At 34.3% G+C, this 57671-nt stretch carries 52 protein-coding genes (2 of these 52 cut by a window edge); 4 read left to right on the top strand and 48 right to left on the bottom strand.

Going from position 1 to position 57671, the window contains the following annotated elements:
• The 3 genes in view from HGJ18_RS03940 to HGJ18_RS03930 are tightly spaced (at most 16 nt apart) and all read right to left on the bottom strand, a layout consistent with a single transcriptional unit that may run on beyond the window.
• A protein-coding gene (locus HGJ18_RS03940; RefSeq protein WP_253697777.1) for a lipase family alpha/beta hydrolase crosses the window boundary here: on the bottom strand, positions 1 to 519 show its 5' portion. Its footprint begins 309 nt before the window's first position; only the first 519 of its 828 coding nucleotides appear in the window; its start codon is at positions 517 to 519; its stop codon lies beyond the left edge, outside the window.
• Between the two features lie 16 nt (positions 520 to 535).
• Positions 536 to 1897 carry a glycoside-pentoside-hexuronide (GPH):cation symporter gene (locus tag HGJ18_RS03935; protein WP_253697776.1) on the bottom strand — a complete coding sequence of 454 codons (1362 nt, stop codon included), beginning with the start codon at positions 1895 to 1897 and terminating at the stop codon, positions 536 to 538.
• Between the two features lies 1 nt (position 1898).
• Complete coding sequence (locus HGJ18_RS03930; protein WP_253697775.1) at positions 1899 to 4223, bottom strand: alpha-galactosidase; 2325 nt, start codon at positions 4221 to 4223, stop codon at positions 1899 to 1901.
• A 112-nt stretch (positions 4224 to 4335) separates the two neighbouring features.
• On the opposite strand from HGJ18_RS03930, the gene HGJ18_RS03925 reads away from it, so the two are divergent.
• On the top strand, positions 4336 to 5535 hold the full coding sequence (locus HGJ18_RS03925; RefSeq protein WP_253697774.1) for a transglutaminase-like domain-containing protein: 1200 nt from the start codon (positions 4336 to 4338) through the stop codon (positions 5533 to 5535).
• A gap of 23 nt (positions 5536 to 5558) precedes the next feature.
• On the opposite strand, the gene HGJ18_RS03920 is transcribed toward HGJ18_RS03925, so the two are convergent.
• Genes HGJ18_RS03920 through HGJ18_RS03900 form a run of 5 tightly spaced genes read right to left on the bottom strand, consistent with a single transcriptional unit; the run spans position 5559 to position 11365 of the window.
• Positions 5559 to 8015, bottom strand: coding sequence for an endonuclease MutS2 (locus HGJ18_RS03920; RefSeq protein ID WP_253697773.1), 2457 nt, complete (start codon positions 8013 to 8015; stop codon positions 5559 to 5561).
• Positions 8016 to 8035: 20 nt separating this feature from the next.
• A complete protein-coding gene (rsgA, locus tag HGJ18_RS03915; RefSeq protein ID WP_253697772.1) occupies positions 8036 to 8983 on the bottom strand; it encodes a ribosome small subunit-dependent GTPase A in 948 nt (315 codons plus the stop codon).
• A 1-nt stretch (position 8984) separates the two neighbouring features.
• A complete protein-coding gene (gene murI, locus HGJ18_RS03910; protein WP_253697770.1) occupies positions 8985 to 9800 on the bottom strand; it encodes a glutamate racemase in 816 nt (271 codons plus the stop codon).
• A gap of 14 nt (positions 9801 to 9814) precedes the next feature.
• The gene (gene miaA / locus HGJ18_RS03905; protein WP_253697769.1) at positions 9815 to 10723 is read right to left on the bottom strand and encodes a tRNA (adenosine(37)-N6)-dimethylallyltransferase MiaA; all 909 of its coding nucleotides are present in this window, start codon (positions 10721 to 10723) and stop codon (positions 9815 to 9817) included.
• Positions 10724 to 10735: 12 nt separating this feature from the next.
• Positions 10736 to 11365 carry a hypothetical protein gene (locus HGJ18_RS03900; protein ID WP_253697768.1) on the bottom strand — a complete coding sequence of 210 codons (630 nt, stop codon included), beginning with the start codon at positions 11363 to 11365 and terminating at the stop codon, positions 10736 to 10738.
• Positions 11366 to 11457: 92 nt separating this feature from the next.
• Here HGJ18_RS03900 and HGJ18_RS03895 point away from each other — a divergent pair, with 92 nt between their 5' ends.
• From HGJ18_RS03895 to rlmB, 3 genes are all read left to right on the top strand, one after another.
• Positions 11458 to 12306: a hypothetical protein gene (locus HGJ18_RS03895; RefSeq protein WP_253697767.1), complete on the top strand. Its 849-nt coding sequence runs from the start codon at positions 11458 to 11460 to the stop codon at positions 12304 to 12306.
• 74 nt (positions 12307 to 12380) lie between these two features.
• Positions 12381 to 13793, top strand: coding sequence for an MBL fold metallo-hydrolase RNA specificity domain-containing protein (locus tag HGJ18_RS03890; RefSeq protein WP_253697766.1), 1413 nt, complete (start codon positions 12381 to 12383; stop codon positions 13791 to 13793).
• 6 nt (positions 13794 to 13799) lie between these two features.
• Positions 13800 to 14576 carry a 23S rRNA (guanosine(2251)-2'-O)-methyltransferase RlmB gene (gene rlmB / locus HGJ18_RS03885; RefSeq protein WP_253697765.1) on the top strand — a complete coding sequence of 259 codons (777 nt, stop codon included), beginning with the start codon at positions 13800 to 13802 and terminating at the stop codon, positions 14574 to 14576.
• On the opposite strand, the gene hisS is transcribed toward rlmB, so the two are convergent.
• The 40 genes from hisS to HGJ18_RS03690 all read right to left on the bottom strand — a co-directional run.
• The gene (gene hisS, locus HGJ18_RS03880; protein WP_253697764.1) at positions 14573 to 15919 is read right to left on the bottom strand and encodes a histidine--tRNA ligase; all 1347 of its coding nucleotides are present in this window, start codon (positions 15917 to 15919) and stop codon (positions 14573 to 14575) included. The two genes, rlmB and hisS, sit on opposite strands and share 4 nt — an antisense overlap.
• A gap of 80 nt (positions 15920 to 15999) precedes the next feature.
• Positions 16000 to 17088 (bottom strand): dTDP-glucose 4,6-dehydratase, encoded by a 1089-nt coding sequence (gene rfbB, locus HGJ18_RS03875; protein ID WP_253697763.1) that lies wholly within the window; start codon positions 17086 to 17088, stop codon positions 16000 to 16002.
• An 18-nt stretch (positions 17089 to 17106) separates the two neighbouring features.
• The gene (gene rfbA / locus HGJ18_RS03870; RefSeq protein ID WP_253697762.1) at positions 17107 to 17982 is read right to left on the bottom strand and encodes a glucose-1-phosphate thymidylyltransferase RfbA; all 876 of its coding nucleotides are present in this window, start codon (positions 17980 to 17982) and stop codon (positions 17107 to 17109) included.
• A 48-nt stretch (positions 17983 to 18030) separates the two neighbouring features.
• Entirely contained in the window at positions 18031 to 19020 is a 990-nt protein-coding gene (locus HGJ18_RS03865; protein WP_253697761.1) for an NAD-dependent epimerase/dehydratase family protein, read from the bottom strand.
• 5 nt (positions 19021 to 19025) lie between these two features.
• Positions 19026 to 20096, bottom strand: coding sequence for a glycosyltransferase (locus HGJ18_RS03860; RefSeq protein ID WP_253697760.1), 1071 nt, complete (start codon positions 20094 to 20096; stop codon positions 19026 to 19028).
• 21 nt (positions 20097 to 20117) lie between these two features.
• Positions 20118 to 20900: a glycosyltransferase family 32 protein gene (locus HGJ18_RS03855; protein WP_253697759.1), complete on the bottom strand. Its 783-nt coding sequence runs from the start codon at positions 20898 to 20900 to the stop codon at positions 20118 to 20120.
• Positions 20901 to 21006: 106 nt separating this feature from the next.
• Positions 21007 to 22224 carry a CDP-glycerol glycerophosphotransferase family protein gene (locus HGJ18_RS03850; protein ID WP_253697758.1) on the bottom strand — a complete coding sequence of 406 codons (1218 nt, stop codon included), beginning with the start codon at positions 22222 to 22224 and terminating at the stop codon, positions 21007 to 21009.
• A 23-nt stretch (positions 22225 to 22247) separates the two neighbouring features.
• Complete coding sequence (locus tag HGJ18_RS03845) at positions 22248 to 24962, bottom strand: YidC/Oxa1 family membrane protein insertase (RefSeq protein ID WP_253697757.1); 2715 nt, start codon at positions 24960 to 24962, stop codon at positions 22248 to 22250.
• A gap of 14 nt (positions 24963 to 24976) precedes the next feature.
• A complete protein-coding gene (locus HGJ18_RS03840) occupies positions 24977 to 25930 on the bottom strand; it encodes a hypothetical protein (protein WP_253697756.1) in 954 nt (317 codons plus the stop codon).
• 11 nt (positions 25931 to 25941) lie between these two features.
• Positions 25942 to 27348, bottom strand: a complete 1407-nt coding sequence (locus HGJ18_RS03835) for an MBOAT family O-acyltransferase (RefSeq protein ID WP_436411287.1) — start codon at positions 27346 to 27348, stop codon at positions 25942 to 25944.
• Positions 27349 to 27616: 268 nt separating this feature from the next.
• On the bottom strand, positions 27617 to 29176 hold the full coding sequence (locus tag HGJ18_RS03830; protein WP_253697753.1) for a glycosyltransferase family 25 protein: 1560 nt from the start codon (positions 29174 to 29176) through the stop codon (positions 27617 to 27619).
• Positions 29177 to 29228: 52 nt separating this feature from the next.
• Positions 29229 to 30233, bottom strand: coding sequence for a glycosyltransferase family 2 protein (locus HGJ18_RS03825; protein ID WP_253697752.1), 1005 nt, complete (start codon positions 30231 to 30233; stop codon positions 29229 to 29231).
• On the bottom strand, positions 30230 to 31540 hold the full coding sequence (locus tag HGJ18_RS03820; protein WP_253697750.1) for a sulfotransferase family protein: 1311 nt from the start codon (positions 31538 to 31540) through the stop codon (positions 30230 to 30232). Before HGJ18_RS03820 ends, HGJ18_RS03825 begins: the two co-directional genes overlap by 4 nt.
• Positions 31528 to 32946 (bottom strand): glycosyltransferase, encoded by a 1419-nt coding sequence (locus HGJ18_RS03815; RefSeq protein ID WP_253697749.1) that lies wholly within the window; start codon positions 32944 to 32946, stop codon positions 31528 to 31530. Before HGJ18_RS03815 ends, HGJ18_RS03820 begins: the two co-directional genes overlap by 13 nt.
• Complete coding sequence (locus HGJ18_RS03810; protein ID WP_253697748.1) at positions 32934 to 34040, bottom strand: DegT/DnrJ/EryC1/StrS family aminotransferase; 1107 nt, start codon at positions 34038 to 34040, stop codon at positions 32934 to 32936. Before HGJ18_RS03810 ends, HGJ18_RS03815 begins: the two co-directional genes overlap by 13 nt.
• Before the next feature lie 49 nt (positions 34041 to 34089).
• Positions 34090 to 34554 carry an acyltransferase gene (locus tag HGJ18_RS03805; RefSeq protein WP_253697747.1) on the bottom strand — a complete coding sequence of 155 codons (465 nt, stop codon included), beginning with the start codon at positions 34552 to 34554 and terminating at the stop codon, positions 34090 to 34092.
• Position 34555: 1 nt separating this feature from the next.
• Positions 34556 to 34963, bottom strand: coding sequence for a sugar 3,4-ketoisomerase (locus HGJ18_RS03800; RefSeq protein ID WP_253697745.1), 408 nt, complete (start codon positions 34961 to 34963; stop codon positions 34556 to 34558).
• Positions 34964 to 35329 carry a WxcM-like domain-containing protein gene (locus tag HGJ18_RS03795; RefSeq protein WP_253697744.1) on the bottom strand — a complete coding sequence of 122 codons (366 nt, stop codon included), beginning with the start codon at positions 35327 to 35329 and terminating at the stop codon, positions 34964 to 34966.
• Positions 35330 to 35357: 28 nt separating this feature from the next.
• Positions 35358 to 36383, bottom strand: coding sequence for a glycosyltransferase (locus tag HGJ18_RS03790; RefSeq protein ID WP_253697743.1), 1026 nt, complete (start codon positions 36381 to 36383; stop codon positions 35358 to 35360).
• A gap of 8 nt (positions 36384 to 36391) precedes the next feature.
• The gene (locus tag HGJ18_RS03785; protein WP_253697742.1) at positions 36392 to 37639 is read right to left on the bottom strand and encodes a nucleotide sugar dehydrogenase; all 1248 of its coding nucleotides are present in this window, start codon (positions 37637 to 37639) and stop codon (positions 36392 to 36394) included.
• 8 nt (positions 37640 to 37647) lie between these two features.
• Complete coding sequence (locus HGJ18_RS03780) at positions 37648 to 38652, bottom strand: glycosyltransferase family 2 protein (protein ID WP_253697741.1); 1005 nt, start codon at positions 38650 to 38652, stop codon at positions 37648 to 37650.
• A 112-nt stretch (positions 38653 to 38764) separates the two neighbouring features.
• Positions 38765 to 40585 carry a DUF354 domain-containing protein gene (locus HGJ18_RS03775; RefSeq protein WP_253697740.1) on the bottom strand — a complete coding sequence of 607 codons (1821 nt, stop codon included), beginning with the start codon at positions 40583 to 40585 and terminating at the stop codon, positions 38765 to 38767.
• A gap of 152 nt (positions 40586 to 40737) precedes the next feature.
• The gene (gene pseI, locus HGJ18_RS03770) at positions 40738 to 41730 is read right to left on the bottom strand and encodes a pseudaminic acid synthase (protein WP_253697739.1); all 993 of its coding nucleotides are present in this window, start codon (positions 41728 to 41730) and stop codon (positions 40738 to 40740) included.
• A complete protein-coding gene (locus HGJ18_RS03765) occupies positions 41727 to 42191 on the bottom strand; it encodes a GNAT family N-acetyltransferase (protein ID WP_253697738.1) in 465 nt (154 codons plus the stop codon). Before HGJ18_RS03765 ends, pseI begins: the two co-directional genes overlap by 4 nt.
• Positions 42192 to 42213: 22 nt before the next feature.
• Positions 42214 to 42789, bottom strand: coding sequence for a GNAT family N-acetyltransferase (locus tag HGJ18_RS03760; RefSeq protein ID WP_253697737.1), 576 nt, complete (start codon positions 42787 to 42789; stop codon positions 42214 to 42216).
• Between the two features lie 24 nt (positions 42790 to 42813).
• A complete protein-coding gene (locus HGJ18_RS03755) occupies positions 42814 to 43791 on the bottom strand; it encodes a GNAT family N-acetyltransferase (RefSeq protein WP_253697736.1) in 978 nt (325 codons plus the stop codon).
• Positions 43792 to 45087: an aminotransferase class III-fold pyridoxal phosphate-dependent enzyme gene (locus HGJ18_RS03750; protein ID WP_253697735.1), complete on the bottom strand. Its 1296-nt coding sequence runs from the start codon at positions 45085 to 45087 to the stop codon at positions 43792 to 43794.
• Between the two features lie 2 nt (positions 45088 to 45089).
• Positions 45090 to 45779: a pseudaminic acid cytidylyltransferase gene (pseF, locus tag HGJ18_RS03745; RefSeq protein WP_253697734.1), complete on the bottom strand. Its 690-nt coding sequence runs from the start codon at positions 45777 to 45779 to the stop codon at positions 45090 to 45092.
• Positions 45776 to 46570, bottom strand: a complete 795-nt coding sequence (locus HGJ18_RS03740) for an aldo/keto reductase (protein ID WP_253697733.1) — start codon at positions 46568 to 46570, stop codon at positions 45776 to 45778. The genes pseF and HGJ18_RS03740 overlap by 4 nt, the downstream gene beginning before the upstream one ends.
• On the bottom strand, positions 46571 to 48469 hold the full coding sequence (locus tag HGJ18_RS03735) for a hypothetical protein (RefSeq protein WP_253697732.1): 1899 nt from the start codon (positions 48467 to 48469) through the stop codon (positions 46571 to 46573).
• A gap of 14 nt (positions 48470 to 48483) precedes the next feature.
• Positions 48484 to 48903 carry a UDP-galactopyranose mutase gene (locus HGJ18_RS03730; RefSeq protein WP_301338937.1) on the bottom strand — a complete coding sequence of 140 codons (420 nt, stop codon included), beginning with the start codon at positions 48901 to 48903 and terminating at the stop codon, positions 48484 to 48486.
• Positions 48904 to 49011: 108 nt separating this feature from the next.
• Entirely contained in the window at positions 49012 to 49167 is a 156-nt protein-coding gene (locus HGJ18_RS12850; RefSeq protein ID WP_366793579.1) for a GtrA family protein, read from the bottom strand.
• Between the two features lie 64 nt (positions 49168 to 49231).
• Positions 49232 to 50383, bottom strand: coding sequence for a UDP-4-amino-4,6-dideoxy-N-acetyl-beta-L-altrosamine transaminase (pseC, locus tag HGJ18_RS03725; RefSeq protein ID WP_253697730.1), 1152 nt, complete (start codon positions 50381 to 50383; stop codon positions 49232 to 49234).
• Positions 50383 to 51378: a UDP-N-acetylglucosamine 4,6-dehydratase (inverting) gene (gene pseB, locus HGJ18_RS03720; RefSeq protein WP_253697729.1), complete on the bottom strand. Its 996-nt coding sequence runs from the start codon at positions 51376 to 51378 to the stop codon at positions 50383 to 50385. The genes pseC and pseB overlap by 1 nt, the downstream gene beginning before the upstream one ends.
• Before the next feature lie 15 nt (positions 51379 to 51393).
• Positions 51394 to 52698: a capsular polysaccharide export protein, LipB/KpsS family gene (locus tag HGJ18_RS03715; RefSeq protein ID WP_253697728.1), complete on the bottom strand. Its 1305-nt coding sequence runs from the start codon at positions 52696 to 52698 to the stop codon at positions 51394 to 51396.
• Position 52699: 1 nt separating this feature from the next.
• Positions 52700 to 53938, bottom strand: coding sequence for an ABC transporter ATP-binding protein (locus HGJ18_RS03710; RefSeq protein WP_253697727.1), 1239 nt, complete (start codon positions 53936 to 53938; stop codon positions 52700 to 52702).
• Positions 53939 to 53944: 6 nt separating this feature from the next.
• Complete coding sequence (locus HGJ18_RS03705; protein ID WP_253697726.1) at positions 53945 to 54802, bottom strand: ABC transporter permease; 858 nt, start codon at positions 54800 to 54802, stop codon at positions 53945 to 53947.
• Between the two features lie 222 nt (positions 54803 to 55024).
• Complete coding sequence (locus HGJ18_RS03700; RefSeq protein WP_253697725.1) at positions 55025 to 55804, bottom strand: sulfatase-like hydrolase/transferase; 780 nt, start codon at positions 55802 to 55804, stop codon at positions 55025 to 55027.
• Positions 55805 to 55807: 3 nt separating this feature from the next.
• Positions 55808 to 55954: a hypothetical protein gene (locus HGJ18_RS03695; protein WP_253697724.1), complete on the bottom strand. Its 147-nt coding sequence runs from the start codon at positions 55952 to 55954 to the stop codon at positions 55808 to 55810.
• Positions 55955 to 56844: 890 nt separating this feature from the next.
• Positions 56845 to 57671, bottom strand: the 3' portion of a protein-coding gene (locus tag HGJ18_RS03690) for a DUF6056 family protein (protein WP_253697723.1). 688 nt of this gene lie beyond the right edge of the window; the window shows 827 of its 1515 coding nt (coding positions 689-1515); the start codon falls outside the window, past its right edge — the gene reads right to left on this strand; the stop codon is at positions 56845 to 56847.

Raw genomic sequence — 57671 nt, 5'->3', positions numbered from 1 at the left:
AAATTTTTCCATATTTTCAGCACCTAATTCTTTTACTGTCTTTTTAAATTGAGGATTTTTATCTCCCCATAATTTAAAACAAACATTGACAAAAGGATTAAAAACGGATATTACAAAAGGTATGCGGCAGGCAGCATCTATAGCCTTAATCCCGCGGTGGGGACTAGCAAAGGTTGTCAGCGAAGCCGTATTTTTTCCAGCTCCAAGAGAGGAAATAAGATAACGGGCCTCAATTCCGCCTTTCGAATGGGCTATAATATTAACCTTTTCAATATGTTCAGTTTTGATAATATCATCAAGCTTTGCCTTAATTTTTACGGCATTATCATGTATTGTTCCTATACGATCATGGTTACTGAAAAACACCTTAGCCCCGTGATTTTGCAAGCAGCCGGTTATTCTTCCCCAATAAGAATAATACTTTGAATTATCTTTAAAACCGATACCATGAATAAAAAAAAGAGGATAACGTGTCAGGCACGAGCTGTTGCAGTCATATTTAAAATCGGTTTTACTCATAGACATTTTATCTACATCATTTTTTAACCAGCTCGCCCCGCTCTTCAAGTTCAGTTAAAATGTTAGCATAGGTTTTTTCGTCGATTTTATAGCGGAGGCGGTATAGGATGTAGCTGCCGACTATACAAAAAAGAGGAAAGACGAGCATGGCTGTCTTCATCATTAAAAGGCCTTCCTTTGTAACCTCGGCAGCGGATGAAGCTTCTTTGATTCCTGAAAGAATGACGACTGCGCTTACGATGCCGTTTCCGATAGCTCCTGAAAGTTTATTGATAAAGGGCTGAATCGAAAACGAAATGCTGTCATTCCGTTTGCCCAATTTCCAATGGCCGTAGTCAACACAATCTGCGAGGAACATGAGCATCATAAGCTGAATAAAGGCCTGACCCACAAAGAGAAGAACTCCCGAAATACCGATAAAAAGCATGGTATTTGTAGGAGCAAAAAAGAAGAGGATGTAACCTGCCAAAACCATTATTATCGAAGCCGTATAAATTTTTTGCCTTACAAAAAATTTACTTAAAACCGGAAAAATAATCAGGGCCGAAATTTGGGAAAGGCCTAGGATAATTGCAAAGACTGAATACATGCCTTCATCGCCATAGGAATACTTAAAAAAGTAAAGTCCGAAACCGGTTGTGGTCATATAACCTATCATAAATAGAGTCATGGCTATTGCAGTCAAAAGGAGCTGGTCATTTTTTACTATAACGCTCAAAAGCTCTTTAAGGGAGGTATGTTTTTGAGGTTTTGTTATTTTCGGTTCTTTTACGCCGATTAAGGTTATAATTTGACCGAGCCACATAATTAGGGTAACCATAATTGCAAAGAAAAAATATCCCTTTGCAAGGCTTCCTGTCTTATTACCCCATGCGGTTGTAATGGGAACTATGCCGGCAACAACAAAGAAAAGCCCTACATTTGCACATATACGGGCAATAGATCCTATTTTTTCTCTTTCTTTTTGATCCACACTTAAAGAAGGAAGCATTGACCAATAGCTTATATCGTTTGTAGTAAAAGCAACACCCCATAAAAGATAGATAATGCCGAAGAAGGCTGCATAAGCACCTCCCTTAATCCCGAAATCCGTAAAAAGAAGGATCGTAAAAATCCCTGAGGTCAAGGCTCCGAAGGCTATCCAAGGCTTAAATTTTCCGTACTTGGTTTTGGTATTATCGACTATCAGACCCATAATCGGATCGTTACAGGCATCAAAAATGCGGGCTGCAAGAACAATAACCGTAATACTCCACAATACATTTGTAGGAACATAAATTACATCGGTCATGTAAAAAATAAGGTACATGCTTATCAAAGAGTACACCATATCTCGGCCTATAGTTCCAAGGCCGAAAGTCCATCTGTTTTGTTTCATTTTAAATGACCTCCTTTGTTACAAATAAACAGGAACCGAAGTCTCCCCAAAGATGAGTCTTATCATTATAATAAGTGCCCATAAACTGATTATTTAAAAGAATACCGTAGTCCAACAGCTTTCCTGAAGCTCGATATTTTTCTACACAATCTAAAAGAGCATAATACTTGTTTACCGTTCTTAAAACAAGCCCCTCAGGGTTTAAAGAAATGGGCAGCACATGTTTAATCAAACCTCCGAAACGCTTTATATAGAGGCTTTGAGGTTTTGTTTCAACCTCGTATAAGGCATTTTCCTTCATTCCTTTAACTTTTAAAATACTGTGCCCGTCGGCAGTCCGTGCCTTCATCTGAAAAAGGCCTGATATGGCAGTCCTGCCGTCAGAACATTGCCAATGCCTCTGATTATTTTTATGAGTACCTATAACCGAAAAAGAACCGAACTGAAAAATTTTTCTGTATTTTTTATAAAAAGAAACTTGTTCTTTTATTTCTTTTTTTTCGGCATGGGTTAAAAATTTTAGATCCAATTCATAACCTAAGACCCCGAAACAGGCGGTATTAAAGCGGGTACTCAAGGAGGTTTGCCTTAGGGTCTGCTGATGTGGCGAGGCCGAAACATGGGCTCCCATGGCAGAAAGCGGATATAAAAGACTTAAAGAGCTTTGTATTTCCTGCCTTTCCACAGGGTCGGTATTGTCCGAAGTCCATATCTGGGGAGAAAAGCAAAGCATTCCAAGATCAAAGCGGTTTCCCCCTGAAGAACAGCTTTCAAGCAGAATATGAGGACGGGGAGAAAAAATCCTCGTTAGGACTTCATAAAGGCCTAAAATATAACGGTGATAAAACTCTCCTTGATTTTTTAAAGAAGGAGAAAAAGCTGCCGATATGTGGCGGTTCATATCCCATTTTACATAAGAGACATCCGCCTCATCTAAAATCCGTGAGACATTTTCAACTATATAATCCCTCACTTCTTTAAGACAAAGGTCAAGGACGAGCTGATGCCTTCCTCTGACCGGCTCCCTGAAAGGCTCTTTTAAGGCCCATTCGGGATGAGAACGAAATAGATCGCTGTCCTCGTTTACCATTTCAGGCTCAAACCAAAGCCCGAAGTCAAGCCCTATTTTACGCACCCTGTCGGCAAGTTTTTTAATTCCGCCGGGGAGTTTTTTTGTATTTACCCGATAGTCGCCGAGGCCTGCACTATCGTTATTCCGGTCTCCGAACCAGCCGTCATCAAGCACAAAAAGCTCAAGCCCCAGCTTTTTTGCCTGACGGGCAGAGCGTAAAAGGCTTCGGCGGTTAAACTTAAAAAAATCGGCTTCCCAATTGTTTATTAAAACAGGCCTTTCTTTTTCTTTCCATTCGCCTCTTACAATGCACTTATTTATAAAGCCGTGCATATTTGAACGAAGCCCGTTAAATCCCCTATCGGAAAAAGAAAGAAGAGCCTCAGGAGTTTCAAAGCTTTCACCTTTTTTTAAATCCCAAGAAAAACAATGAGGGCTTATCCCGATACCTATGCGGATTAAGTCCAATTGACTTTTTTGAACAAAGCCGAAATGATTGCCGCTGTAGATAAGGTTGAACCCGTAGACCTCTCCCCTATCCTCCTCTGCCCCGTGAGCTGCAACAAGAAAACCAGGATTATGACGGTTAGAGCTTGCTCCGGTTGTAGACTCGTTTACCCACATCCCATAGGAAATTTCTTTTTTGTGGAGATGAGCTTCTTTAATCCAGCTCCCGTCAAGTGTGAACATATCGAAGCCCCTGTCCGGAAGATCTATCATCATACTCATAAGGCGGCGTATTTCCAAGGCTTTTTCATTATTATTCGTCAAGACGGCACGCCTTGTTATAATATTAAAGGACGGAAACACCGTATAGTAGAGTGCAAGATTAACATCGTTTATATCTTTTAAATTTATGATAAGGGTTTCGGCGTCTTCATTTCCGTCAATGGCGGAAGGAAGAGACTGCATAGGTTTTAAGCCCTTTTCTATCTTATGGGATTGATAAACAAAGTCGTGCGTAAAAGAAGAATCGGGCATTCTTATTTCGCAAGGAGAATAACGGTAGTCTCCCCTACCGTTTCCCGACCATTGCAAGGGGATATTATCAAGCACATAGAGGGGGTCTTTTTCGTTATAGCAAACGGAAGAACCTGTCTGTGCCGTTCTTTTTACAAGGAGCCCCTGTATATCGCCTCTTTCCATCTTTTTACCGTAATGCACGGTTTCCAAGTGGCCGTAGGGACTTATACGGAACCAATAACTTGAGTTCTCGGTTTCCAGATAAAAAACATCATTTTCAAATTGAATCATAGCCCGAACAGTATAGCATAATTTTGAAGGATATGCAAAGTAAATTTCATGTTAAAACTATAGTATTATTATTAAAAATAAGTTATAATTATAGAGTGATATGAGGGAAAAAATGAAAAAGAAAAACGTTTTATTATTTTTTTTGTTTCTAAGCTGTTTCTTTTTTTTAAGTGTTTCTCTTTCGGCGGAACAAATGTATTCCCCTTCATGGGGCTATGCACTTGACCTGCCTGAGGATTTTGTTTTAGCCTATAGAGAAGGAAATGAAAGATACCTTTTTCAGCATGCTATTCTGCCGGTTGATTTGCAAATTGCCTTGTATGAAGAGCCCCAATTTAAGACTGCAAAAGAAGCGGCCGAACATGTTTTTAAACAGCTAAAAATGACTCATAAGGATGTGCCTTTTGTATGGAGAAATAAGGAAGCTCTTTTATCGTCGGTATCGTTTTTATATTCACCTTCCGAAAAATATAAACCTAAGGAGCTTTCAGGCTGGGTTTTAAGCCTTGAGCTGCCCAATAAAACAGGCTGGCTGGTTCTTCTTACCTATACCTACAAGGATAAGGCAAAGGAGTGCGAAAACCTCATGATTTCTTCCCTTGACACGGTTTATACCGATACAATGTCTTATTTTGAACCCGGGCCGGTTACAACAGCCCTCTATCCTAAAACAAAAGAAAAAACTATCGAGTATACTTTTAACAATAAAAACATATCCTTTACGATAGACGAATCCGATGCGGAAGCAAACAAGTCGGTAATTGACAGGGAATTTTCTGTTTTGACTATGTATTTAAATCATGATAATTTAATCGCAGCTTGGCAGCGTTTTTATAAGATAATTTTTAGGGATGCATGGAACCGCATAGCTCCTGCTTCCTTTGCCGTATATACTTCTCTCTTTGATGAAAACAATCAAAGCGAATTTGCCGAAAAAGCGGCAAAGGAACTGCTTTTTTTAGTTCAAAATTTTAACTATGAAAGAGACAGAAAAGGAAGCGATTTTATGAATTTGCCTCAAGCCCTTACAGAAAAAAGGGGCGACTGCGACAGCAGGGCTCTTCTTATGGTGCTAATGTTAAAACAGATGAACATAGATGCCGTCCTTTTGGTTTCTCCGAATAAGTCCCATGCCATAGCCGCAGTAGACTGTCCTGGAAGCGGAACCTGTTTTACTCACAATGGAAAAACCTATCTAGGCTGTGAAACTACGGCCCATGTTCCTATAGGAGAAATAGCCGATGAAATAGCGGCTCCCGAAAATTGGTTCCCCGTAGATTTTTACGTAATAGAAAATTTTGAATCAAATTAGCCCGTGTTAGCTGAGGTTGTGATTTAGCCTAGGCTTACTATCGTCTTTCCCGATCCGCCTTCTTCCGGCTTTGCAAAACGGAAAGCCTTTACATAGGGACTTCTCTTTAAAAAATCGTGAGAAAGTTCTTGAAGAATTCCATGCCCCTTTCCGTGAATGATAGCGAATTCGGTAATACCGTGTACCAAAGCAAGATCCATCTGATCCTGCAAGGCCTTTTGAGCTTCCTCAGCCCTCATTCCTAAGAGGCGAAGCTCAAAAGAAGGACGGGAAGAAGGAGCACTAGAGTCGCTTATAATGCTGACAATGGGTTTAGAAAGTTTAAGCTTTTCCTGATTTTCGCAAGCCTCCATGTCGTCCTCTGCAATAGTAAGTTTTAAGTTATCGACGGCAACAAGCCACTTTCCTTTTTTTTCTTCACGGATAAGCTCTCCATTACGGTTGAGGCTTTTTATTATAACCCTTGTGCCTTCGCGGAGCTCAGGATTTTGAGGAGCCTTGTTTTTTTCTTTTGAAGTATGAAGTTTTTCGTCTATTTTTGTTTGTTCAAGTTTAAGTGCTTCATGTTCTTTGCCCAAGTCTTTTTCAAAATCGTCAATCCATTTTTTGACGCTTAAAGTTTTTTCTCGGCTTAGCTCTCCCTCTCTCAGCTCCCGCACAAGGTTTTCAAGAAATTTTCTTTTTTCTTCAAAAAAGAGATCGAGCCTTTTTATTCCGTCTTTTTTCAGCTCCAATTCTTTTTGTTTTAATTGAAGTTCTTTTAAATCGGAACGCCGCCTATCTTCTTTAAGTTTTAATTCTTCTTCTTTTTTTTGAAGTTCAAATTCGTTTAGGTCTTCATGCTTTTGAATAAGACCCTTGATAAGATCGGAAACATCGGCCCTGTTATTTCCCAAATAGGTGTGAGCTTTTTCGATTATATGTTCAGGAAGACCGTTACGCTTGGCTATGTCAACGGCATGGCTTTCTCCGGGAACTCCCATTAGTATCCGATAGGTAGGGCTCAATGTGTTTTGATTAAATTCGACCGAGGCATTTACACAGGACTCCTTACTATAGCCGTAATTTTTTAAGGCACCATGATGGGTTGTAACAAAGACAAAGGCTTTTTTTTCTAAAAGATCATCGAGAACGGCCATGGCTATTGCACATCCTTCTTGAGGATCCGTACCGCTTCCAAGCTCATCAAGAATTATAAGGCTTTTATCCCCTGCCCTCCTTATAATTTCGGAAACATTTTTCATGTGAGCCGAAAATGTAGAAAGGGATTGATCCATAGACTGCTCATCGCCTATGTCACAGGCTATAAAATCAAAGTAAGGAAGACGGGTCAAGGGGCCTGCAGGAACGGGCCAGCCTGTTTGGTTTATCAGAGCAAAGAGAGCTGCCGTTTTTAAGCTTACGGTTTTTCCTCCGGTATTCGGGCCCGTTATGATGAGCACCCTATCATCTTTAGATAATTTTAGGTCTATAGGAACAGCCGATTTTCCAAGAAGGGGATGCCGGGCTTGATGAAGATAAAAAGCAAGAGGCGTGCCTTTTGAATCAGGGCTGCCGTCCTTGCCTATTGAATGGCTTAAGCTTAAATCTATACTGCCTGCAAAGACACAATTATTGGAATGAGCCCATCGGGAAGCGGCGGCAACACAATCCAATTTTGTGATTGCTTCACAGGCCTCTTTTATGTTTTCGGTATGCTCTGCAATTTGAGCTGTTAAGTCCTGCAATAGCCTTAAAAGTTCACGCTCATATTCGGCATGAGCGGAGATAAGGTCATTATTCTTTAAAACTATTTCTTCCGGTTCAAGATAAAATGTTTGTCCCGATTGAGAATACTCATGAATGATACCTGGAATCCTTCCTTTAAAATTTGATCTTACGGCTATAACCTGTCTTCCGTCTTTGACCGTAGGAAGATTGGATTGAAGCATTTGACGGGTTGCATCGTTTGTAAAATAATTCCGCATAGTTTTATCTATATCGTCCTCGATAGAGCGTATCTTATTTTTTATTGCCCTCAAAGAAGGCAGGTCTTGCAATTCTCCGTTTTCATCTATAAAAGAAAATACAAGTTTTTTTAGATGGAGCATATCGGGTATTTTTTTTACAAAGGAAACAATCGAGTTTTCATTTAGGTCTTCATTTTCTAAAAATGGGCTTAACCATTCGTGTAAAGAAAAAACGGACAAGGCTAAAAGCCCGACCGAATAAACGCCTTCAATATCAAGGGCGGCACCTTCAACTTCTATGCCTTCAATAAAAGGAAGAACAGGGGGCCTATATTTGATTGGAGGAGCCTTATATGCCCTTAAAAGACTTAAAAAATCAATCCCTAATTTTTTTTCTTCTTCTATTTTTTTTATATCCGTATCAGGATTCTTTTTTAAACAAAATTCTTTTCCTTCATCAGTTACACAATAGGAGGCAATAATTTCTCTTATCCTCGAAAACTGTAAAACTTCCAGCGTATGTTCAGTCATATCATACTCCTATCCTACGATTAATACTTCTTTACCGTTTCTTGTAATTCTTTATGTATAAGCTCAAAACTCGTATACCTATCCTTATGAATATTTCCTTTTTTAAGGGCTTCCAAAAGGGCACAGCCGGGTTCATGGGTATGGGTGCAGGAAAGTCCGAATTTACATGAGCCTATGAGCTTTTCCATTTCTGGAAAATATAGGGCCGTATCCTCAGGCTCGATGCCGTAAATGGCAAAATGCCTCACACCCGGCGTATCAATTATGTTTATCGAATGTTCTTTTCCCTTTGAAGTAAGAGCCTTTATTTTAAAATACTCCCCTTGCGTTGTCGTGTGGGTACCTCGGTCATACTTATCCGAAATTGCAGAAGTTTTTAAATTTAAATCGGGGGCGATAAAATTTAAGAGAGTGCTCTTACCAACTCCTGACTGTCCTACAAGAGCAGAAGTTTTAGCAGAGAGGCTTTCAATTAAGTTATCCATTCCCCAGCCCTCCTTTGCCGATACTTCGATGGTTTTATAGCCCAACCTTTTCCAGTCCTCTATTCTATCTTTTACATCAGCCGAGATTTTTAAATCACACTTATTTATAACAATTAAAACCGGAATCTTTTGAATCTCGGCTTGCACTAAAACTCTGTCTACAAATCGGGGGCGGAATGGAGGGTTTGCAGCAGAAACAACACAAACAAGCAGGTCGATATTTGCAGCTAAAAGCTGGGGCATATTCAGTTTTTGATTTAAGCGTAAAAAAGAATTTTTTCTTTCTATTAAACCCGTTATCAAGCCTTCATCATCAGAGTGAGTATCGGGCTCAAGATTTATAAAATCTCCGGCAGCAAGAGGATTATAGTAAAGAGCAGAATCTTTTAGAACCTTCCCCTTAATGGAGCAGCTTCTGAATTTTCCGTCTTCACATTCAACATAAAAAATATTATTAGATCCTTTTAAAACCAATCCTTTCATTTTATAAGTAACCCAAAGTCATATTAAAGAGTTCCGCATAGGCAGAATATTTTTTTGTACTCTCTTCAGTTTTTTCCGATGTGATATAAAAAATATCTTTTTGAATATTTTTTAATTTTTTATCCGTCTTTGATTTTTGAAGAGGCGATATTTTTAAGGCTTGATTTACAACCCCATCCAAAGAGTCCACAATCTTTATATTCGGCTCACACTCGGATTTAAACTCATCTCTTAGGTGGAGAAAATGTGTACAGCCTAGGACGGCAGTATCCGTTCCCGCCGATTTAAAAAACTCAACCGCAGGACGGATTCCGGCCTTTTTATCTTCCTCAGAACCTGACAATAAGGTGTTCTCTATCTTGGAAACCAAAACGGAATCTGCACGCATAAAAAACTTACAATCAGCTCCGAATTCTTCAATGAGATTTTGAACGTAGATATCGTTTACCGTTCTTTCGGTTGCAAGAACGGCAATTTTTTTATTTTTACTTGTTAAGGCCGCAGGTTTTATCGCAGGAACAGTGCCCACAAAGGGTATCTCGAATTTTTTACGCAAGTGTGAAAGAGCCGAAACCGTCATCGTATTACAGGCTATTATTATAACGGAGGGTTTAAGTTTTTCTATTATTTTCTTTACCAGGTCTTCGGTATATTCTATTACCTCTTCGAGTGTTTTTTCTCCATAGGGAAAATGTTTTGTGTCTGCGACATAGGCACAAGAACTTTGAGGTTCCAATTCTTTTAAATGCCTTAAATAAGGCAGCCCTCCTATGCCTGAATCAATAAAAACATATTGAACATTTTGTTTTAAAGTCAATTTTCCCTCCAACGCTAATTAAAAACCTCTTTCAATAACCAGTTTATTTTTACCCCGTTTTTTTCCATACGCCGAAACCAAGTTTCCTGCCTCTTCGCAAACTGACAAATAGCTCGGTAAAGAGAATCAATGTACTCTTCCCTAGATTTTATTTTGCCTTGAAGATATTGAGCCGTAAATTTATATTCAAGCCCCAAACTTTCAAGCCTTTCCCAAGAAAAGCCCTCCTTGTGAAGGCATTCTGTTTCTTCTATCATTCCGTCTTTTATACGCTCTAAGAGTCTAAGCCTTATTCTTTCCCTTAAAATCTCCCGCGGGTATTTAAGGCCTATTATAAGGGGGCGGATATCGGGGCGGTTTGCATTTAAGATTTTGACCGCATCGGGATGTGCCTTTTTATATTCCGCAATTTCAATAGCCCGCATAAGCCGATCCATATTTTCAAGGTCGGTCTTATTATGCATCGGAACATTGTACTCAAAAAAAGCTTTTTGTAAGTCAGCCAAATTCTTACCGGCCAAAGACTCCCTCAATTTTTCATTTTTGGGAACAGGAATAAGTTCGTATTCCCTTATAAGAGCATCAAGATAAAGCCCCGTTCCTCCTGCAAAAATGGGCAGCTTTTTTCTCCTCTTTATATCTTCAAAGGCCTTGTAAGCATCATTTTGAAAATCAAAGACATTATATTCCCTTTCCAAGGTGCAAATATCGATTAGGTGATGAGGCACATCTCCGTATTCTTTTAAGTCTTTTCCGGTACCTAGGTCAAGGCCCTTATAAACCTGCCTTGAATCCGCAGAAATGATTTCTCCGCCAAGCTCTTTTGCAAGGCCTACGGCATAGGAGGTCTTTCCCGTCGCTGTAGCTCCCAGCACAACAACCGAATTATGTTTATCCGATAAAGACAAAAAATCGAGATTCATAAAAGGAAAAACTTACAACCTATTCCGGACAATATTTAAAACAAGTCCCAGCAAAAACATACCGCAAGAAACAAAAGTATGCATATTTAAAGATTTGGATAAATACCAACTAGCAAGAGCATATGAGCCTAAAAGGCTGAAAATGATAAAAGAAATAAAGGCTATCGCATAAACCATAAAATCCATAGAAATCGTTAAATTTGCCGACAAAACATAGTAAACAAAATCAAAAATAAGGATTGTGCCTGTTATTATAAGGAGGAATAAAATAAGCTCGGTTGAATCGGGCGTATTGATATTCCTGTAAAATAGATAGGCAAAGACGGCACTAAAAATGCCGAAAAGAGCAGACAAACTATTGCTTAAAGTTTCTTCAGAAAGAGACCATGAAATCAAAAAGAAAAAAGCCAATCCGAAGAGAGCGTTTAAGAAAAAGTACTGGAAGAAAAAGCGGCATAAATGGGAGCTCAAATAAGATGAAATTTGTAGGCTCGAAAAAGGGAAAAAAGAAACAATTATCAATGACACTATCCCACCCAAAATACCGAATAAAAAGGCTGCAAACTTACCGCCTTGTTCCTTTGAAAATGAGGCATAGAGTAAAAAAACTAAGGGTAAAACTAAAATAAAAACAAAGTTCATAAGGCTTATTTTACCATAAAAATACCAATATATCAAGTATTTTTGAATAATTGCCTTTACAAATATTTTTTTTACTGGTATACTGCTCTAATATGACAATTGCAGGAAGAAACAGAGCGCGCCTAGTCGCCATATGTATTGCAGCTTTAATTCTTATATTATCCTTAATATCCTTTGTAGGTATTGTACTTAACGGAAACCTTGATAATTCCTTGGTAACGGGCACAAAATCTGCAGTAAGCTCAAGTATAACTGAATTTATACTCAGCTTTTTAAGAAATAATTATAACGGCTATGCGGTATTAATAAGCATTTTGGCCTTTCCGTTTTTATCACTCGGATTTTTAATCTTCGTCTATTTTACATTTAAAAAGACTCATGCAATCGAGATATCCTTCTTTGCTATGTTTACCTTATGCATAAGTTTTGAAAGTATAAGGCTTGTTTTTCCCCTATATAACTTTTCTAATATAGTGCTGGATAGTATAGCAAATCTATCCCGATTGGTATATTTTTTCAGATTAGCGGGAATTATGTCCATCTTTATGGCAGGCATCTTTGCCAACAAAATAATAACTAGAAAGATATCGTCAGTCTTCTTTTTTATTTTTTTTATATCTTTTTTAATATGCTTATCAATGCCTATAAATAATTTTTATATAAGCAGATACTTTCTTTCGGATATTAAGGCAGGCCATTCATATATATACCTGTTTTTAATAGCTGCACTTCTAGCCTGCGTAAATTACTTTTTTGTCTATATCACAAAAAACATAAAAGAGTATTTATTTGCAGCCATTTCGCTGACAGGGGCCTTAATAGGTTATGCGGTTCTCTTATATGCATCATCTTATACCCTCCTGGGTATAGGCCTTGCCTTGTTTATTTTAGGAAATCTCAGTTTTATAAAGTACATACACAGCTACCACATATGGCAATAAACCTCTAGACCATCTATAACAATAGCTAAAAAATAGGACTTGATTTTTCGCCTATTATGATGTATGCTTAAGCTATGGCAATTAAGTTTTACTCACTCGGTGCTGCACAAGAAGTTACCGGATCTAAACATATTCTTGAAGTTGACGGGTATAAGTATTTGATAGACTGCGGAGCTTTTCAAGGAAAAAGAGCAGAAGCGGACAAGAAAAACAGGGATTTTAATGTTCCTGTCTCCGAATTGGAAGCCGTCATTTTAACGCACGGCCATTATGATCATTGCGGTTTATTACCCTTGCTGGGGAAGCACGGATTTACAGGCAATATATATGCAACCCCTGCCACCAGAGATATAGCAAACCTTGTTATGATGGATTCTGCACGAATTCAAGCCAGAGATAGGGAGTATTTATCCAAACAAGCTGCAAAAAAAGGAGAAACCTTTAAATGGGTGCCTCTTTTTGATGAAGCCGATGTAATCCAAACAGTCAATCAGTTTGTAACAATTTCATATCATAGACCCGCATGGATAGGCCCCAATGTTCAACTGGAATTCTATGATGCAGGGCATATTTTAGGTTCAGCGATGGCTGTAATTACCGCCAAAGACTCGGATGGGAAAGAGGTAAAAATAGCCTTTACAGGAGACCTAGGCCGAAAAAATAAGGCTATTATCCGCGATCCGGATATTATTCCTCCTGTAGATTATATAGTTATTGAAAGCACATACGGAAACCGGCGCCATGAGGAAACCGACAATGCTTTAAAACTTCTTGCCGAAAAAACACAGGAAATTGTACAAAATAAGGGAAAGATGATTATTCCCGCCTTTGCCGTTGAAAGGACTCAGGAAATCGTCTATTATTTTCACCTCTTAGTCGATAAAAAAATAATTCCCGATATTCCGATTTATGTAGATTCTCCCATGGCCGTAAACGCAACTAGTATATTTCAGGTACATCCCGAATGCTATGATGCACAAACACATGAGGCCTTTTTAATTCATCATAAAAATCCTTTCGGCTTTAACTCGCTCAAATTTATAACCAGCGTAGCCGAGTCCAAGGAATTGAACAATATTGACGGTCCCATGGTTATAATAAGTGCGGACGGAATGTGCGAATTCGGACGAATTACCCACCATCTTGCAAACAATATCGAAAAGCCATCGACAAAGGTACTGCTGGTAGGTTTTATGGCAGAAGATACTCTCGGACGTAGACTCCAAAACAAAGAACAAGAAGTAAAAATTTTCGGTGAATGGCATCAGGTACGGGCTGAAATTTTGCAGATAAACGCCTTCAGTGCTCATGCCGACTATTTTGAGTCCAGAGAATGGCTGGACTCCTTGAAGAATCCTAAACTTAAAACTATATTCTTGGTTCACGGAGAACCTAAGGCGCAAACTTATTTTACCCAATACTTAAACGAAAACGGTTATAATGATGTAAAAACGGTAAAATACGGAAAAACATACAAATTGGACTAGAAATTTATGAAAAAAATAATTACGGGTTTTCATGCTATAGACGAGATTTTAAGAGCGGAAAAACTTAAAATAGAAAAAGAAAAGAGCCGGAAGCCGAACCTTGAAATTTTTTACTCCAAAGAAGGCCCAAGGGTAAAGAAAATTTTGGAAGCGGCTCGTAAACTGAATCTAAAGATTGAAAAAAAAGACAATCAATTTCTTGATTCCCTTACTAAAACCTTGCCGGAACAGTTAAGGGATCACAGGGGTATTGTTCTTGTAACTGAGGCTGAAAATCAAAAAAAAGGAATGAGCATCGATGAGTTTTTTGCAAAGCTTGCAGAAAAAGACTCGGGCTTTGTGGTAATCCTCGACTCCGTTACGGATCCTCACAATACCGGTTCCATTATACGAAGCGCAGACCAGTTCGGAATAGACGGGATAATAGTTCCGGAAAACAAAAGTGCGGGAGGCTTTGAGATTATAAGCAAGGTAAGCGCAGGAGCTTTAGCCTGGGTTCCATTCGTGGAAGTAACCAATTTGGTAAGAACCGTAGAAAGGCTAAAAAAGGAAGGCTTTTGGATTTACGGGGCAGATGCAGGAGGCAAGGCCCTACCCGATCTTACGTTCCCAAAAAAGACAGTCCTTATTATGGGAAGTGAAGGAAGGGGAATGAGCCGCCTTGTAGAAGAAACCTGCGACGAAATAGTGTCAATCCCAACCAAGGGAAAACTTGACAGCCTAAATGTTTCCGTCGCAGCAGGTATTCTATTATACGAAATAAGCCGGAAAAAAGAGATTTAATTTTTTGAGGCCATAATCTTTTTTACGGCTTCGCTAAGAGGCATTTCATCCTCAGTTCTATTAGTCATATCCTTTAATTTTATCTTAAAATCCTGAGGCGTCTTGGTAAATTCTTCTACACAAGAATCTTTACCTAAAAAAAGCCCCCATCTTATGTCTTTTTTTTCGGCATAGGCGTACTGATGATTCATCTTTTTAGGTTCAGGATATACTTCAGCATTTATTTTTTCGGCTTCAAAAAAGTTTACTATCTTATACGAAAGAAATTGATCATCTTCAGGTAAAGAAAAAATAAGGAGGTCGGTAAAGCTTGCCTTTGTTTTTTGATGCCCCAACTGTTCAAGGGCTGCTAAAAGCCTATCAAGCCCTATGGAAGCGCCTACTCCTGTAATAGATTCCTTCATGTAAAGAGCCGTAAGGTTATCGTACCTTCCGCCTGAACAAACAGAGCCTATCGATGGCAAATCGCTTAAGAAGGTCTCAAATACAACACCGGTATAGTAATCCAAGCCTCGCGTAATTGAAGGATCAAAAACAATTGAATCCTCAATACCTACAGCCTTTACCAAGGCATAGATATCCCTCATGCGTTTTGTATCTTCGTCGGGGCCGCCTGCAAGGTTTTCCAAGTGAGAAAGAGTCTTTTCAAAGTCTTCGCTTTTTAAATCCTTGCTCACACCGGAAATATAAGCCAATATTTTTTTTGCACTTTCTTCGGAGCTTATATCTGTAAGGAGCTTTAAAACCTCGTCCTCCCCTATCTTAGCAAGTTTATCTACAATACGCAAAACCTCTTCGCTGTCTTCCGATAGGTTTAAAGACTTTAAAAAACGGTTAAATATACCCCTGTGGGAAACGTGTATTTTAAAATTGGAAACACCTAATTCGTTTAAAGCTTTTTTAATAAGACGCAAAATTTCAAAATCAACGGCAGCCGAATCGGAACCCAATATATCAAAATCGCATTGCAAAAATTCCCGATACCGTCCGGCCTGAGGCTTCTCACCGCGCCAAACTTTTCCCAGATGATAGCGTTTAAACGGGAAATATATCTCGGACTTATGCTCTGCGACAAATCTGGCTAATGGAACGGTTAAATCAAAACGCATAGCAACATCCCGTCCGCCATTGTCGCTAAACCGGAAAACCTGCTTCTCGGTCTCCCCTCCGCTTTTTCTCAATAGAATCTCGGAATATTCCAAGGCAGGGGTGTCTATAGGCACAAAGCCGTAATCCCTAAAAACCTTTACCAGTCTTTCCATAAGAAGAGCTCTTTCAATCTCGTCCGCCGGAAGAAAATCCCTAAATCCTTTTAAAACTTTCGGTTGTATTAAATCACTCATAGTTTTTATTTTACAATATTTTTTTAGATTGGGCAAGGGTCAAGTCAATCTTGGCTATGTCATGTTGACTATGGCAACACCTATCTCTCTTTATAATTTTTTTCTATCCAATTTCGGTACTCACCGGAGCGGACATTTTCTATCCATTTCTTATTATTTAAATACCAGTCAACAGTATTTTCAAGCCCTGTTTCAAAATCAAAGTTACGCTTCCAATCAAGTTCATTTTTTATCTTGGTACAGTCAATAGCATAGCGGCGGTCATGTCCAAGCCTATCGGTTACATGTGTAATGGTTTTTCTTACATTTTCTTCGTTAAGACCTGTCTTTTTACAAACAATTTGAATGAGCTTATTTAAAAGCTTTATATTTTCCCATTCATTTTCACCGCCTATATTATAGGTCTCCCCCTCTCTCCCGTTTTTTAGTATAAGCCTTACAGCTTCATTGTGATCTTCAACATGTATCCAGTCTCTAATTTGCTTACCGTCACCATAAACGGGAAGCTTTTTACCTTCAAGCATATTTAAAATCATAAGAGGAATCAATTTTTCAGGAAATTGAAACGGCCCGTAATTATTAGAACAATTTGAAATAGTAACGGGAAGACCATAGGTATGGAAGTAAGCCTTTACCAAGTGATCGCTTGATGCCTTACTTGCAGAATAAGGAGAACGCGGATCATAGGCGGTAGTTTCTTCAAAATAGCCTTCAGGCCCCAAAGAACCGTAAACCTCATCCGTACTGATATGGTGAAAAAGAACATCATCACGCATTGTTCCGTCAGCTTTTTTCCAAAATTGCTTTGCAGTTTCCAAAAGGTTAAAGGTTCCCAAAATATTTGTCTGTAAAAAAATCTCAGGACCCAAAATAGAACGGTCAACATGACTTTCAGCTGCAAAATTAACAACTGTGTCAATATTATATTCGGTAAAAATAGTATTTAGGATTTCTTTATCGCAGATATTTCCATGAATAAAAAAGTATCGGCTTCCACCGAATTCGGATTCTATATCGGCAAGGCTTGCGGCATTACCTGCATAAGTAAGAGCATCAAGATTTATAATACGTCCCGTAAATGCGTCTTCTTTTTTTAATAAGGTTCTGATAAAATTGGAACCGATAAAGCCTGCACCGCCGGTTACAAGTATATTTTGTAAACTTCGCATTTAGAATAGCTCCTTAACTTAACAATTTTCCGCAATATATTTTAGATAATCGCCATATTCATTATTATAGGAAGAAGATAAATCTAAAAGCTGAGTCTTTGAAATCCATTTTTGTAAATAAGCTATTTCTTCTATACAGGAAACATACATTCCCTGTCTTTTTTGAATCGTTGCTATAAAATTTGAGGCTTCCAAAAGGCCGTCATAAGTTCCCGTATCAAGCCATGCCATGCCGCGGCCCAGCTTTTCAACTCTTAATTTTCCCATAGTCAGGTAAGCATTATTTACGGATGTAATTTCAATCTCGCCTCTAGCCGAAGGTTTAACCGATTTTGCAATTTGAATTACTTCATTATCATAAAAATATAAGCCTGGGATTGCATAATTTGACTTTGGATTTTGAGGCTTCTCCTCAATATTCAAAACATTTCCTTCATCATCAAAATCAACAACTCCGTAAGCTCTCGGATCTTTAACATAATAACCGAAAATTAAAGCTCCTCCATTATTTTTTATGGAGGAAACTGCATCCGCCAAGGTGCTGCTGAAACCTCTTCCATAAAAGATATTATCGCCCAAGACCAAAGCACAAGAATCAGAACCGATGAACTTTTCACCCACTATGAAGGCATCAGCAAGCCCTCGAGGTTTATCTTGAAAGGCATACTCAAACTTCATACCCAACCAATTTCCATCACCGAAAAGCTCCTTAAAAAGTCCTATATCCCGCGGTGTAGATATAATTAAAACCTCACGTATACCGGCAAGCATCATAACCGACAAGGGATAATAAATCATGGGTTTATCATACATGGGTAAAATTTGTTTTGAAACAGCCTTAGTAAGCGGATATAAACGGGTTCCGGCCCCTCCTGCTAAAATTATTGCCTTCATAAAAACCTCTATACAAAAAGTGATAATATAAAAAAGTATAATCAGTTTCTACTCGGTATGAAAAACATGATCTTGAATCTTATCGATAAATTCATACCTTACCGTATTACTTAAACCGTCAGCCAAGGAAACCGGAGCCTTAAATCCAGTTTTTGGAATATTTACCGAATCAAAAAGAGTATCGGCACAGAATTTTTTGACTCTGATTGAACTGATTGCTAATTTTTTTCTCGATATTTTGGCAAGTAAGTCAAAACAAAAACCACCGAAATAGCCCAACCAATAAGGCCAATGAAAAATTTTATGATTCTCATTTCCTAAGATTTTATAAACTTCATTAGTAAGAGAATTCATATCAAAGTCAGGTTTATCGATATAGTTAAATAAGTGTTCTCCGGGACCGTTATTTAAAGAAAATTCGATAAAGGCAGCTACGTTTTCAACATAGGCCATTGATTTTTTATTTTTACCGTTTCCGACAAATGGGAAAAAGCCTGAACTGATTTGTCTTAATAGATTATAAACATTGCCCCTATTTTGCTCGCCGAATACAACGGTAGGACGAATTATCGTAAGCGAATTTTCGTTATCGTTTTCAAGCCACGCACGATATTTCCCTTCAGCGAACCATTTTGTTCTACCGTAATCATTAAAATAATTTATTTTACCTGTTTCGTTCGTATTTAAAGGTGCAAAACCGTATACCGCAACAGAGCTTGTAAAAATAATTTTTTTTATTCCCAATTCCGAACAGACCTTGCATACATTTTCCGCACCGTCAACATTTACTTCATCATATAAGCTTTTAGGTTCAACATCATCGCGATGTTCAGCCGCCAAGTTGATAACGCAGTCTAGGCTAGAGGATAATTCTTTTTTTAAAGAATCTATATCCCTTACATCAGCAAAGACTCTCAAGTTGGGATAGTATTTACTATCCTGTTTATCAAGAATTTTAATTTTATGTCCGGACGCTAAAAGCCTCTTTGTTAGTCTTGTCCCTATAAAACCGGAACCGCCTATTATTGCTATGTGCATTTGTTTTAATCCTTTGTAATCTCTTTATATAAACTACGATAATTTTTCCACATAATATCCAAAGTAAAAAACTTTGAAAATTTTTCAAATGAAGCTTTTCCCATTTTAGCCTTTTTTTCGTCATCTTGCAAGATATCACCTATTGCCTCAACGGCACCGTCATCGGTTTCAATTAGAGCACCATTTGTAACATCAACTAACTCAGAAATCCCGCCTACATTTGATGCAACTATAGCCTTTTTATAAGCCATAGCTTCGAGTATCGTCATTGGAAGCCCCTCATAGTTGCTAAATAAGACGAAAAGATCACAATACGGCAAAAGGCTTGATGCATTTGGATAGTCTCCAAGCAATAAAACATTGGAAGGGATAGAATAGTCTTTTTTTATCTCATCCATCGATTTTTCGGCAGAACCGCCGACCCAGACAAAGAGGTAATCTTTCATTACAGGATCTGAAGCAATAGATAAAAAACTTTCAAATCGTTTTTGCCTGGAAATACGGGCTATTGTCATAATAACTTTTTTATATGAAGAGGAGTCAAAAGGTTTCGGAGAATCAACAGAATTTAAACTTATACCATTGTAAATTGTCTTGATATTTTTAGTAATTTTTTCTTTATATAATTTTTTTTCGTCATATTTAGAAACTGCAACTATTGCACCGCAGAATCTTTGTAAAAAACGTTCAAGCGGTAAAAAAATTCTATGATGGAGACGGATGGAATCAAAACCGTGCACAGTATAAATTATTTTTTTTCTATATTTAAAGCCCGCAAGACGGCCTAAGGTTCCGGCCTTACTTGAATGTAGATGAATAATATCGGGGGCAAATTCATTAATTACCTTTTTTAGCTCAAAATAGCATTTCAAATCCGGTAACAATCTAATAGCCTTTATCATATTTTTAATCTTAAATTGAATAACCGAAGAACTTAAATTATCCCATAGATATCCGCCATTCATTGAAGCTACAGCAACGGTATTTCCCTCATCAGAAGCCATATTGGCCAAAGAAATACATACGGTTTGAGCCCCGCCGAGTTCAGTGTTAGTAATTATGTGTAAGATTTTCATATTTATACCCTGCTCCAGTTTCTAATAACGGCCGATGAATTTTTTAATCAACCCCATAAAACCGACCTCTTGGAGAATGCACATGATACGCATCGGTGATAAAATAATATTAGTTATAATATACCCTATCTTGGGAATTAAAAATTTAGAATATTTTATATATTTCTTTCTTAAAGGAGTAGTCCAACTTGCATCAAAGTGGTGAATAGTATATGTATTAGAAGTTATACTGATTATACCTGTCCTTGGATCCTTAGGATTAAAATAATCAATAGGATATATACTAATATTTTTTACTAATTGTATTTTATTTTCTTTTAAAAAACCATGTTTGCACAATATACCTGTAACACGTTCTACAATTGTTGTAAGATCAGGTTTACCATTAGGTTTAAAGAAAGATGATTTCTCATAAGATTTTAAAATTTCGGCATAAAGCGGATCTCCTGCAAAGGCTGCAATGCCTAAACCCGGATTTACAGTTCCAATGGTTTCCATACCGAAAAAAGCACCTTTTTCAATAATTTCATCAATGGGTTTAATTACTTCAACATCCGTATCAAAATATATACCGCCATGTTGATACAAAATATCAAACCGAGCATAATCACTTACGAATGCGTATTTTTTTGCCTGATACGCTTGAGCTGTGTAAATAATTTTATTTACATCATAGTTTTTTTCATTCCATTCTTTAATCTCGTAGTCCGGACAGTATTTTTTCCATGACTCAATACACCTAAGGGCTGTTTCCGGTAAAGGATTTCCTCCAAACCAACAATAATGAATTACCTTTGGAATCATTTTTTATTTTCTCCCTGAGGCGGCTCCATACTTACATTATTTACTATAAACAATATAAACTCTACAAACATGTATACAGGATAAATAAATATTGTATACAAAAAATCTAGCATGTTCTTTTAATCTCCATTAAAAATTCATAAGCCTTCTGTCCTGCGAGTCCTCTATTTTGCCATGCAGTATCTTTAGCTTTTAATCTGTTTTCTTTTAAGGTAGAACTTTCGCAAGTTTCTTGAATAATTTTTCTTATATCAGTAAAATCTGTAGATTTTAATTCCTTTCCAATATCTTTTAATATGGAAAACTTCCATGGCAGCTCTTTTAAATCTCCTGAGTCATAGGGGCGATGATCGAATTCGTTATTGCAGTATAAAAACGGCTTGTCAAATAAAAAGCAATAGTCAAAAATAACACTCGAAAAATCGGAAATCATTATATCGGCCTTTGAAAGAGAAGTAATATTTTCAGGCTCATAATCCCAAGAAAGATTACTATTTACCTTATACTTTTCTTTTAATTTTTTTAGCATATCGGACTCAGCGGTCTTACTTTGAGGATGTGGACGAACAATAATACTCCATCCCGTTTCTACAAGAGGCGTAAGTAGCTTTTCTCCATATTTGGAAAGAATACCGTTTGCACCCCATGAAGGAGCTATCAAAACTGTAAAAGCTTCATTTTGCCGAGGTAAATCCTTCAATTTTTCCTTAAGTACATCCAAATAAGGACAGCCCACCACGCATAATTCTTTTTTCTTTATTCCGCGCAAATCTTCAAGCTCTCTTATTCCATTAATCTGATACTCACCTGATAAAAGGACTGAATCAAAATAATCAAGGCCAAAAAGCCTGTAACTTGTAGCATCATCGAGCGCATGAAGAATATGGCTGTAATGCTTGACATGCTTCGAACGCTTCAGTTGATATACATCCAGCCCAGGCGTTGTCATCAAACAGATAGCAGCTTCAAGCATATTCAGCCGAGCAAAAGCTCTATTCCCCTTACCAATATATTCAGGTTTTATATATGTATAGTTCTGAAAAAACACAGGATCATCTTCCGATGAAGTATAAAAAATGACTTCTGTTTGATGTCTTTCAAACTCATTGCAGATAGGAGCAAATACATTCCAATAACGCTTGCCTTCCGAATAAATTACAATAGTATTTTTATTACCTGAAACTCTTGCCTTATCTTTATATACAGCAATCTTTAGCTTTATAAAAACTGTTTTTGCTACAAAATACAATGTTGTAATAAGACCTATCACAATAGAAAATAAAATACTTCCAGTCCCGGGATCAATATACAATAATGGAATCATAGCAACACTCCTTTCCACATGCATTATTTAGTATTAAAATTTGTTCTACTCCAACAAGCAGGATCATAGACATTGTCTTTTATAAAAGTCCAACTATCGACCTCAAACTGCGTAGATTTTAATTGATGATTTGCATGCCAGTTTCCCAAACTTACCGCTTTTATAACCGCTTTATCTTGGGTATCAAGAAATTTTTCCCCTGTAAACGGATTCTCTTGTAATTCGGGCGGAAAATCTTTGGTAGTTAAAGCCGGAATATCAGCTAACGTCATAAATGTATAATCTTTTTTTAATGCCCCATCTGAATCGAAATCTTTCATCATAATTAACGGGATCAAAGCTTCAGGTGAAAAATAAGAACCCGAAGCCAAGAAATCATCAATAAATTTCATGCCATTCGTACGTATACCGCCACCTCCATGATCTCCTACAATAATTATACGGGAATTATGCCAACACCCATTTTTTTTCAAAAAACTAAAAAAGTGTGCACAAGATTCATGTGCCAGATAATTAGAATAAAAATGACTTTCTGTTGTTTCATTAAGACAATAACGTTCTGCTATCGGAATTAAAAAATTCTTTCCGATCATCTGCATAGTATCTCTTCGAGGAGGCTCATGTGTCACATTATTAACGATTATATTTATGCAATTTTTATTTTCTACAAATTCAACTTCTTCCGTAATATTCTCTAAAGCAGAATAGGCATTCATAAACGCAGCGGAATAAATAGGGACACCCACACCGCCGTACATTCCATTTGCATAAAATATCCGCCGTACTTCAAGCGGTAAAATTTTAAACAAAGAAAAATACAACATATTACGGCGAATTCCATATATTTTTGACTGAGGAACCGAACCATGGACTGTGTGTTTAAGAAAGTCATTCGTATATATTCCATTCCCATCAATATTTTTTGCTCTCATATTATATTTCTTAAATACCGAAAGATCGGGAATCCAAGAATAATTGAGCCATGATGGATCAGTAAAGCTAACACACCAATTATGTTCGCTAAAAAGGCGTGGTAACACACTTAATGCTTCATTGTGTTTATCGACTAACAACTCATCTTTACGGGCATCAATCTTTTCGGGGGTGTATTCATAACCACCAAATAATGACGGAGTACTGAAATTGGTACTTAAACCGAAGGCAACACTATTTTCAAAAACTGTAAATCCGGTATATTCTTTTTTTACTAGTTCGGAAGACTCAAATATAGGATCAATAAAAAAATTCATAGAGCGATCTAACATGAATATAAAGATATTTTTCCCTGTTTTACTTATTCGATACGCCTTATCGGACAAAGGTTCCGCATTGACAGTAGAGCGCATAGAACGAACCTCTTTATAAATTGTGATTGAGGAGACCGTCGTAAGGGCAACAAAAGAAATAAGCAGTATTTTTAATACCGTACCGATATATTTTTTTATAATACCAGAATAAAGTATAAAAAATACAATAATACTCGTTATTCCCATCGCCAATAAATTTATTATAAGCTCATACTGCGTATGCCGCAACTTTCCTGAATCAGAAAACATAAGCAGATTATTGATGCTGACGTATTTATCTTTAAAAAGATAAGCATTGATCATTGCAACCGCAAGCACTATAATAGAACCGAATGTAAAAGAAATTTGTACTTTTTTCTGAAATAACTTATAGAGACACACAAGCCAAAATAAACAGCCGATACTTTGCACAGCGGTATAAAAAAGGATAATGAAAGGATTAGAAATATTTTCAAAATTAACAAATTCTTGCGGAGAACTTGCAATAGTAGCTGTAGGAATTACCAAACCTAAAAACATAAACAGAGCGATAGAGGTTTGTAAAAAAAGAGAGAAGCGTTCTTTGTCATCATAAAAGACGGATCTGATATTTTTAAGTAAAAATTTGGACACAACTATCCATATTATAGGCACAAATAATATAAGAGCAGTAAAAAACTCCATAATAACTAACGGCCGTAATTTTGAAGTGCTATTTTTAGTTATAACTGTAAGAGAAACAAAAAATAGTGCAGCAATAATGTACCATATTTTTTTGCTCAATTTTATTCTATAAAAAATATTTTTAAAAAGCGAAAAAATATTGTTTAATGTCCAGTAGAATACTAATCCTGAAGGCGAATTGTACAATAAAACAAGAAAAACGGCAGCAGTAATATACAGCTGAAATTTCTCTTTTATGTCTAAGCCTTTTGAATACACAGCAGATGCAGAAATATTTATGACTGTCATGACTATTGGCAAGGCATTCACATTTCTACCGGCTATATGCAATAAACCATCCGGATTCCCCAAATCTTTTAAAAACCAAAACGATGCGTTATTAAGCATCGGCAAACCCGATAAGAGCTTATATGCAGCAATAAAAAAAGGTATTTGAATAAGCAGTGCAAACATACCACGCATTGCATATAGCGGATGATACTGATTTTGCCTATAATAAGCAGAAAGCATCATATACCGTTCATCGCCTTTAAAAACAGCTTTTATATCACGGATTTTCGGCTTTAATTTTTTTTGGATATCTCGCTCTTTTTCCTGCCATTTTTCGGCAACGTTATATATCGGTAAGCAAATTACATTTACCGTGACGCTTAACAAAATAATAGAAAAACCTATATAATCATCCGTTATATTGTTTGCAAGAAAAAACACAAACTCAACAAACATATATACAGGGTATATAAAAATCATATATAAAAAATTTAACATAGATAAAATAAATCCTATTTTAAAATATTATCACTAATTAATTCACTGATTAATTTATCTGTAAATATTTTTGAGCCATAAACATTTAAATGATTTGCATCAAAAAATAAAGAGTAATTATTTTGAAATTCGTCATCATGAGAATAATTAAAATAATGCACTTCAGGATATTTACTCGTTATTTTTTTTATAAATAAATTAAAAACACTCATAAAATTTTCATCATTATCAAAATATGAATTTAAGGCTTGCGATAAAGGGGTTGTAACGAGCACCGGAATAAGATCATTATCGAGACAAAAGTCAATTAAATTAGAAAGCGCCGATAAATTCTCTTCAAGCCCATCAGAGTTATTAAAGTCTTCCATCCATGATTCATAGTCGTTTTTAGCCCACGCTGTTACTTCGGCCATATTATCACTTGCCTTTTTATATTGAATAGTTACATATTCCGAATCACCGTCTTTTTCTTTTAAACCCATAAGTAAAGCTTTATAAGGCTTATCGGTAACAAAAATCGGGAAATAATACGATAATAACATATCTCTAAAAGTATTTTTATGCAAATATTTCCAATCAACAATTCTATAATAAAACGGCAGCTGACTATCAAAGTAAGGAGATGAAGCTGTCTTAATTTCCAAATATGAAATCGGAATAAGTATCACTGCTTTTTTTTTCAATTTATTCTTATATGTTTTCAAAATTTGCAAGCTATAAAAATGCCGTTGACCAGTAAGACCAAAATTAAACGTAACATATTCACTACAATTACTATAATTAAAATTATAAAATCCATGGCTTGAACCGACATTTGCTATTTCAATTCCATCAGGTATAGCATCAAATTTATTCAAACCGGCTTTATTTTTATAATGATATGAATGTTTATATAATTCATTTGCAAGAAGCAGAGTTCCTAATACAAGACAAATCATAATACATAACTTTATAAAAAAACGCTTCATAATTAATCCTTTTAAAATTGAAAATAAATAAACTGATTATTCGTATACATACCAAAAAATATTATAAACAAAATAAAAAAATAGTACATAATAAATCTACAGATTGGCGGCATATTTTTTACTCTAAAAAGCAGACTGTCTTTTTGCCTGAAAATATCACTTAAAATTAAAACCAATATCACAAAAAAGGAAATAGACAACTCCACTATACCGAAACCATTGATAGCAAAAATTCCTTGCTCAATTATTGTTGTTAAAAACAATCCCTTTTTAATACCCCCTATTACACCATATACACTAAACTCATTAAACATGATCATCAAATCAGAAGGGAAATAAGTGATTTTCTTTATTATTAATAGAGCATCAGAAATAGTATCAGCTCTAAAAAAAATCCATGCAAATGTAATAAAAATAAAAGTAATAAATATTTTAATAATATGTATAGGCAAACTAGAAACAGGGATTTTAAAAAAAGTTCTTATTTTTTCTCTAATATTTACAGTAAGACTACTAAAAATTTGATAGATAGCATGTAAAAAACCCCAACAGATAAAATTCCAACCGGCCCCATGCCATATCCCGCTTATTATAAATGTAATAAAAATATTTAATAAATGTCTATATTTACCTACTCTATTTCCACCCAAAGGAATATACACATAATCGCGAAAATATGACGATAAAGAAATATGCCATCGCTTCCAAAAATCATTTACTGATACTGAAAGATATGGAGCATTAAAATTTTTCATTAAATTAAAGCCAAGAATTCTAGCAACTCCTATTGCAATATTTGAATAACCCGCAAAATCGCATAATATCTGAAATGAGAAAAAGAAAACACTTAATAATACGGCAAGTGAATTATATGCTGAAATATCGGCGTAAACAGAATTTACATAAACAGCCAATCTATCTGCTATAACCATTTTCTGAAATAGCCCCCAAGCAGCAAGCTTTAATCCGCTTGCAGCCATATCAACATCAAATAAATGATTTTGCTTAAACTGCGGTAATAAATGTTCTGTTCTCTCGATAGGGCCGGCAACAAGCTGAGGAAAAAAAGTAACAAATAGTGCGTAAGTAATAAAATTCTTTTCAGCTTTCACAGTACCTCGGTATACATCAATCGTATATCCCAAAGCTTGAAAAGTATAAAAAGAAATTCCAACCGGCAACAAAAAATTAAAATTTGGAGTAGAGATTCTAATACCGAATAATGTTAAAAAATTTTGAAGTATTTCAAAGCTAAAATTCAAATATTTAAAGAAAAATAAAATCAAAAGATTTAAAATAAGTGATGTAATAAGAAATAGTTTTTTTCTATGATTATATGTTTCCATTAATATTCCCGATGTATATGTTATAATAATTGAAGTAATAATCAAGATTATATACTTAGGGTTCCACGACATATAAAAATATAAAGAAGCTAGAAGCAAAAAACACTGAGTAAAAAAAGGCTTTTTGACTTTTTGAGTAAAAATAAAATTTATAATAATTATAATTATAAAAAATATTAAAAATTTAAAAGAGTTAAAGAGCATCTAATCCCCCAAATAAATATTGCTGACATAATTTATAGAATTCATTTCAGAGTATGTTTCCTCCAATTAGATTCTACAAAAATATCCATTTCTTTAAGATAAATATTTAATACATCATCTTCCAAAATATTAGCAATTAAGGCGTATGTCTAAGATAACTTCCAATCTCAGACGGAAACAGTTCATCAGCAATAACAACAGATGGAGACACGAGCCATATCTGAGAAAATCTTCTATAATACTTCCAGCGATCTGCTTCGATAAAAACTTTTTCATTATGATAATATATTTTTTTTGCAGCCTCTAACCCAATAACATATCCATAAGTACCGGGATAATTATTCAATACTAAATACATTGAGTGAGCGGAAGTCAGTTTTTTCCGCCATACCTTTTTTATCCGCTTTGCAACGGTTGTCCCTAATAATACTATTTTATTACCTATAGGCATTTCCGATAAAGCACGATAAACCGAATAAAACTCCGGCGATAGGGAAACATCATCTTCCAAAATTAATGCTTGGGAGATATTTTCATCGATCATTTTTTTATAAATGAGACGATGACTCAGTGCGCAGCCTATTTCTCCTTCATTTAACACCCTGTTCAATATTTTTAATGTTTTTTTTGAATCATATACATCATCGATATTTTTTATTTCCTTACCATAAACGGCAGGAAAAAAGGAATATGGCACAGGGATATTTTTTAATATATCCTGCATATATTTTTTTCGCTCAGTATTATGCTCAAGATTAAGTACATATATCGGCATATTACCTCGCACTATTTTGGCCGAATAAAGCCCGGCTTTTATATATTGCAGAATAAAACTTAATACGGCAACAAGAAAAGAACCGGTATCAAGTCTACGCATACTAAAAGTTTTTTGTGTAATTCTTGCCGTTTGAGCAAACCGAATTAATGTTTTTAAGTAAAATAAAGGATTACGAATCCATACGGATTTCGGCATTATTTTCAATAAATGGCTACGGCATATATAATGCCCTTCAGCATGTTTTACTACAGGCGATAAGGTCAATCGATTTTCATCATTGTAATGATAAAATATCCTTATGGCTACCGGTAAATAAAGAAAACAAAACCCAGCTTTTGCAATAGAACAATACATCCAATTTTCAGGAATAAATTTAATATTTTTCGCGATAGGAAAATAGAAATGCCTTAACACATCGGTTTTAAAAATATCTAACTTTTCCCCGACAAATTTATCATTTACAACTTCTTCGAACCATGACTCCTTAATAGGTTTTGGCGACAAAGAGTCGCTGTCAATCGTATTGGTTAGAGAATTAACAGCATTGCACCGTAGACCAACAATGTCTGCATCATTTTTTATCTCATTTAGATACGGCAGTACTTTTGCTAAAGCATTTTCTATCAGAGCATCATCAGAATCCAAGCATATAAAATATTCCGTTGTACAAATATCCAAAGCTTTATTCCAAGCAGCTTGCTTTCCGGCATTTTCCTGATATATATAATTAACAGCAAACGGAGCAGCCTCTCTAAAATTTGTAATAAGCGAGGCCGTATTATCTGTTGAACCGTCATCAATTACCAGCCAAATAAAATTATAATCATTTTGCTTTAACAAACTTTGATAACAACGTTCTAACGTTTTTTCTCTGTTAAATGTCGGAGTAAAAATTGTGATTATTTCATTAGAAGTCATTTATCCCTCATTTCCTTATAAACATATTAAGCACTTCTAACAACTAAACTTTTTAGAAGCAGCCTATTAATTTCTTTACTATCACTTTCAATCGGGTAGGAATCCATTTTCTTAATTTCATATTAAATTGATACTTAAAAAGCTCATACCGAAGGCCGAACATTGACTGTTTTATCTTTTTTATATATGAAAGCAGTGCATCAGTTGTAAAATATTCAGGCAGCAAATTAAGCGATTTCCTCCAATCAGATCTATCGGTATGCATCAAAATTTGATAGTAAAATATATATTTCACATATTGTCTTTCGATATTCAAAACGGCATTTTTATGTTCCGGCGCATACAGATTAAAAAAAATACGAAAAGCATTCAATGTATTCTTAATTGATTCTAACACTCGTTTTATACCATTAAAATCATTCTTTTTATTTGAAATTCCCGTATCGGTATTATAGTGCAGTAAAATATTATTTATAAAATCATAAGTTTCCGTATAATAGGCAACAATAACCGATTCGTAAAGATCTTCTCCCATGATCGAATAAAAATCTTCCATGTTCGAAAAAGCTTTGTGTAACAGTTCTTTTTTATATGCCTTATTCCATACAGAGCCCGCCCGCGGATTGCTAAAATATACTAAACTATCAAATAAATTGTCTATCGTAATAAACGGGACTGGGTACAAAAATTCTCTGTCATTTTTATAAGCAAATTCTAAGACATCGCATGGCTGTATATTCAGTATTCTATACAAAACCTTGCATGCATCAGGCTCAAGCATATCATCACAATCTAAAAATAAAATATAATCGCCTGAAGCATTTTCTACGCCGGTTTTTCTTGCACAATGCGGTCCAAGATTTTTTTGATGCCGCACTATTTTTATACGGTCATCTTTTAAAGCATAAGTTTCTAATTTCTCAAGACTATTATCCGTAGAATAATCATCAACACAAATTATCTCAATATCGGTATAGGTCTGATTTAAAAGACTTGATAAAGTTTCATCAATAAAAAAACTGCGGTTATATATTGGAATTATTATACTGAATTTCATTTTTTAAAGTTATAATAATTGAAAATCATATATGGAAATTCAATCAAAAAAAAAGGAAAAAACATAAACAGTTTTATAAATCCCTTAGCTTTCATTTTTAAGGTCTTTCTATGATTAAAACTTTCACAAACACCGCCGAAAGAAGTTATTCCAAACAATAGCTTATAAACCTTATTTTTATATTCTTCAGGCAGTTCTTTTTTAGCTTGAATTTCATAAGAATCTTGGATATATTTTTCCACAGGCTTACCTTTATCAACTTTAATACCATTATCCAATCCGTCAGGGAAGTTGTAGCAATAATCCGATAACTCTTTTTCAATTTTAAAAATATCATCTTCCCACTGAGGATAGTTTTTAAATTTGTATGTATTTTTTGCAGATTTTTCAGGATTAAAATAAAGCCCCTTTTTTATATGTTCTTCATCACGCAACTCAAGAAAGGTTTTTAATTTTAATAAAGAATTTTCATAATCAAAAATAAGATCTTCAAAATGAAGTAAAAGAACATTTTTATTTTCAGCTTCTATTTTTTGTGAAAAACGTATACCTTTATACCAGCTTATAAATGTATTTACATCATCAGTAGGAATATAAGGCTCTCCCCAAGAGCTTTTATTTAACACATAAACATCACGCGGATCGCGGTCAACAATGACAATTTTTGTTTGCGGAGCATATTTCAAATATGCCGATATATTATAAGCAGGAAAAAACTGATCTACCAAAACTTTTTTTGTGTCCGTATGAATACCGACTTCCAAAAAAAGTTTTTTTATATAATCTTGAGTCTTAGCATAAAAAGAATCATCAAAAAAAGCATAGAAGCTCTTATTTCTCATCTGATATGTAGGATGCCAAGTATTAGGTTCATATAAAGAATAATTTTTATATGAATATTCATTAAGAAATATTTGTTTTGCCAAATTATAATAAAGTAAATCTTGTTTTGAAAACTTAATAGTATCGGAACCTCGATGCCAATTTCCTTGCCACTGTGCAGTGCAGATAGAATTTATATAATCGATTGAATATTTTTCAAAATTTCCATTAAAATACTTTTGATAGTCTCTTTGCTTATTTAAAATATTAGCAAGGCGCAGAAATCTTTTTATAGCCATATCAGTTTTCAGTCTATGACCTTCACGCAATGCATTCTCTAAATCATGCAACCCATCACTTTCATGTAAAAAAGTACACTCAAATCCCGAATCTAAGCTCTTTATATCTTTAAATTCCTCTATTATATTTGTTGCGGCAGAACTACCAGTTCCACCGTATCCTGTACATGCTATTATTTGCTGCATTGCTTATCCCTATATATTCGGCATAATGTGGGCAATAAAACTAATCTTACCGGAATAGTTACTATGTACCCGCAAATATTTAGTATCCTGTAACCAAGCTTTAAAAAATTTATTGGTGTAGGAGTATTTTTCCACCTAAAAAATGCTTTTTGTATTTTTATGTTATAACCGATAGGTAAAAAAATATAATAATGACTAAATTTTTGTTTTGCCTGTACAAAAGTAATTTCATTATTTTTTATTTTTTTACCATTTTTATTTTCAATTACTTTCATAATTTCATAATCAAACTTTTTAATAGCCTTATCAATCGAGAATTCAGCTATTTTCTTTAAACAATTTTCAGACATTTTATTATATAAAATGTCATCAGATAATATTCTTTCTATTTTTTCAGCAAAATCATTTGCATCCCAATCAGAAACAAAACCGCACGCTCCATCACAAGCAAGCTCATCCGATGCCCCGGCAACTCTTGTTGTAACAAAAGGTTTTCCTAATATCATAGCTTCACAAACTACAGTAGGAAAGGCTTCTGCAAAAGAAGAAACACATAGAAGATCAGCAGCCTTTACATATGGATATGGGTTTTCTTGAAACCCTAAAAATAAAACACTATCTTGAATACCCAAAGCAGCAGCTTTCTTTTTCAATATTTTTTCTTCCTCACCTATACCCAAAATAATTAAATGAGTATCGACATGATTATCTTTTAATACTTTTTGTGTTTCCAATAACAAACTAAAATTTTTGTTTGAATCCAGTCTCCCTATACCTATCAGTGTTTTTGAATTAGAAAAAATATGCGTTTCAATTTTTTCTTCAGCCAGTTTTTTTACAGCTTTTATATCAATAGGATTATAAAAAATCTCAGTTTTATGTTTAAACTGAGAAAAAACTTTAATTATTGAGTCTACTGCGATTGCAGAAACCGAAAATATTTTTTCAGGTATAGCCCATATTTTTTCTTGCAGCTGCTTTTCAAAAGTAATATCAGGAAAATTATTAAGATTCAATAAATACCGTATATCACTATGTGTCCATGCAATTTTATAATTGCAAAAGCAAGAAGCTAAATATGAAGGAGTATCTTTAATCCATGAAATTACAATATCATACTCTTCAAAATGATATAAAGTTTTTACTACAGTTGGTTCACACATCAATAATTGATTGAGTGTATATTCATAAAAAGGAATTCGGGTTTGCTGCACTGTAACCATAGGTGCTAATAATTTTATATGAGGCAACAACGGCTCATTTTTTATGTCATAGTGCAAAAGCTCAAAAATACTTATATCATACCTATCACGGTCTAAATTATTGACTAACGTTGTCAACACTTTTTCTGCCCCACCGCCTGATGAATGAGTATGCGTAATAAAAAGAAGTTTTAGTTTTTCCATTCGTTTACTTTTTTAATTACGTAATTAACTTCCTCACCGGTTAATAAAGGACTCATAGGAAGACTAAGCACTTCTGCATGTATTTTTTCACTTATCGGTAAGTGAAGATGAGAAAACTCTTTATATGCTTTTTGTTTATGAGGCGGAGTCGGATAATGAATAACTGTTTCTATTCCGCAATCTTTTAAATAGTCAATGAGTGCCTTTCTATTTTGAAGCCGAACGCAATAAATATGCCACACATGTTCTTCTTTTTGGTGGAGTTTTGGTAAAATAATCGTCTTGTTTTTTATTCCGGTATTATACATCGCTGCGATTTGACGGCGGCGATCATTATCCGCATCAAGCCTTTCCAGTTTTACTGAAAGGACGGCGGCCTGTATTTCATCAAGACGGGAATTTTCTCCCTTGTATTCGTGCACATATTTTACACTTGAGCCGTAATTTGCCAATTTTCGTATGACATCTGCAAGTTCTTCGTCATCAGTTGTAACGCAGCCGCCGTCACCTAAGCAGCCCAAATTTTTGCCCGGATAAAAGCTAAAACCGGCAGCATCACCGAAAGCTCCGCTTAGTTTTCCGGTTTGTTTTGCACCGTGTGCCTGTGCTGCATCTTCAATAACTTTTAAGTTGTGCAGCTTTGCAATAGCACTAATCTCCTCCATATTGCAAAGTCTGCCGTATAAATGCACCGGCATAATAGCCTTCGTTTTTTTTGTTATCTTTTCTTCTATTTTTTTTACATCAATTAAATAGTCATCTATATTCGGCTCAACAAAGACAGGTGTCAAATTTTCGGCACTCACTGCAAGAATAGTAGCTATAAAAGTGTTTGCAGGAATAATAATTTCATCACCTTCTTCAAAAACACCAAGCAGCTTGTAAGCACGGAGAATCAATTTCAAAGCTTCAAGACCATTCCCTACACCAATACAATGATTAACTCCGCAAAATTGTGCAAAGTTTTTTTCAAACGCCGTACATTCTTCACCGTGAATATACCAGCCCTTTTTTATAACTTCATTTATTTTTTGCGAGAGAGACGGTTCAAAGCTTTCAGTTATTTTTTGTAAGGATAAAAAAGGGATATTCATATTTATTTTATTATCATATTTCTGTATTTATTTTTTATAATTTTTTTGCTTATATCTTGCGAACATATTTAGCTGGAGAACCATACCACAATTCATTATCAGGAATATCTTTAGTAACAAGGCTTCCTGCACCAATCATAGAATTCTCTCCTATTGTGATACCACCTAGTATAGTTGAATTTGCACCAATCGATGCACCTCTACTTATTATGGTTTTTTGAAAAGTTTCAGGATATTGTTTAGATCTAGGATATTTATCATTGGTAAATGTAACATTAGGACCTACAAAAACATTATCACAAATTACGATACCATCCCATAAAAAAACTCCAGACTTTAATGTCACATTATTACCAATCTTGACATCATTTTCAATAAATGTATGACAATTTATATTACAATTCTCACCTACAATAGCATTTTTAAGAATAATGGCAAATTGCCAAACTTTCGTACCATTACCTATATTAGTAGAATGACAATCAGCCAGTTCATGAATAAAAACATTCTTCATATTATTTAATATCCCTGTATTTCAAAAATTTATCATAACTTCTGATATAATCATCTTCGGTATAATATTCGGAAGCCAGCACCAATGCTATCGAACCAAAAGAAAAATCCGTAAGGTTCCTCCAAATACCGGGAACTATCAATAATCCCTTTGACGGACTATTTAAAAAGATTGTTTTCTTATTTTTTCCGTCATCTAATTCTACCGTAAAGGAACCTGCAGCTGGAATCAAAACCTGTAAGAGCTCTTTATGTGCATGTGCTCCCCGTTCTTGATTCTCTGGAACACCGTAAAGATAATAGATCCGCTTTACCTCAAACGGTACGGTACTTTTATGATTGAGATGCGTTATATTATTAGTAAAATCTTTATGCAAATTCAACAAGATGCAGTTATCAACTATATTCATTTATATTTTCCGTACAAAATTAATAGATTCTTTTGAGGACAGTATAAGAATGACCGTATTTTCAGCGAATTGACACAAAGTAAAGTCTGTATTGCTTTCTATATACAAACTCTTATTCGCATTTTTTAAGAATATAGTGTTTAACTCTTTTTTCGGCACACTATTATTATCTAACAAAAAACTACCTGAAAGCGGCGTAACAAAAAACTCTGCACACTCATTATTAGTAAATTTATATTCATCGCCGGTATTATATATGTTAATAAGAAATACACCTTTAATTTTAAAAGGAACAGCTCGTTCACTTTCAAAAAAAGAAAGATTACCACGCCCGTCGGTAATCTTAGAAACTTCTATTTCCTTCATATCATCCTCGAATATCAGCTAAAACATTTTAATGCAGTCCGAACATTTTTTTTATCAATATTTTTGCATCATTATATAATTTTTCTTTATGTGTTTTACCGATAATATTTTTTGCATTTATTTTATACAAGTCAATATAATCTTTATATTGAAAATCAAACACATTAGTACTAAAAAAATCTTTATTATTTTCAAGATATGTAATAAGACGCTCAAAGGCCCAAGAACTTAAACGCAATTGTTTATTTTTACAAGTATCAATAAGCAGTCTAAACTTTATCTCTTCTTGATTATACGTTTTTAACTGAGGAAAAACTTTCTTTATTTCATCATAGTCTAAGCTTAAATAATTATCAAGAACAAATTTACTTTCAATAGAATGGCACATGTCAAGCCATTTTGTTTTACCGCTTAAATTTATTATTGGATTTGAAAATCTCCTATAAAAAACAGTAGGCTCATTAACTACAGCCGTTTTTCCGTGTATAAGACAGCGTACATTTAAATCATAGTCATGCATCATAATCAAATTCTGATTATAAGCAGCAGTTTTCTTAAACAAAGTTTTTTTAAAGGAAACACCGGGAGAAGGAATATCGTTCCCTGCATAAAAAAGATGATTAAGCATCTTATACTTATCAAAAAAAGGCTGTTGAATAATTTCATTTAAATCATTACTATTTTCGTCTATTACTTTAAGTTTTGGAAAAACCGTTTCGACTAAATCATCTTTTTTAAATTGGAGCATTACTTGTTCAAGATGATTCGGAAGTAAAACATCATCACTTGCAATCAAAGTTATATATTCCGTATTTGACTTTTCAATTCCATCATTAAAAGTTGCTCCGGGACCCCAATTTCTAGTATGTTTAAAATAACGAATTTTATCCGACAAGTACTTTTGTACAACAAGTTCAGTATCATCTTTTGAACAATCATCTATTATAACAATTTCAAAATCCTGACAGGTTTGTTTTAAAACACTTTCGATTGTTTGAGAAATATACTCTGCCTTATTATATGTTGGAATTACTATCGTGATTTTCGTATTCATATCAAATCCTAATCTCTTCCAAATAAATCCCTCGTATAGATTTTCTCTTGAACATCGGCAAGTAAAGAATCATAACGGTTTGCAATTATAACTGCACTCATTTTTTTAAATTTTTCCAAATCATTTACAACAAGACTACCGAAAAATGTTTCGCCGTCATTTAAATTAGGTTCATATATGATAACATCAGCACCTTTTGCTTTAATACGTTTCATAATACCCTGAATTGAACTTTGGCGAAAGTTATCGCTATTTGATTTCATAATAAGACGATAGACGCCTATAGTTATCTTCTTTTCGGAGAAAGAATCAAAAGAAACCGAAGCAGAATAATCATAATATCCGGCTTTTTGCAAAATTCTATCGGCAATAAAATCTTTTCGCGTTCTATTGGACTCCACAATCGCTTGAATAAGATTTTGCGGGACATCCTGATAGTTAGCTAAAAGCTGCTTTGTATCTTTTGGAAGGCAATAACCGCCGTATCCAAACGAGGGATTATTATAAAAAAGACCTATCCTCGGATCAAGACAAACACCGTTTATTATAGACTGAGTATTCAGTCCCTTCAGTTCTGCATAAGTATCAAGCTCATTAAAAAAGCTCACTCGCAGAGCCAGATAGGTATTTGCAAATAGCTTTACAGCTTCCGCCTCAGTAAAATCCATAAATAATGTATCAATATTTTCTTTGAGAGCCCCTTCTTGCAATAATCGGGCAAATTCTTTAGCTGCCTCAGTGAGTCTTTTATCTTCTAAATCGGTACCTACAATAATTCTGTTTGGATGAAGGTTATCAAAAAGAGCGTTACTTTCACGTAAAAACTCCGGACTAAATAAAATATTTTTGCTTCCGGTTTTTTCCCGTATTGTTTTTGTAAAACCGACCGGAATAGTAGATTTGATAACCATAACAGCATTAGGATTATAATGCATAACAAGTTTTATTACGGCTTCAACAGCACTTGTATCAAAAAAATTTTTTCGCGGATCATAATTAGTAGGTGTCGCAATTACAACAAAATCCGCATTAGAATACGCAGAAACTGCATCAAGTGTAGCTTTAAGATTAAGTGGCTTTGTTAAAAGATAATCTTCGATCTCCTTATCCTGAATAGGAGATTTTTTATTATTTATAAGATTAACCCTGTCAGGTACTATATCTACCGCATAAACTTCATTATGCTGCGAAAGGAGAACGGCAATACTTAATCCGACATAGCCTGTTCCGGCCACTGCAATTTTATATTTCTTCATTTTTTATATCATCGCCGCGATTGTAAAAATCTAACCAAACCATAAGGAAGTATATATTTAATAACTTTTTTTACAGTCAACTTATATTCTTTATTTTTTTTGTTTACTTTATATCTTTCAGTTTCTGATAGTAAAGTAAATAATTGACTTATATCGGCTATATCGGCAGTTTGAGTAAAAGTATTCTTATCTATTGCTTTTTTTAATTCTTCAAAACATTCTTTGGCATAAAACAATGAATGACGTATAAAATATTCTGCATGAGTATAGTTGAAGTATCTAAAATAATCATAATAAGCCTGCACTGCGAGTAAGTTACGGTGAAATTGATTTTGTTTTGTCCATATACCGTCCTTATGTATTCTATATACGGCAACAGTCTCATTTTTAAAAAAAGCTTTCCCTTTTTCTAAATGAAGTATATAACGTCCGGTATCGGCACGAAAAGAAGATTCGCTTGGTGTACCTATAGCCTTTTTTATTATCTGTGGGATACCGTTATGATACAGAACATTTCTAAAAATACTTGCAGCCGTTTGCGTTATAATAGCTTTATTTTGAAGCAAATCATCAAAATCAAATATAGCTTCTTTTACATTATTCTCAATAAATGTTTTTTTGGTTTTATCTTCATACAACATCATACAGTTAGAGCTATAAATTGAAAAATCTTTATGTTCTTCAAGATAGTCAACTGCTTTTTGTAAAAAAAACTCATCAGTATAATAATCGTCCGGGTCGAGCACACAAAAGTATTCTGTCTGTACTCTCACTTGAGCTTTAAGAATGTTGGCAAGAAGCCGTTCATTTTTTTCGGATAAAATTACTTCAATTCTTTCGGAATATCGCCTTTGTAGTTCTTTTATCATTTCAATAGACCCGTCTGTCGAACAATCGTCCGTTATAATAAGTTTAACACCAAAATCAGTTTTTTGGTTTAAGACTGAGGCTACGGCTTCATTAATATATGTCCTTCGATTATAGGAAGGTATTAGTACAGTTATTTTATTCATATATCACCAACTTATCTATTTTATTTAAATCTAATAACGATATCTTGAGTTTTATTTTAATATGCCTTGAGTAAGTAAAATTTGGTATTTCCTAATTATTGGTATATACATATCAATCAAACTTACCATTAAGACTGTACACTGAGTATATCTTTGTCAAATTATATAAAAGAGGGGAGTATCGGAGTACACTTTTTTTTTTATAATTATAAATTATATAATTATCTTCAGGAATTGAAATATATGCATAGTTTTTTGAAGAAATCAATTTTAGTTTCCGGATATTATTAACATAGATTAACTTCGGTAATTTTATTCCGTTTTTCTTTAAAAGCTTACTGATATTAATTTGAATTTTTTTGAAAGTAAGTATAAATATCAATTTACGGAACGCTCTTAACCCCGTATGTATAACTTTAGATTGTAGTGATTTTTTTTTAGGAAACATAACGGTATTTATATAGAGTTCTATTCCTTTTAATAGCGCTTCTGTTTCGTATTTTTCAGAATGCTCTGTAACGGAAGCTGTCAATTGTTTTATATTCATATCGTCAACCGATATTTTATCAAAACAAATATCATACATCACCTGTTTGATTTTTTTAGGAGCAAAAGGCCATTTATGAATATTATCAAAGTCGTGTGGAACAGTTTCACTAAAATCAATTGCCGGAATAAAATTCCGCCAATAATTATATCTAATTGCATCACGTAACATAGAAAATGTATATTTCATGTTTATCATTTCATTAAGTTTATCTTCATATTCTTTTAGATTTGAAGCAACTTGCATAAAAGAAGCATTTGAATAGTATGATCCGGTTATACAAGAAAGTATAGGTATGCCAAGCCGGGCACATTCAAGCCCCATTGTAGACTCCGTTACAAGAACTAAATCGGCTAATTCCATCAGATCATAACTTGAAATATCATCATCCGACCATACTATTTTAAAATTATGAGATATTTTACTTTTAAATTCTTTTTGTAATAATAACAGATGACTTGAAGGTTTACCGTGCTGTCTTGTACCTTCACGCGGATGAATACGAACTATAATTTGAATCTCAGAATACCTTAGTGCATATGTATGGAGAAAATGCATCCAATCTGAAGTAGAGGTAAAAAGTTCCAACACCGGATTTTTTATATTCCAAGCTTTCATTGCTGCATTAAAACCTATAGATTCATCATTACTGGAGGTAAAAGCTATAACAGTTTTCTTATTTTTAGATAATTTTAGTTTCTGAAGCAAGCTATCAGGATTATTGCTTTTTGCATTTGAAAAAATATGTGAATCGGAACCGTATGCTCTATAAAGCGCATCTTTAAATGAAGCATTTACATAATAAGGATGAATAGGGAGAGAAGCATATTGAGACCAAGCTTGACAAATTCGTAATATATCTAATCCTGTAAAACCTTTTGTAATATTGTATCGTGAATAATCCGAACCGCAATAACTAATATTAGTCAAAGACTTATAAAATATATTATTTTTTTCGGCAATATATTTTGCCGCTTGGCATTGTGCATAAGGATTAAAGGTTAAAAGCAAGTCAGGCCTTAATGATGAGACGACACAATGAGCTGTTTCCAGCGCAATCATAGTATCTAAAATATATCTCTTGTAAAGAACTGCAGTCTCTTTATTTAAGTTGTGTACATCCAAAATTTTGCTAGCACGAACCAATTCATAAAGAGCTATTTGTCCGATTTGAAATCCCCTATATGAAAATGCATAATAATCGTCAATATTTTCGGGTATCAGTTTTTCAAGTTTACCTCGTACTTCAGAGGTAATAATGTCTGCCATATCTATTTGTGAAAAACGATATTTTTTTTGAGCAATTTCCAATATTTTTGTACATCGTTCACAGAGTATCGCTTTTTCTTCAGGTAAAATATTACCGAACTTTCCGTTTGCAGCCATCATTGAACAGCATTCCATTTGTCCCGTACAATGAGTTACATAAATATTTTTTCCGGATGAAACCGAATCCGCCGCGGTTATTAATGTCCTAAGATACGGATATATTCCCGTTTCCGGTAAAAATATAATTACTTTTTTTGGTGTATTTCCTTTCACTGAATAGGTTCCCCTCTCTTATATTCCCTATCCGATTTTTTACCTAACAGTTCCGGAAGAAATTTCGGACTTAGACCGTCTCCCGGTCTTATGGAACATATGTTGTCTTCGGTAAAAATCTCTCCTTTTTGTATATCTTTGACGGCAAAGAGAGAACGTGAGAATTTTCTGCTTTTTTTACTTAACTCCGAAAGTTCATATGAAGCTCTGCCTAAGCACTCTTCCGTTTCACGAATTCGTTTTACCATCATGCAAAATTCTTTTTCATTCATCGAAAAAGCGGAGTCGGGGCCTCCTATTGAACGGTCAATAATAAAATGCTTTTCAATAACTTTTGCTCCCAAAGCAACAGCTATACATGCACAGGTATCTCCCATAGTATGATCTGATAATCCAACCTTACAGTTAAATCTTTGTATCATATCCGGTATTGTTAAAAGATTTGCCTCATTCAGAGGGGCAGGATAAGCGGATGTACATTTTAATAGGGTAATATCAGAGTTCTCTACTTTTTTACATGCGGCTACAGCGTCTTCTATTTCCTGTAAAGTCGCTATTCCTGTGGAAATAATCATCGGTTTATGCTTTGAAGCAGTATATTCAATCAAGGGAATATCTGTAATTTCAAAAGAGGCGATTTTATATATAGGATTGTTAAGTGTTTCAAGAAAATCTACCGCGGTTTTATCAAAGGGAGTTGAAAAAAGCTGAATACCCAATTCTGTAGCATAATCAAACAATTCTTTATGCCACTCCCATGGAGTATACGCTTGCTGATACAGCTTATATAAGGTTGTACCGTCCCAGAGAGTCCCCTGATTTATCTGAAAATACTCATTATCGCAATCCAGTGTGATTGTGTCGGCAGTATAGGTTTGAATTTTTACCGCATCGGCACCGGCATTTTTTGCCGCTTCTATTGTTTTAAGAGCGATATCTTTATTATGATTGTGATTAGCCGAAAGTTCGGCAATTATAAAAGTTTTCATATTATAAGTTTCTCATATATATTATGTTGATTGTTCGTAATTAATTGAAATCCATTATTAGCAAAGAATATATTTGACACTTTATTTTCATAAAGTACATGTGCACTAATTTTAGTAGTACGTGGCCATCTTAGCTTTAATTCATTGAGTGCAAGTTTTAAACAATTGGAAGCAATGCCTTTTCCTCTATATTTTTTCGTAATACTTATATTAATTATCGGAGAATCAATATTTTTTCTGCGGTCAAAACGTATTTGCCCTACAAAATTTGTATCATCAAAAATAAGGAAAAAGAGTATATCCGGATCATGTACACTTGCGGCATACCAGTTTTTGTGCTCTTCCCATGATATTATATTATGCGAAAACGAATTTTTTCTGACATCGGGATCATTTGACAAATCATATATAAGCTGTATATCATTATTCTTTGTTTCGGACTGTGCAAGTCTAATCGTCATTATTAACTCTTTATTTTTTATACTAACAAAACCATTGTACAGGTGTTGTATTTATAATACTGTGTATAACAACATCTTTATATTCACCGTTACACAAACAGTGCTCTTTTAAAACAGCTTCTTTTTTAAATCCGTTTCTTTCAAAAACAGGATATAAATGAGGTCGTAAATCAAATGCATAAGTATATATTTTATGCAGCTTAAGCTCATCGAAAGCAACTTCTTTTAAAAGTCGTAAAAATATACCCCAGTGTTTATCGAAATAGTTCTTATCCAAATCCGTATTCATAATAAATGAAATTTCCGCATTATTATCTATCCAATTGATATGCACTAAACCGCCGTATCCGATACAAACATCATTTTCCAAATAAGAAAATAATATCTGATCAGGCTTACCCATATCAAATAAATTTGAAATAACCGTATCAAAATATATATTTTGCTTCTCAGCGGTTAAGGGCTCGTTTTGCCGTAAATGATATATTTGCTCATTGCGCCATTTCATTATATCAAAACGGTCTTCGTATCGAATCGGAATAATGGAGTAATGTTCAAAAGTGTAGATTTGTTTTTTTAATATTTTATATGTATTCATTGATATCTGTATGACCGAAATTAACTATAGATTAAATTTCAATTTAATCACATTTTTGATGTTTATCTTATTTGAAAAACCCCTTTTAAATTTTGAAATATCATTATATTTTGCATCGTCTGTTCCCGTAACATCTCCAAATTCAAAAAGACTGTATCCCGATCGTTTGGCCTCAAAAATTGATTTAAGAATAACAAAATGACTTATAGGCTTGTTTTCGGCCATTAAGCTTCTGTCATAAACACCGACACCGTAATAGGCACTTTTTATTTGTGAACATTTGTTTCCAAGCATAATTATATTACCTGCAGCCAATTTATTCTGAAAGTAACCGAGAACAACAAAAGCTTCTTCTGAAAGGATAGCTTCATATTGTCTATCCCATGTTTCATCACTTCTTGTTTGTCTACCGGCAACCTCAATATGGAATTGTTTTAAATCATAAAACAGTTTTTTATCGGCATTACTACGATTCATAATATGGTATTCAAGCTCCCGTTCACCCCAATTTAATAAAGATTTGTAGCTTTTTCGTATATTTCGTCTAATATTTTTTTCTTCATTTTTCAAATCAATCTCTGAGTAGTACTGTACTGCAGTACTTTGTATATGATCAAAATAGTGTGCCGTTATATGCGGTTCATGATAGTAATATATCTCTTGAATATGATCTTCTTTTATAAAAGCAAAAAAAACGTGAAAAATTTCATGCAGAATATCGGTATCGTCTTCAACATCATTCAAAATAAAGAAACTTACAGGCTGCTCAAAATATCTTAAAGAATTTATTGTATCGCTATATGAATAAGCACATAAATAAAAATTATCTTCAGAAAATACAACTAAGGAATTGTTATAAATATGCTTCGTAAAATAAGCACTGTAATACGCAATTGCGGAATCGGTATATAACCAATTACCTTTTATCTGGCGATATAAGGCGGATTGCTCAAAAACAAGTTTTTCCGAGTCGTTTAGATCTTTAAGAAATTTGACTTTCATCTATTTTATATTCCTTTTAAAGACAGGATCTACTTTCCCGCCTTTAAGGATTCCGTTAAGACTGTCTTGTTCAATAGCCTTTTTAATAAGAGCAAAGGCTTTATCGGTTGCATCAAGATATAAATCGATTTCTTTTTCGGTATGTGCGCCGTTCAAGTTACATATTGCAAATACCAAAATGCCGTTTTCAATCATAACTTGGGAGTATACGCTGTGTATATCCAAATACGATAAGCTGCCGGTTCCGTCAAAGGCAAGACCGCAATGCGGGGGCAAACCGCTGACCGTGATAATTTTTTGAAGCTCATATTTTTTTACCAGTTTTTTTAATCCGGCATGCATTTTTTCTCCGAGTTTCCAAATGTTTTTATAAAAGCCGGGATGTTCCAATATTTGTATTGCAGCCAGAGAGGCCGCCATGGAAAGCGCATCCCCTCCGAATGTTGTTGAAATAAAAACACCGGTTTCGATTTGCCGCATAATCTCTTTTTTACCGGCAACGGCGGATATTGCGTATCCGTTTCCCATTCCCTTGCCGAAAGCGGCCAAATCGGGAGTTACCTTATACAATTCGGAAGCTCCGCCCAAGGCATAGCGGAAACCTGAAACAACTTCATCAAAGATAAGAATTGCATTATGTTTATGTACCAAATCCTTTAATGCTTGCAGATAGCCTTCTTTCGGTCCGTCCGCCTGAATCGGTTCCAGAATGACGGCTGCAACCTTATCCTTATATGTATTTAATTTTTCTTCTATATCCGCAAGGTCATTGTATATAAAATTCTTTGTAAGCTCGCAAACCGCTTTCGGTACTCCTTTATTGTTGTTTGACGCACCGATTGACCAATCATGCATACCGTGGTAGCCGCTCATAAGCACCATTTCTTTTCCCGTATACGCTCGTGCAAGACGGATTGCGGCGGTGGTGGCATCGCTTCCGTTTTTTACAAAGCGTACCATTTCGGCACAGGGAATTATTTTGCATATTTTTTCGGCAAGTTCAACTTCTATGGGACTTTGTAAAGAAAAGCTTGCGCCCTTATCTAATTGTTCTTTTACGGCATCGTTTATGCGATCATCATTATATCCGACAGTGATAGGTCCCAATGCGCAAATAAAGTCTATAAATTCATTACCGTCGGCATCGTAAACACGGCAGCCTTTTGCATGATCGATGTATAAAGGAGAAATTCCTTTGCAAAAGTAACGGTAGGATTTGCTGAATGTTTGTGCGGCAAGCGGAGACACTTTTAATTCGCGTTCAAGCAATTCGTTTGATTTTGTATATGTTTTCATATTTACACTCCTTGTAGAATTTTATATTTTAATTCTGCAGATTTCCAGTCTTCCATTATATCGATATCCTGACATTCATTTTCATCGATTATATACGCACCGGTATTCGGCGGTACTAACGTTTTATGTTCCAATAATGCCGATGTTTTGCAAAAATAAAACATACCCACGTCATAATATTTCGGCACTAAATCCTGCGAACGGATAAGCTGAGCTTTACGATCATTCGGAACAAGTATACCGTCGCTTACAATCATCGCCCATTCTATCGGTACCGGATATTTACACACCGGCATAATGGCGTCGTTTGAATCTGAAAGCATTTGATTATAGGCCTTTTGCAACGAGTCGGCCGTTAAAAAAGGAACACAAGGATAAATACAACATACCATATCAAAACCAATGTTTAATTTTTTATATTCGGTTAATACTTCTTCCAAAACATCGTAGGTAATTGCGTAATCCGAACTGGTTTTAGCACTGCGCATAAAGGGAACTTCGGCACCATAGTTTTTTGCAACGGCAGCGATTTCTTCATCATCTGTTGAAACCATAACCGTATCAAAAGTTCTCGACTTTTTCGCTGCTTCAATCGCATAGGCAAGCATAGGTTTACCCATAAACTCTTTTATATTTTTCCGAGGAATACGTTTTGAACCCCCGCGTGCCGTTATAATCGCGATGGTTTTCATTCTTTACTCCACAAGGAAGGATTGATAATCTTTTCATCATGAACGGAAAATATGCTGTAATCGACAGATGGGCAGGGGCTTGTAGCCGCTTTATAAATCTCTTCCAAATCCTGTAAGCATGTAACACCGACAACCAATTTATCAACTTGTTTTAATGACAATACGAAATGCAGAGCATACAAAAGTTTCGGATGGGGGATTCCTTGCAAAATATGTTTTATCGAATCGAATTGCGCCGGATAATCGGTCATCAGTAATAAGCCTTGTAAAAAAACCGAGCGAACGTGTATTTCAATTTTTTTACTTTTCAATTCAGGAAGCAGCGGTATAAAACGCTGATCCAATAAGTTAAGAGGAATTTGCACGATGTCTACAGGATAGTTTTGAATTATCCGTAAAAGTTTTTCGGGAGAATACACACTTACGCCGATCTTATGTATCAGTTTTTGCCTTTTCCAATATTCAAACTTTTGCCATGTTTTATCATTTATTTCATCTTCACGATGAAATAAGAGAGCATCAATGGAACTGACGTTTAATTTACAAAGAGAGACCTCGAGTTCTGCATCACCCGATAATTTGGTAACAATCTTAAACGATGATAAATCATAACGGCCCAAAACGGCTTCACTTTCACCGTAGCCCTGTGCCGTATCCAGCGTATTTATATTGTGGATTTTACAAAATGTAAGAATCTTTTCTATTTCGACCGCCGGCACTTGACCGCGTGTATTTGAGATGCCGTAGTTCATGCCGAATTGAACGGTACCGAGTGCAAGTTTTGTCATCATTTAGTTTACCTGAATAACTTTAAAAGTGTCATCATATAAATATACAATAAATTTTTTACGTAATTGCTTTGCTTGTATATACGCCTCATCAAAGGTGAAAAAATCACGCTTTGTAACTGTATTGAGTCCATAAGTCATTGTTGAAAAAGAATCAGTCAAAAATTCTCCATCTCCTCGGTAATATTTACCATCAGATGTATAGATACTATTGATAGTAGGAAGTCCTACATAAGCTGAAATTATATAATATCCCGAAAGCTTTCTTAATAATCCTTCCTTACCTGAATATAGGCTAAGAATATCCGATGTATTTTCAACATATACGCAATATTCATGCTTATTTTTAGAAGTAACTTTATTTATTTCATTTAAATTTTTATAAAATTTATTATTATTTTCTTGTGCAGGTGAAAATAATTCAGATGTTAATAAATAAATGCTTTGAATTATATTATTTTGTTTTAATTTTTCTTTTAAATACGTCTTCGGACTCACAGCCAGTTTTTGTGATAGGAATGAATATGTTAAGTGTATTGGTTGTATATCCATAATTACTGTTGTAAACAGACAGACAGCACAAATTACATATATAAATTTGAATCTCTGAGTTGATTTTATCACCGCAGTTATTTCTGTAAATATATCAAAACCTAAAAAACAAAAAACAGATATAAAAAAAGCCGGTAAGAAAAAATATCCGGCACTCCCGCCATAAATACTTAAAAATAACCCCGGCATGATTCCGATCACGCTTATAATCACTAAAAGTTCCGGCAGAATATGATTTTTTTGTATTAAATAATCTTTACTGAATAGTTTTACTGATTTCGTTCTATACAAAAATACCACTATTGCGGGAAATAATAAAAGAAAATAATGATATACATAAAAATCATGACTAACATAATGCCGTATAAAATGCAGAAAATAAAATTTTGTCGGTTGATTCGATTTTTGAAAAATAAAATATGATACAAATAAAGCAAAAATATATAGTAAGACTTTGATCCATGTTTTTATATCGAAAGGTTCTTTTCTAAAAAGAAAATATGATACACCAATTGCAAAATAAATTCCTATAGAAACTTTAAACCCTGCTAATATTATAATAATTATCGGGGAAAAAATATAGTAAAAGCAATAACCAAAGTTTTTCAAAGATAAAATAACTTTTACAACGACTAAGAGCGCAAGCAAAGAAATTAAATATGATTCACTCATATATGTTGACTCCATCCAGAATCCCATCAAGTCTCCCAACCTACGTGGAAAAAGTCCGGCTAAGGAGAAGAAACACAAACAAATATCGGAAAAGGATAATATTATCCTTTTTGCATAAAACTTTCGAAAATCTATTAAGACTGAAAAAAAGAAAAAAATGAATGTTGGAATAAATACAATTGGATATAAATAATTATAAACAAGAAAAGATGGAAGTTTCAAAAAACGCGATAAAAGTGAAATTATAAAATTACTCAACCAATGATAAGGCGTGTATGAAGAATCATTTAATTGTATAGAAGGATAACCATTTGTAACAAAACTTTCAGCAAGACTTGCGTTAAACAATGTATCACTATGAGCTCTATCAGTGAGTAAATTGCGCACAGGAAAGAGTGAGAGATAACCGGAAAACCAAATAGTGCGAATCAAATAAAACGATAAACAAATAATTACCAAAAGAGATAAAACAGTTCGTCTCGAAATATTTTGAGCTCTATAAGACTGTACCAAACATTTGAGTGCTAAAATAGTCCAGATACAAACACAAATAAATGAAACAAGCAGAATTTTAAAAGCAAAATAGTACTGCGACCCAAATAAAGCAGTAAATAAAAAAACAAACATTATAAGACTAATAATTAACGGTATAAAAAATATATTTTGTCTTTGTTCCATACTTATGACACTCCTTATTTTATATCTTTCGCGACCAGGTGAAAAGTAGCGACAATTACCTGATGCATATCATAATATTTATAATCTGCTAATCTTCCACCAAATAACACATTTGGTTCTCGTTCTGCCAATTCTTTATCTTTTAAATATAGTTCCGTATTCTTCGTATCATTAACAGGGTAATAAGCTTCCCGTTTTTTTAACCATTTAAGAGGATATTCCTTTGTAATAACGGTTTTATTTTGTTTCCCAAATTCAAAGTGTTTATGCTCAATAATACGCGTATAGTGAGTTTTTGCATCGGTAAAATTTACACCTGCAGATCCCTGAAAATTTTCCATATCAAATACTTCTGTTTTGAATGTTAAACTCCTATATGTAATAGTTTTATTTAATATAAATTGGATTAATACAATTAAAAAAACAGAAAACATCTTAACAATCATTCGATCTATTTTTAATCAATGTGTACCGATGTATAAAATCAATATTGAAAGTAGTAATCCGGCATAACCTATTAAAAAAATAAACACCGCGTATTATTAAATTATCCTTTTTTTAAAGTTGATAAACGTATTAAGTAAGAAACTAATTGTTATACCAATATTAACACATATAAAATTGCTTATGTAAATGTTTAAATGTCTCCCCAGAAAATAAAATAACAAACTATCAATAACTGAGGCAACAGCACCTATGATGCCATAAATTATAATTTGTTTAATCAGAATATGATTTTAAATTAAAAGTTCATAAAAGTATTTAATCATAATTTAATAGTTCCTTAACAGTATCTATTACCTTCTGTACATCATCATTGCTCAATGCAGGATATAAAGGAATCGATAAAGCCCTTTCATAATATTGTTCGGCAATAGGGTAGTCCCCTGGTTTATAACCATAGTATGCTTTATAATACGGCTGAGTATGTACGGGAATATAGTGTACTTGTGTACCGATTCCTTTATCTGCCAATTCTTTCATAAAATCTTTGCGTGTTGTTCCGATTGCTTCAAAGTCGATTTGTAACACATACAGATGAAAACAGGAAACTTGTTCTGAATTTCTATAGGGAAGTTTAACATGAGGTATACCGTCAAAAGCTGTATTATATTGATTTACAATATGCTGACGCTGCTCTCTAAAATACTCAAGTTTTAAAAGCTGTGAGTAACCTAAAGCAGCTTGTATATCGGTCATGCGGTAATTAAAACCGATACTGTGCATTTCATAGTACCACGGTCCTGGATTTTGAGTCAATAATTTGGTATCTTTTGTCATACCGTGACTTCTTAATTGTAAAAGGCGTTTATACAAGGCTTCATCATTTGTCGTTATAGCACCGCCTTCACCGGTGGTGATTGTTTTTACCGGATGAAAAGAAAACACGGTCATATCCGAATATTTACAGTTTCCGACTGGAGTACCATCTGCATAAAAAGAACCGATTGCATGAGCTGCATCTTCAATAATCTTGATATTACGAGCATCTGCTGTTTTTTTTATACGTTCCATATCGCAGGCTAAACCAGCAAAATGGACAGGGATAATAACCTTTGTATCAACTGTTATTTTCTTTTCAATTTGATTCGGGTCGATATTATAGGTATCGGGATTTATATCGGCAAAAACAGGCTTTAATTTATTATACAAAAAGCAATTTGCCGAAGCTAAAAAGGTATTCGGAGTCGTAATACCCTCGGAGGCTTCAGGCAGATTGAGGGCTTGCACAGCAATATGTAATCCTGCCGTTGCATTGGAAACGGCTACACAATAACATGCTCCGGTTATTTCACAAATTTTATTTTCAAATAGGCTGACCGCCGGCCCTTGAGTTAAAAAGTCCGATTTTAAGACCTCCGTAACGGCCTTTATATCTTCATCATCAATGTATTGGTGTCCGTATTGAATCATCAGATGTTTCCTACTTTATCTTCATTATCCTCAATCCATTTTCTAAGCTGAGGTATAGTCATCCATTCGGCATTATTATCTGATGTATAACTGAATCCTTCGGGAACCAACTTGCCACCCTTAATCATTTTTTCAGCTTGTGCCCATTCACAAATCTGCGGAATAATTTTAAAATGCTCAGAATACTCATAGGTAAAATGGGCATCTTCTACACCTATCATTTGCTCATGCAGTTTTTCTCCCGGACGGATGCCGATTTCAATCTGTTTCGCTTTTTTATCTACGGCAGCCGCAATATCGCAAATATTCATGGAAGGAATCTTCTTAACATAAATTTCTCCACCTTCCATATCTTCAAATGCATGCCAAACAAGTTCAACACCCTGCTCAAGAGAGATCATAAAGCGAGTCATTCTTTTGTCGGTTATGGTCAGTTTTCCCGTTTTTGACATATCAAGAAAAAAAGGAATAACCGATCCGCGGGATCCCATTACATTGCCGTAACGTACAACTGCAAAACGAGTTCTACCGCCCGTATAAGAATTCCCTGCAATAAAAACCTTATCGCTGCACAGTTTTGTTGCTCCGTATAAATTTACCGGCTGACTCGCTTTATCTGTACTCAACGCCACACAGCGTTTAACACCTTTATCGATACAGGCATCTATGAGATTCATGGCACCGTTTACATTTGTTTTAATACATTCAAAAGGATTATATTCAGCAGTCGGAACAATTTTTGTAGCAGCGGCATGAACCACATAGTCAACACCATCAAGAGCACGATACAAACGTTCCCTATCACGTACATCACCTATAAAAAAGCGAACACGAGAATCATTTGGAAATTTTTTTGCCATCTCCCACTGTTTCATTTCATCTCGCGAATATATAATAATCTTTTTGGGATTATATTTTTTTAAAGTCATAGGAATAAAGGTGTTGCCGAAAGAACCCGTTCCTCCGGTAACTAGAATAATTGAATTTGAAAGCATAACAAATTACCTCTCTTAAATAAAATTTGAAAATATTTCCTTCTGTACTATACTGAAAATAATATTACAATTATTTTCCGCTGTAATATCAATTTGATTTATCCAATAGCTATCTACACAACCAAAATATGAAAAATTATATATTCTATTAAAAAATTGGTCTACATCATTTTCATTAACGGTATATCCGCTTAATATTATGCTTAATGCATTTTGTAATTCTTTTTTTGATTTTACGGCAAAACACCCTGGAGCAAACTGATAAAAGGAGCTGCCGAAGATAATTACGGGTTTACTTCTGAATAAAGCTTCATAGCCGACGGTTCCCGTACATGTAACAACAAAAAGTGCATTGTCTACAAGGTGCATTGAATTTTCATTTGTGTTAATAAATTGTATCCGGTTCCTCTGATAAAATTTTTCATAAAATTTTTCCGATCTACAAACAACTGTTTGTTTAGGATGTTCTTTAACGTATATATATATATCTTTTGGCAGATAAAAATCCAAAAGGTCTATAATTAAATCTTGATTCACATATTCACCTGCCATTGGGCAAGTGGTCATTTCAGGTTGATAATGCAACGCTACATAAATAAATTTCTTTGTATAGTCTGCTTCTTTAACATATTTTTTATTGTAAACTTTAATAATTTTATGCTGATTTTTAACTATACCTCTATTTGCAACAATTTTCATATAAAATGGTATTTTGAAATCAGCTGGAGTTGCGTAACGTATGGAATCGATATATTCCCTTACATTCTTTTCTATCTTTACGTCATTTTTTTGAGTATTGAGATATTTCTTCAATCTTGTACAATTATAAAAATCCGTCTCTAAGATAAATCGATCCATAAATGATAATTGTGTAAAGAAAAATAAGTACCCGCCTTTTTCTTTTATAATTTCTGCGATGATATAATCATAAACTTCGTGTGCAAAATTTGAGCCGATATAACAAACAACATTGTAAGTGTGAACAATATAATGCCAATAACGTAAATGCATTAAATACCATTCTTTTCTCTGATTGTAGGACGCATCAAACCAAAAATCATTACGTTCAAACATCTTTAAAACAACTGTTTCGCATTCGCTGAATTTTTTTATTGTAGGTTCGTCCAGAGGTTCCGTTTCAAAAAAATCATCTGGATAGTGCCCCAAAGGCAAAGCATAACAATCATAGACAAGAGTATCTTCATCTGCAAGATAGGATAACTCTTTTTCTCCTATATAAAAACATTTGGAAAAGGGATTATTTGTTATTAATTTTTCGGCAATACCATTTTCAAATCCGTTAATGATTACACTTTGCATATTAAGCCTCAATACATGAAAAAGAAGATTTTAGTTCAAAAAAACCGGACAACCTTTTCGGATTATCGTGATATACTTCAAATATACATACATCTGTCCCCCACCATATAGTCTCAGTATCTTCATTTACTCCAAAGTGAACAGTATAACGTCCCGATAAAAATATATTTTCTATTTCAGCTGATATTGTGTATTTTTTATGAGCTTCAATTTCATAATACGGTTCATCATGTCTAACACATACCAAAATCCCTGACTGATTGGCAATAGAAACAGCCAAAACAATTCGTTTTTTTTCAGTTGAAATAATGTCGATATTAAATATTATTTTTTCATTTTTATTATAAAATAATTTATCTTTTTTCTTATAATCGGGAATATAAAATGCCGTCACTGCAATAGTATTATCTGAAAAATTAGGCTTATAGTTCCGCATATCTATATATGTAGAAAATGAAGATAAAGAAACATATGAGTCAATTACATCATCAAGTTTTCCGGCTTGTTTTATTTTACCTTTTTCCAATAACACACCCTGATTACACAAACTCTTTACCGCTGCCATATTATGGCTGACAAAAAGAACCGTCCTCCCCTGCCCTGTCGAAAGTTCGCTCATCTTTCCAATAGCCTTCTTTTGAAATTCCGCATCTCCGACCGCCAGCACCTCATCGGCTATTAGTATATCGCTATCCAGATGAGCGGCAACCGCAAAGGCAAGGCGAACATACATCCCGCTTGAATACCGTTTTACAGGCGTATCAATGTGCTTCTCAATACCGGAAAAGTCTATAATCTCATCAAGGTTACGGTCAATCTCCCGTTTTTTCATACCGAGGATTGCTCCATTTAAATAAATATTTTCTCGTCCTGTAAGTTCACCGTGAAACCCCGTACCTACTTCCAAAAGGCTTGAAACCTTTCCCTTTATCTTTACAGAACCTTCAGTAGGAGTAGTTATACGGGAAAGAACTTTTAAAAGAGTCGATTTACCGGCTCCGTTCTTACCGATTATACCAACCCTGTCCCCTTGCTTAATATCAAAAGTTAAGTCTTTTAAAGCCCAAAACTCGGTATCGGAACCTAGATATTTATCTTCACCAATCTGTGAATGAGGATCTTCTTTTCCGCACTTTAACGCCCACCAGCTTTGAATGTCTCTAAAAAGAGCTCCATTATTGATAACCCCAAGCTGGTACATTTTTGAGAGATGCTCTATCTTTATTACAGTATTTGACATTTTAATCTACACCACATCAATAAAGTTACGCTCATTTTGATTAAACATAATAAGCCCTAAAAATAAAAAGAAGAAGGTCAGCAAAATACTCGAAATAATTGCTTGCATTGGAATCCCGCCTGCCCCATAAAACAAAACCCGAAAAAGTTCAATAGGAGCATTCATGGGGTTAGCATATAAGACCCAATGGAACCTTTGAGGAATTTGAGATACAGGATAAACTACAGCAGTGGCATACATTGCAAGATTTAAGGCAAAATTTACGAGGAGTCTTAAATCTTTATACTTAGTTGTTAAAGCCGAAATAACCATTCCCATTCCTGTTGCAACAGATGCAATCCAAATCAAAATAAGAGGAAAAAGAAGAGCTAACAAAGAAGGTCTTAAAACATCTGAAGTTACTACATAATAAACAAAAAATCCCATCAAACACAAAAATTGAACCAATATTCTCGTAACATTACTCGCAATATTACTTATAGGAACAGTCAGACGAGGAAAATAAACCTTTCCAAATAAAGATGCATTATTTACAAAGATATTTGTAGCATCGGTAAAACAGCCTGCAAAAAAAGACCATAGCATTGTGCCTGCATAATAAAATAAAATATGAGGAACACCGTCAGTACTTAATTTTGCCAGATTACCGAATACGAAAGCATACATTACAGTCGAGATAAGCGGATTTATAATAAACCACAATGGCCCCAAAATTGTCTGCTTATACTGTGTAACAAAATCTCTCTTTATAAAAAGAGCAATCAGATCCCTATATCTTATTACTTCGCGGATGGGTATATCCAAAAGCTTACGCTTTGGTTCTATAATTAAATCCCAAGTTTCTTCCGTCTTTGTTATAGTCATAAACTGTTCCTTAAAAATTATTCAAAATATTCCCATGCAGGCATGATTTCTACTCCGTATTATATGTCAATACCTCCGACATAAATATGTCAATACCATCGACATATTTATGTCATTACAAATGGCATATAACTATACTTATTTTTACTTCAATGGAGTATTTTTCTTATTTAATAATTCATTCCTATAAAAATGGGATTTAGAATTAATAAATTCATTTAACTATTTTTCACCATATTGTTCAAGTAAAGTAGGTTTATTTGAAAACAAAGACCTTCCAATTCCTAAACCGCCCCCATTATATTCAATTCCCAAAGCTTCAACTATTGTAGGAAAAAAATCAAAAGTTGCAAAAGCTCTATTTTTACTAAAAGCAGTTTCTTTTTCGGTATTTATGAATACATTATAAGCATGTCTCTCATAATGGGATTTGTTTTGAATATATAAATCACCGCCCATATAAAGATGATCGCCTAAAATAATTATAACAGTATCATCATAAAATTTTTGCTCTTTAATCCAGTCGAGAAAATTTGCTACTCTTTTTGAGGTACATGCAAACACATTATGAATCTGATTTATATACTTTTTTTCACAATCCTCATCCATATATCCTCCTGTAGAATGAGTATCTTCTAAGAATACAGAAAACATAAATGGTTTATCATAATTACTAAGCTCTATTAACTTTTCTTTTGAATATTCAATTATTTTTTTATCTTCAATTCCCCACCACACAAAATAATCTCTTGATACTTTACCGTTTTGGCGATAATAATTTAAGTCTTTTATCTTAAAATTACCATGCGTTTTTAATAAGGCTCGCAAACCTCCAAATTCTGCATCAACCCCCATAATAAAAGACAATACATAACCGTTATCTTTTAATAAATCTCCTAATCCATACGCACCATTAAAAAAATGCTCAGTATATTCATAACTATTTCCGCCTATGGGAAGCGTAAGCGGAATGCCTAAATGTGTACAACAAAGAGAAGCCATTGACTATCCCGTTCCAGCAAGCTGCAATTGGCCGCCTAAACCATCATTATGACTAAAAGAAATATTTTCTTCAGCAAGCTGAGAAAGCTCCGGTATTAAATTTACCCCCGGATTTGCAGTACTTGAAGCCTCAGCTTCCATGGATTCCAAATAAATTAAAATAAGATTCTTCTTTTGTTCAGGAAAATTAAAAGTTAACGTTTTGGGGTCAATATAATGTTTTTCATAAAATGAGGAATTTTCTTTTAATGCTACCCTGATAAAATCGATAAGTTCGAATTTATAAATAAATGATCAAACAGAAAGAAGAACAAATATCGATAACATAATTTTACAGTGCTTAATATAAATAGGAAAAATTCTTCTTGCCCGACCCCTGCCATTTCCCAACTTAACAGTAAGCTGAACCTTTTTCCAAATAAAAAAATAATTTAACAACAAAACAATAATAGGTACATCTAATACAAGGAAGATAAAATTCATTAAAATCAGTGAGCTTGTTCCGATTATAGGCATACTTAACGTAAACAACATCTGTTCAAGGTTTAGGGCAGGGAAAAATAAATAAAGGTATATGGAAATCATTATAAAACCGGTATATAAATATACAAGCACAGCCGAAAACAAGCTTCTATCTATTGACAAAGTATATGAAATCTTTTCTTTTTTCAAATTCAAAATATGAATCAAAAAAAAATAAGTAGGATTTCACAAGCGGCAGCAACAACAGTAAATTTTAAAATAAATCTAAAATTTAAAGAAAATAATTTAAAACTTATGTGGATAATACTTATATGCCGTATTATCCCTACTGCTAAACATGTTACAACTTGTGATATAGCCGTAAATATAAGTGATAATAAAAGTACATTTAAAAAGGCTATCTTTTTATGATTTAAAATATAAAGGCAAATAAATGAAATCGATAGTAAAATCAAAAAAGAAACTAAATAATACATATAATTTTCCTTAAATAACGCCTCAATTAATTACAGCTTGTTTAATCATTTTTATAATTTCCTATAATTTGCATATCAAATTTATTTGACTGTAAAAGTATCAACAGCATAGAAATCAGCATAAAGCTTATTTACCCAATCATCAGAATCTTTTTCAGGATTTCCCCAATCACCGTAGCCCCAATATTTTGATTTAAAGGTATGCTTATCAACAATAATATCTTTGATACCATTATTTTTTTGTTCTTTCATGCTTTCAAGCATCAAATCCCACTTTATACGCATATGATAACACTCAAAACTTACAAAAGAAACTATAGACAAATTAATTATCAGACAACATGTAAAAGCCATTAATCCAATTTTAAAACAGTGTTTAAAGTAATCAAAGCAATAAACCATAACTACTGCAATCAAAATAAAATTCAAAATGCTATATTGGAAACTTGCACGTCGTGGAATTGAAACCTGAATTGTTGCACCTATAAAAATAAACTCAATAAATAACACAAAAGCAAAAATAGCAAACAGTCTATAGAGTCTTCTATCTTTTTGTCTGAATTTTATAGCATATAAAGATGCAATAAACATGATGTACAACAAAAATAAGAACCTAGGTATCAAAAATAAAAAGACAGCCATCGATAAAATAAGAAATAAACTTATAGATATTCTTTTAAAATTAGGTTTATACAAAAATGAGGTAAGCAACATAAATAAAGACAAAGACACACAATTTTCATAATATGGCCATCTTAAAACCCTATTATATGTATTCACAATAGTCCCAATAAAATCGGCGGAAGACATTCTAAGAATTGCTGATAATGAAAGATAATCATGACCATAAAGTATATAAGCATTGATACGGGCGGTTGTACCCGGACATGTATAGAGAAAAAGCCATC

The sequence above is a fragment of the Treponema denticola genome (genome assembly GCF_024181405.1).
GTDB classification, from domain to species: domain Bacteria; phylum Spirochaetota; class Spirochaetia; order Treponematales; family Treponemataceae; genus Treponema_B; species Treponema_B denticola_D.
The sequence above is the reverse complement of the archived record's forward strand: the minus strand, read 5'-3'. Positions and strand labels throughout refer to the sequence as shown.

Coding starts and splice junctions, on each gene's coding strand:
- HGJ18_RS03935 (WP_253697776.1), bottom strand. CDS start 1,897: ATGAAACAAAACAGATGGACTTTCGGCCTTGGAACTATAGGCCGAGAT.
- HGJ18_RS03930 (WP_253697775.1), bottom strand. CDS start 4,223: ATGATTCAATTTGAAAATGATGTTTTTTATCTGGAAACCGAGAACTCA.
- HGJ18_RS03925 (WP_253697774.1), top strand. CDS start 4,336: ATGAAAAAGAAAAACGTTTTATTATTTTTTTTGTTTCTAAGCTGTTTC.
- HGJ18_RS03920 (WP_253697773.1), bottom strand. CDS start 8,015: ATGACTGAACATACGCTGGAAGTTTTACAGTTTTCGAGGATAAGAGAA.
- rsgA (WP_253697772.1), bottom strand. CDS start 8,983: ATGAAAGGATTGGTTTTAAAAGGATCTAATAATATTTTTTATGTTGAA.
- miaA (WP_253697769.1), bottom strand. CDS start 10,723: ATGAATCTCGATTTTTTGTCTTTATCGGATAAACATAATTCGGTTGTT.
- HGJ18_RS03900 (WP_253697768.1), bottom strand. CDS start 11,365: ATGAACTTTGTTTTTATTTTAGTTTTACCCTTAGTTTTTTTACTCTAT.
- HGJ18_RS03895 (WP_253697767.1), top strand. CDS start 11,458: ATGACAATTGCAGGAAGAAACAGAGCGCGCCTAGTCGCCATATGTATT.
- HGJ18_RS03890 (WP_253697766.1), top strand. CDS start 12,381: ATGGCAATTAAGTTTTACTCACTCGGTGCTGCACAAGAAGTTACCGGA.
- rlmB (WP_253697765.1), top strand. CDS start 13,800: ATGAAAAAAATAATTACGGGTTTTCATGCTATAGACGAGATTTTAAGA.
- hisS (WP_253697764.1), bottom strand. CDS start 15,919: ATGAGTGATTTAATACAACCGAAAGTTTTAAAAGGATTTAGGGATTTT.
- rfbB (WP_253697763.1), bottom strand. CDS start 17,088: ATGCGAAGTTTACAAAATATACTTGTAACCGGCGGTGCAGGCTTTATC.
- rfbA (WP_253697762.1), bottom strand. CDS start 17,982: ATGAAGGCAATAATTTTAGCAGGAGGGGCCGGAACCCGTTTATATCCG.
- HGJ18_RS03865 (WP_253697761.1), bottom strand. CDS start 19,020: ATGCACATAGCAATAATAGGCGGTTCCGGTTTTATAGGGACAAGACTA.
- HGJ18_RS03860 (WP_253697760.1), bottom strand. CDS start 20,096: ATGAAAATCTTACACATAATTACTAACACTGAACTCGGCGGGGCTCAA.
- HGJ18_RS03855 (WP_253697759.1), bottom strand. CDS start 20,900: ATGATTCCAAAGGTAATTCATTATTGTTGGTTTGGAGGAAATCCTTTA.
- HGJ18_RS03850 (WP_253697758.1), bottom strand. CDS start 22,224: ATGATTCCATTATTGTATATTGATCCCGGGACTGGAAGTATTTTATTT.
- HGJ18_RS03845 (WP_253697757.1), bottom strand. CDS start 24,962: ATGTTAAATTTTTTATATATGATTTTTATATACCCTGTATATATGTTT.
- HGJ18_RS03840 (WP_253697756.1), bottom strand. CDS start 25,930: ATGAAGCGTTTTTTTATAAAGTTATGTATTATGATTTGTCTTGTATTA.
- HGJ18_RS03835 (WP_436411287.1), bottom strand. CDS start 27,348: ATGTCGTGGAACCCTAAGTATATAATCTTGATTATTACTTCAATTATT.
- HGJ18_RS03830 (WP_253697753.1), bottom strand. CDS start 29,176: ATGACTTCTAATGAAATAATCACAATTTTTACTCCGACATTTAACAGA.
- HGJ18_RS03825 (WP_253697752.1), bottom strand. CDS start 30,233: ATGAAATTCAGTATAATAATTCCAATATATAACCGCAGTTTTTTTATT.
- HGJ18_RS03820 (WP_253697750.1), bottom strand. CDS start 31,540: ATGCAGCAAATAATAGCATGTACAGGATACGGTGGAACTGGTAGTTCT.
- HGJ18_RS03815 (WP_253697749.1), bottom strand. CDS start 32,946: ATGGAAAAACTAAAACTTCTTTTTATTACGCATACTCATTCATCAGGC.
- HGJ18_RS03810 (WP_253697748.1), bottom strand. CDS start 34,040: ATGAATATCCCTTTTTTATCCTTACAAAAAATAACTGAAAGCTTTGAA.
- HGJ18_RS03805 (WP_253697747.1), bottom strand. CDS start 34,554: ATGAAGAATGTTTTTATTCATGAACTGGCTGATTGTCATTCTACTAAT.
- HGJ18_RS03800 (WP_253697745.1), bottom strand. CDS start 34,963: ATGAATATAGTTGATAACTGCATCTTGTTGAATTTGCATAAAGATTTT.
- HGJ18_RS03795 (WP_253697744.1), bottom strand. CDS start 35,329: ATGAAGGAAATAGAAGTTTCTAAGATTACCGACGGGCGTGGTAATCTT.
- HGJ18_RS03790 (WP_253697743.1), bottom strand. CDS start 36,383: ATGAATACGAAAATCACGATAGTAATTCCAACATATAATAAGGCAGAG.
- HGJ18_RS03785 (WP_253697742.1), bottom strand. CDS start 37,639: ATGAAGAAATATAAAATTGCAGTGGCCGGAACAGGCTATGTCGGATTA.
- HGJ18_RS03780 (WP_253697741.1), bottom strand. CDS start 38,652: ATGAATAAAATAACTGTACTAATACCTTCCTATAATCGAAGGACATAT.
- HGJ18_RS03775 (WP_253697740.1), bottom strand. CDS start 40,585: ATGGCTGCAAACGGAAAGTTCGGTAATATTTTACCTGAAGAAAAAGCG.
- pseI (WP_253697739.1), bottom strand. CDS start 41,730: ATGAAAACTTTTATAATTGCCGAACTTTCGGCTAATCACAATCATAAT.
- HGJ18_RS03765 (WP_253697738.1), bottom strand. CDS start 42,191: ATGACGATTAGACTTGCACAGTCCGAAACAAAGAATAATGATATACAG.
- HGJ18_RS03760 (WP_253697737.1), bottom strand. CDS start 42,789: ATGAATACATATAAAATATTAAAAAAACAAATCTACACTTTTGAACAT.
- HGJ18_RS03755 (WP_253697736.1), bottom strand. CDS start 43,791: ATGAAAGTCAAATTTCTTAAAGATCTAAACGACTCGGAAAAACTTGTT.
- HGJ18_RS03750 (WP_253697735.1), bottom strand. CDS start 45,087: ATGAAAACATATACAAAATCAAACGAATTGCTTGAACGCGAATTAAAA.
- pseF (WP_253697734.1), bottom strand. CDS start 45,779: ATGAAAACCATCGCGATTATAACGGCACGCGGGGGTTCAAAACGTATT.
- HGJ18_RS03740 (WP_253697733.1), bottom strand. CDS start 46,570: ATGATGACAAAACTTGCACTCGGTACCGTTCAATTCGGCATGAACTAC.
- HGJ18_RS03735 (WP_253697732.1), bottom strand. CDS start 48,469: ATGGAACAAAGACAAAATATATTTTTTATACCGTTAATTATTAGTCTT.
- HGJ18_RS03730 (WP_301338937.1), bottom strand. CDS start 48,903: ATGTTTTCTGTTTTTTTAATTGTATTAATCCAATTTATATTAAATAAA.
- pseC (WP_253697730.1), bottom strand. CDS start 50,383: ATGATTCAATACGGACACCAATACATTGATGATGAAGATATAAAGGCC.
- pseB (WP_253697729.1), bottom strand. CDS start 51,378: ATGCTTTCAAATTCAATTATTCTAGTTACCGGAGGAACGGGTTCTTTC.
- HGJ18_RS03715 (WP_253697728.1), bottom strand. CDS start 52,698: ATGCAAAGTGTAATCATTAACGGATTTGAAAATGGTATTGCCGAAAAA.
- HGJ18_RS03710 (WP_253697727.1), bottom strand. CDS start 53,938: ATGTCAAATACTGTAATAAAGATAGAGCATCTCTCAAAAATGTACCAG.
- HGJ18_RS03705 (WP_253697726.1), bottom strand. CDS start 54,802: ATGACTATAACAAAGACGGAAGAAACTTGGGATTTAATTATAGAACCA.
- HGJ18_RS03700 (WP_253697725.1), bottom strand. CDS start 55,804: ATGGCTTCTCTTTGTTGTACACATTTAGGCATTCCGCTTACGCTTCCC.